General features: G+C 69.3%; 53 protein-coding genes and 1 riboswitch (2 of these 54 only partly in view). Of the genes, 23 read left to right on the top strand and 30 right to left on the bottom strand.

Translation table 11 applies throughout. The annotated features are described in order from the left end of the window. Both G6O69_RS20060 and G6O69_RS20055 read right to left on the bottom strand, forming a co-directional pair. Positions 1–881, bottom strand: the 5' portion of a protein-coding gene (locus tag G6O69_RS20060) for a hypothetical protein (protein WP_176396973.1). It extends 616 nt beyond the left edge of the window; only the first 881 of its 1,497 coding nucleotides appear in the window; its start codon is at positions 879–881; its stop codon lies beyond the left edge, outside the window. Between the two features lie 228 nt (positions 882–1,109). Further along, on the bottom strand, positions 1,110–2,258 hold the full coding sequence (locus G6O69_RS20055; protein WP_172305132.1) for a hypothetical protein: 1,149 nt from the start codon (positions 2,256–2,258) through the stop codon (positions 1,110–1,112). Between the two features lie 207 nt (positions 2,259–2,465). Here G6O69_RS20055 and G6O69_RS20050 point away from each other — a divergent pair, with 207 nt between their 5' ends. Beyond that, positions 2,466–4,100 (top strand): hypothetical protein, encoded by a 1,635-nt coding sequence (locus G6O69_RS20050; protein WP_172305131.1) that lies wholly within the window; start codon positions 2,466–2,468, stop codon positions 4,098–4,100. 66 nt (positions 4,101–4,166) lie between these two features. Here G6O69_RS20050 and G6O69_RS20045 read toward each other — a convergent pair whose 3' ends face one another. Further along, positions 4,167–5,138 carry a LysR substrate-binding domain-containing protein gene (locus G6O69_RS20045; RefSeq protein WP_172305130.1) on the bottom strand — a complete coding sequence of 324 codons (972 nt, stop codon included), beginning with the start codon at positions 5,136–5,138 and terminating at the stop codon, positions 4,167–4,169. 170 nt (positions 5,139–5,308) lie between these two features. Here G6O69_RS20045 and G6O69_RS20040 point away from each other — a divergent pair, with 170 nt between their 5' ends. After that, positions 5,309–5,836 carry a hypothetical protein gene (locus G6O69_RS20040; RefSeq protein ID WP_172305129.1) on the top strand — a complete coding sequence of 176 codons (528 nt, stop codon included), beginning with the start codon at positions 5,309–5,311 and terminating at the stop codon, positions 5,834–5,836. Between the two features lie 10 nt (positions 5,837–5,846). Here the strand turns inward: G6O69_RS20040 and G6O69_RS20035 are convergent, their stop codons facing one another. The 9 genes from G6O69_RS20035 to thiC all read right to left on the bottom strand — a co-directional run bounded on the left by G6O69_RS20035 (position 5,847) and on the right by thiC (position 17,007). Further along, a complete protein-coding gene (locus tag G6O69_RS20035; RefSeq protein ID WP_172305128.1) occupies positions 5,847–6,242 on the bottom strand; it encodes a DUF4150 domain-containing protein in 396 nt (131 codons plus the stop codon). 13 nt (positions 6,243–6,255) lie between these two features. Next, positions 6,256–6,960, bottom strand: coding sequence for a DUF3540 domain-containing protein (locus tag G6O69_RS20030; protein WP_176396972.1), 705 nt, complete (start codon positions 6,958–6,960; stop codon positions 6,256–6,258). A gap of 22 nt (positions 6,961–6,982) precedes the next feature. Beyond that, complete coding sequence (locus G6O69_RS20025; RefSeq protein WP_172305126.1) at positions 6,983–8,035, bottom strand: pentapeptide repeat-containing protein; 1,053 nt, start codon at positions 8,033–8,035, stop codon at positions 6,983–6,985. Beyond that, positions 8,019–10,781, bottom strand: coding sequence for a DUF2169 domain-containing protein (locus G6O69_RS20020; protein WP_172305125.1), 2,763 nt, complete (start codon positions 10,779–10,781; stop codon positions 8,019–8,021). The genes G6O69_RS20025 and G6O69_RS20020 overlap by 17 nt, the downstream gene beginning before the upstream one ends. After that, positions 10,778–11,446 carry a hypothetical protein gene (locus G6O69_RS20015; RefSeq protein ID WP_172305124.1) on the bottom strand — a complete coding sequence of 223 codons (669 nt, stop codon included), beginning with the start codon at positions 11,444–11,446 and terminating at the stop codon, positions 10,778–10,780. Before G6O69_RS20015 ends, G6O69_RS20020 begins: the two co-directional genes overlap by 4 nt. A gap of 1 nt (position 11,447) precedes the next feature. Then, the gene (tssI, locus tag G6O69_RS20010; protein WP_172305123.1) at positions 11,448–13,808 is read right to left on the bottom strand and encodes a type VI secretion system tip protein TssI/VgrG; all 2,361 of its coding nucleotides are present in this window, start codon (positions 13,806–13,808) and stop codon (positions 11,448–11,450) included. A gap of 170 nt (positions 13,809–13,978) precedes the next feature. Next, positions 13,979–14,401, bottom strand: coding sequence for a hypothetical protein (locus G6O69_RS20005; protein ID WP_217909873.1), 423 nt, complete (start codon positions 14,399–14,401; stop codon positions 13,979–13,981). A 157-nt stretch (positions 14,402–14,558) separates the two neighbouring features. Then, positions 14,559–15,290 carry a CoA transferase subunit A gene (locus tag G6O69_RS20000; protein WP_172305122.1) on the bottom strand — a complete coding sequence of 244 codons (732 nt, stop codon included), beginning with the start codon at positions 15,288–15,290 and terminating at the stop codon, positions 14,559–14,561. A 7-nt stretch (positions 15,291–15,297) separates the two neighbouring features. Continuing rightward, a complete protein-coding gene (gene thiC / locus G6O69_RS19995; RefSeq protein WP_172305121.1) occupies positions 15,298–17,007 on the bottom strand; it encodes a phosphomethylpyrimidine synthase ThiC in 1,710 nt (569 codons plus the stop codon). Beyond that, positions 16,996–17,090, bottom strand: a riboswitch (TPP riboswitch). (Overlaps the previous gene by 12 nt.) A 228-nt stretch (positions 17,091–17,318) precedes the next feature. On the opposite strand from thiC, the gene G6O69_RS19990 reads away from it, so the two are divergent. The 4 genes from G6O69_RS19990 to G6O69_RS19975 all read left to right on the top strand — a co-directional run bounded on the left by G6O69_RS19990 (position 17,319) and on the right by G6O69_RS19975 (position 23,505). Then, a complete protein-coding gene (locus G6O69_RS19990) occupies positions 17,319–18,068 on the top strand; it encodes a hypothetical protein (RefSeq protein WP_172305120.1) in 750 nt (249 codons plus the stop codon). A 136-nt stretch (positions 18,069–18,204) separates the two neighbouring features. Beyond that, entirely contained in the window at positions 18,205–20,541 is a 2,337-nt protein-coding gene (locus G6O69_RS19985; protein WP_172305119.1) for a hypothetical protein, read from the top strand. 349 nt (positions 20,542–20,890) lie between these two features. Next, complete coding sequence (locus G6O69_RS19980; RefSeq protein ID WP_176396971.1) at positions 20,891–21,880, top strand: hypothetical protein; 990 nt, start codon at positions 20,891–20,893, stop codon at positions 21,878–21,880. A 23-nt stretch (positions 21,881–21,903) separates the two neighbouring features. Then, the gene (locus G6O69_RS19975) at positions 21,904–23,505 is read left to right on the top strand and encodes an LDL receptor domain-containing protein (protein ID WP_172305117.1); all 1,602 of its coding nucleotides are present in this window, start codon (positions 21,904–21,906) and stop codon (positions 23,503–23,505) included. Between the two features lie 28 nt (positions 23,506–23,533). Here G6O69_RS19975 and G6O69_RS19970 read toward each other — a convergent pair whose 3' ends face one another. Further along, positions 23,534–24,010, bottom strand: a complete 477-nt coding sequence (locus G6O69_RS19970; RefSeq protein ID WP_172305116.1) for a dCMP deaminase family protein — start codon at positions 24,008–24,010, stop codon at positions 23,534–23,536. An 88-nt stretch (positions 24,011–24,098) separates the two neighbouring features. Here G6O69_RS19970 and G6O69_RS19965 point away from each other — a divergent pair, with 88 nt between their 5' ends. Both G6O69_RS19965 and G6O69_RS19960 read left to right on the top strand, forming a co-directional pair. Beyond that, positions 24,099–24,656 carry a MarR family transcriptional regulator gene (locus tag G6O69_RS19965; RefSeq protein WP_176396970.1) on the top strand — a complete coding sequence of 186 codons (558 nt, stop codon included), beginning with the start codon at positions 24,099–24,101 and terminating at the stop codon, positions 24,654–24,656. A 2-nt stretch (positions 24,657–24,658) separates the two neighbouring features. After that, complete coding sequence (locus G6O69_RS19960; RefSeq protein WP_172305114.1) at positions 24,659–25,159, top strand: hypothetical protein; 501 nt, start codon at positions 24,659–24,661, stop codon at positions 25,157–25,159. Here G6O69_RS19960 and G6O69_RS19955 read toward each other — a convergent pair. From G6O69_RS19955 to G6O69_RS19940, 4 genes are all read right to left on the bottom strand, one after another. Further along, entirely contained in the window at positions 25,141–25,476 is a 336-nt protein-coding gene (locus G6O69_RS19955; protein ID WP_172305113.1) for a hypothetical protein, read from the bottom strand. The genes G6O69_RS19960 and G6O69_RS19955 overlap by 19 nt on opposite strands. After that, on the bottom strand, positions 25,473–25,928 hold the full coding sequence (locus tag G6O69_RS19950; protein ID WP_172305112.1) for a hypothetical protein: 456 nt from the start codon (positions 25,926–25,928) through the stop codon (positions 25,473–25,475). The genes G6O69_RS19955 and G6O69_RS19950 overlap by 4 nt, the downstream gene beginning before the upstream one ends. Before the next feature lie 67 nt (positions 25,929–25,995). Next, the gene (locus G6O69_RS19945) at positions 25,996–26,508 is read right to left on the bottom strand and encodes an Ig-like domain-containing protein (protein WP_172305111.1); all 513 of its coding nucleotides are present in this window, start codon (positions 26,506–26,508) and stop codon (positions 25,996–25,998) included. Positions 26,509–26,526: 18 nt separating this feature from the next. After that, entirely contained in the window at positions 26,527–27,591 is a 1,065-nt protein-coding gene (locus tag G6O69_RS19940; protein ID WP_172305110.1) for a hypothetical protein, read from the bottom strand. Positions 27,592–27,700: 109 nt separating this feature from the next. On the opposite strand from G6O69_RS19940, the gene G6O69_RS19935 reads away from it, so the two are divergent. Next, positions 27,701–28,078: a hypothetical protein gene (locus tag G6O69_RS19935; protein ID WP_172305109.1), complete on the top strand. Its 378-nt coding sequence runs from the start codon at positions 27,701–27,703 to the stop codon at positions 28,076–28,078. 149 nt (positions 28,079–28,227) lie between these two features. Continuing rightward, positions 28,228–29,469, top strand: coding sequence for a sigma-70 family RNA polymerase sigma factor (locus tag G6O69_RS39415; protein ID WP_217909872.1), 1,242 nt, complete (start codon positions 28,228–28,230; stop codon positions 29,467–29,469). 14 nt (positions 29,470–29,483) lie between these two features. Here G6O69_RS39415 and G6O69_RS19925 read toward each other — a convergent pair whose 3' ends face one another. Continuing rightward, complete coding sequence (locus tag G6O69_RS19925) at positions 29,484–29,936, bottom strand: hypothetical protein (protein ID WP_172305108.1); 453 nt, start codon at positions 29,934–29,936, stop codon at positions 29,484–29,486. A gap of 298 nt (positions 29,937–30,234) precedes the next feature. Between G6O69_RS19925 and hprK the strand changes: the two genes are divergently transcribed. The 11 genes from hprK (at position 30,235) to G6O69_RS19870 (ending at position 42,339) form a co-directional block, all read left to right on the top strand. Then, entirely contained in the window at positions 30,235–31,272 is a 1,038-nt protein-coding gene (gene hprK / locus G6O69_RS19920) for an HPr(Ser) kinase/phosphatase (RefSeq protein WP_172305107.1), read from the top strand. Between the two features lie 24 nt (positions 31,273–31,296). Further along, positions 31,297–32,196: an RNase adapter RapZ gene (rapZ, locus tag G6O69_RS19915; protein ID WP_172305106.1), complete on the top strand. Its 900-nt coding sequence runs from the start codon at positions 31,297–31,299 to the stop codon at positions 32,194–32,196. A gap of 200 nt (positions 32,197–32,396) precedes the next feature. Next, positions 32,397–32,885: a hypothetical protein gene (locus tag G6O69_RS19910; protein ID WP_172305105.1), complete on the top strand. Its 489-nt coding sequence runs from the start codon at positions 32,397–32,399 to the stop codon at positions 32,883–32,885. A gap of 26 nt (positions 32,886–32,911) precedes the next feature. Then, positions 32,912–33,187 carry an HPr family phosphocarrier protein gene (locus G6O69_RS19905; RefSeq protein ID WP_172305104.1) on the top strand — a complete coding sequence of 92 codons (276 nt, stop codon included), beginning with the start codon at positions 32,912–32,914 and terminating at the stop codon, positions 33,185–33,187. A 179-nt stretch (positions 33,188–33,366) separates the two neighbouring features. Then, positions 33,367–33,750, top strand: coding sequence for a hypothetical protein (locus tag G6O69_RS19900; RefSeq protein ID WP_172305103.1), 384 nt, complete (start codon positions 33,367–33,369; stop codon positions 33,748–33,750). 123 nt (positions 33,751–33,873) lie between these two features. Continuing rightward, entirely contained in the window at positions 33,874–35,721 is a 1,848-nt protein-coding gene (ptsP, locus tag G6O69_RS19895) for a phosphoenolpyruvate--protein phosphotransferase (protein ID WP_172305102.1), read from the top strand. Further along, positions 35,718–36,662 carry an alpha/beta hydrolase gene (locus G6O69_RS19890; RefSeq protein WP_172305101.1) on the top strand — a complete coding sequence of 315 codons (945 nt, stop codon included), beginning with the start codon at positions 35,718–35,720 and terminating at the stop codon, positions 36,660–36,662. The genes ptsP and G6O69_RS19890 overlap by 4 nt, the downstream gene beginning before the upstream one ends. A 344-nt stretch (positions 36,663–37,006) precedes the next feature. Further along, complete coding sequence (locus tag G6O69_RS19885; protein WP_172305100.1) at positions 37,007–38,287, top strand: DUF3500 domain-containing protein; 1,281 nt, start codon at positions 37,007–37,009, stop codon at positions 38,285–38,287. Continuing rightward, positions 38,274–39,635, top strand: coding sequence for a HupE/UreJ family protein (locus G6O69_RS42265; RefSeq protein WP_172305099.1), 1,362 nt, complete (start codon positions 38,274–38,276; stop codon positions 39,633–39,635). The genes G6O69_RS19885 and G6O69_RS42265 overlap by 14 nt, the downstream gene beginning before the upstream one ends. A 161-nt stretch (positions 39,636–39,796) precedes the next feature. After that, the gene (gene yghU, locus G6O69_RS19875) at positions 39,797–40,675 is read left to right on the top strand and encodes a glutathione-dependent disulfide-bond oxidoreductase (protein ID WP_172305098.1); all 879 of its coding nucleotides are present in this window, start codon (positions 39,797–39,799) and stop codon (positions 40,673–40,675) included. Then, positions 40,672–42,339, top strand: coding sequence for a dihydroxyacetone kinase subunit DhaK (locus G6O69_RS19870; RefSeq protein WP_172305097.1), 1,668 nt, complete (start codon positions 40,672–40,674; stop codon positions 42,337–42,339). Before yghU ends, G6O69_RS19870 begins: the two co-directional genes overlap by 4 nt. A gap of 30 nt (positions 42,340–42,369) precedes the next feature. Here the strand turns inward: G6O69_RS19870 and G6O69_RS19865 are convergent, their stop codons facing one another. The 3 genes from G6O69_RS19865 to G6O69_RS19855 form a co-directional block, all read right to left on the bottom strand. Further along, the gene (locus G6O69_RS19865; protein WP_172305096.1) at positions 42,370–43,059 is read right to left on the bottom strand and encodes a GNAT family N-acetyltransferase; all 690 of its coding nucleotides are present in this window, start codon (positions 43,057–43,059) and stop codon (positions 42,370–42,372) included. Between the two features lie 2 nt (positions 43,060–43,061). Continuing rightward, positions 43,062–43,784: a hypothetical protein gene (locus G6O69_RS19860; protein ID WP_172305095.1), complete on the bottom strand. Its 723-nt coding sequence runs from the start codon at positions 43,782–43,784 to the stop codon at positions 43,062–43,064. Positions 43,785–43,903: 119 nt separating this feature from the next. Beyond that, positions 43,904–44,893, bottom strand: a complete 990-nt coding sequence (locus tag G6O69_RS19855; protein ID WP_172305094.1) for a matrixin family metalloprotease — start codon at positions 44,891–44,893, stop codon at positions 43,904–43,906. A 265-nt stretch (positions 44,894–45,158) separates the two neighbouring features. Here G6O69_RS19855 and G6O69_RS19850 point away from each other — a divergent pair, with 265 nt between their 5' ends. Both G6O69_RS19850 and G6O69_RS19845 read left to right on the top strand, forming a co-directional pair. Beyond that, entirely contained in the window at positions 45,159–45,950 is a 792-nt protein-coding gene (locus G6O69_RS19850; RefSeq protein ID WP_172305093.1) for an alpha/beta hydrolase, read from the top strand. 55 nt (positions 45,951–46,005) lie between these two features. After that, the gene (locus G6O69_RS19845) at positions 46,006–47,550 is read left to right on the top strand and encodes a benzoate-CoA ligase family protein (protein ID WP_172305092.1); all 1,545 of its coding nucleotides are present in this window, start codon (positions 46,006–46,008) and stop codon (positions 47,548–47,550) included. A gap of 40 nt (positions 47,551–47,590) precedes the next feature. Here G6O69_RS19845 and G6O69_RS19840 read toward each other — a convergent pair whose 3' ends face one another. From G6O69_RS19840 to G6O69_RS19800, 9 genes are all read right to left on the bottom strand, one after another. Continuing rightward, positions 47,591–48,946, bottom strand: a complete 1,356-nt coding sequence (locus G6O69_RS19840; RefSeq protein ID WP_172305091.1) for a M20/M25/M40 family metallo-hydrolase — start codon at positions 48,944–48,946, stop codon at positions 47,591–47,593. A gap of 189 nt (positions 48,947–49,135) precedes the next feature. Further along, complete coding sequence (locus tag G6O69_RS19835; protein WP_172305090.1) at positions 49,136–49,597, bottom strand: F0F1 ATP synthase subunit epsilon; 462 nt, start codon at positions 49,595–49,597, stop codon at positions 49,136–49,138. A gap of 21 nt (positions 49,598–49,618) precedes the next feature. Next, positions 49,619–51,211 (bottom strand): F0F1 ATP synthase subunit beta, encoded by a 1,593-nt coding sequence (gene atpD, locus G6O69_RS19830; protein ID WP_172305089.1) that lies wholly within the window; start codon positions 51,209–51,211, stop codon positions 49,619–49,621. Positions 51,212–51,248: 37 nt separating this feature from the next. Beyond that, complete coding sequence (gene atpG, locus G6O69_RS19825; protein ID WP_172305088.1) at positions 51,249–52,214, bottom strand: ATP synthase F1 subunit gamma; 966 nt, start codon at positions 52,212–52,214, stop codon at positions 51,249–51,251. 32 nt (positions 52,215–52,246) lie between these two features. Beyond that, complete coding sequence (gene atpA / locus G6O69_RS19820; protein WP_172305087.1) at positions 52,247–53,782, bottom strand: F0F1 ATP synthase subunit alpha; 1,536 nt, start codon at positions 53,780–53,782, stop codon at positions 52,247–52,249. 49 nt (positions 53,783–53,831) lie between these two features. After that, positions 53,832–54,395 carry an ATP synthase F1 subunit delta gene (atpH, locus tag G6O69_RS19815; RefSeq protein WP_172305086.1) on the bottom strand — a complete coding sequence of 188 codons (564 nt, stop codon included), beginning with the start codon at positions 54,393–54,395 and terminating at the stop codon, positions 53,832–53,834. Position 54,396: 1 nt separating this feature from the next. Beyond that, a complete protein-coding gene (locus tag G6O69_RS19810) occupies positions 54,397–55,098 on the bottom strand; it encodes an ATP synthase F0 subunit B (protein ID WP_172305085.1) in 702 nt (233 codons plus the stop codon). Next, a complete protein-coding gene (locus tag G6O69_RS19805) occupies positions 55,095–55,559 on the bottom strand; it encodes a hypothetical protein (RefSeq protein ID WP_172305084.1) in 465 nt (154 codons plus the stop codon). The genes G6O69_RS19810 and G6O69_RS19805 overlap by 4 nt, the downstream gene beginning before the upstream one ends. A 269-nt stretch (positions 55,560–55,828) precedes the next feature. Next, on the bottom strand, positions 55,829–56,201 hold the 3' portion of the coding sequence (locus G6O69_RS19800; protein WP_172305083.1) for a polymer-forming cytoskeletal protein. It continues 8 nt past the right edge of the window; 373 of the gene's 381 nt are visible here — the last part of the coding sequence; the start codon falls outside the window, past its right edge — the gene reads right to left on this strand; its stop codon occupies positions 55,829–55,831.

The following is a 56,201-nucleotide window of genomic DNA, read 5'->3' as shown; positions in this document are numbered from 1 at the left end:
CACAGGTTGTCGCGGGTGTAGTAGATGGTCCCGTTGACGATCGCGCTGATCGAGGGGCTGGGCTTGTCGATGCCGTTGTCCACCGGATCCCCGTTGGCGTCGGCGCACAGCACCCGGTAGCCAGCGATGTCGGCCACCGCCGAGAGCGTCCACGAGATCTTCACCGCGGAGTCGCCGGCCTCGGCCGTGAAGCTCGTCGGCGGGCTGACCGGGGGCACGAAGTCGACGCTGATCCCCTGGGGGCTGTCGCTGTCCTCGGTGTTGACGTTGACGTCGCCCGAGATCAGGAAGTCGCCGTTGGTGCACGAGGTCGTCCCGGAGCAGACCCAGACCCCGCCTTGGGACTCGACGCCGCTGCACTCTCCCGATGGCACCGCCGTCGCAATCGCCTGATCACCGGTCGAGCCGTAGGCCAGCCAGATCGGCTCGAAGGCGTACTCGGGGCCCTGCTGAAACACCGCGGGCGCGGCCGCGACGAGCTGGGCGCAGGGGTAGTAGTTGCTCAGCCCCGGCGAAGCCTGAGCCGTATCGCACTCCTGCCCGACCATGGCGCGCAGCTGCTCGCTGCCGGTGCTGTTCCCGTCCAGCTGGATCTTGGCGATGATCGAGTGGCCACACTCGCAGCGCGCCGTGTTGACGAACTGCTGCATGTCCAGCTCGTCCATCTGGCGGACGCGCTCACCGTACTCGTCGGTGGTGTAGTAAGTGATCTGGAAGTCTTCGCTGGTCGGCGTCTCGGCCTGGGCCGCGGGCGTCAGCCCCAGCCCGACCAGCGCCAGCGCACCGGCGCGGACCAGCCTCCCGGAGCCCAGTGAAGCGGGCGCTCGCTGCGGCAAGGGCCGCACCCGGCCGCCGCGCTCTTTCTCCGTAGCCCTCGGCATCTTCGGGCCATTATGCAACGCAGGTGCCATCACGCCCAGGCCTGGGGCCGAGCCCAGCTGGCGTTCACCGCCCGGGCGCGGGCGCAGCGTTGACAAACTGGCAAGCGTGCGCCCCCACGATGACAACGGGGCCCCGCCGCCGCGCTCCCGCGCCAAAGACGCCCTGGCAAGCCTCACCTGCTCCACGCGCATCACCGCTCGACGACTGCTCGATCACTGCTCGATGCGCTAGTAGATGAAGGGGATCATCCGGAACTTGGCGATCTTCGTGTACTCGACCCACAGATCGCCATACTTGTCCGCGCAGCGCTGCTCGTCGCGCCAGGCCCGGTGCGGGAGCAGCATGCACAGCCACAGCGGCAGCAGGTAGGGGATCAGCGAGTGAAAGCCCGTGCACAGCGCGAAGGCGCTGTAGACCATGATCTCGCCAGTGTAGTTGATCTTGCGGCCGATCCCCCACCAGCCCGAGATCAGCAGGCGCCCGCCCAGGACCTCGGGGGTCTTCCCCCAGATCTTGGCCTCGGGGTCCTTTTTGAACCGGTTCTTCTGGGCGTTCGACTCGCGGAAGATCCACAGCCCCAGGCCATAGAGCGCGCAGATCCCCAGCACCTGCCACAGCGCCATGGGCTCGGGGTTGGCGAGCAGCCACCAGCCGCCGATGCAGTAGAAGAAGGGCACCAGCACCAGGTCGCCCCACAGCAACATGAAGCCGAACTTCTCGGCGATCACGTCCCACATCGACAGGACGTTGTCCTCGATCCAGTAGTGGGTGAACAGGTAGAGCCACCAAAACGCCTGGTAGGCCAGCATCTGCGGCGTCAGGGTGCCCAGCGCCTCGTACTGCGCCCAGCCAAAGGCGAAGTTGAGCACACCCAGGCCGATCAGCGAGGGCTGGTAGGCGAAGACCTTGAGGTCGACGCCCCAAAACTGCGGGTTGAGCTCGATGCCGTACCACAGCCGAGCCAGGAGCCCGCGCTCGGCGTTCTCGCGATCCTCTTCCCCGCGCTCGGCGGCCGCGGCCAGGCGGCCCTGCCCGGCCCGGATCATCAGCACCAACCACGCCATCGTCAGCAAGTTGGCGGCGACCAGCAGCGACCAAAAGTGCTCGAGCAGGGGCGTCAGCGACATGTCGAAGATGTAGAGGCCGACGAAGAGCAGCATGTGCGTGGCCACGAAGAGCGCCATGCCGTTCATCTCGTAGGTCAAGCGCTTGCCGCCGCTGCCGGGGAGCGGCTGGCCCTGCACTCGCTTGCCCGGCAAGAACTTGGCGAGCAAGAAGAGCACCACCATGAAGGCGCCGTAGGCCGCGAGGCCAAAGAGCACGCCCTCGACGGTCACGCCCTGGCGCAGGCTTTCTCCGAGACTGGTCGTGTGCACGGCGCGATGGTGCCCAAGGCTGGGCCCCAGCCCAAGCGCCGCCGCCTCCTGGAGTGACCCCACGTGATCCACGTCAGCCCCTCCGGGCCAGGCCGACCCCCGATCAGAGACTGTGCTCACGCGGGCTCAGAAGGCCGCGCGACGGCCAAGTCCGCAGACTTCGCCGAGTTGGTGCGTCTTCACCGCCTCGCGCGCTAAAATCGGGGGATGCGTACGCGCAGCTTTGCTTTTTTAGCCACCTGCTTCGGAGCCGCCGCCTGCGGACCGGGGCTCCCCGGCAACTTCGAGGGCTTCGGTGACATCGGCGAGGACACCGACGAGGACACCGACGAGGACACCGACGACGACGTCGGGACCCTCGATGACACGGGGCCCGAGCCCGATCCAAGCTGCGTCGACGTCCAGCTCCCCAGCCAGGAGACCGTGGTCTGGACCGACTTCTTCGACGGCAGCCATGGCGACGACGTGGTCGCGGTCTGCGGCGACGAGGGACCCGACTATGTGATGACCTGGCGCGCGCCCAGCCAGCGCACCTACAACCTGGTGTTCTTCCCCGAATTCGGCGCGCAGCTGCAGGTCCACGCCGGCGCAGGCTGTGGCGGCAGCTTCCTCGGCTGCGGGAGCTCGCAGTTCCCCAGCACCTTCCAGCTCGACGCCGAGGCTGGCGAGGAATTCACATTCATCGTCAACGCCTCGACCAGCGACGACTTCTTCGAGCTCGACATCGCCCCCGCCCCCGACCCTGGGCTGTGCCCCTTCGGCGAGATCGACACCCTGCCCTTCTCGACCGCGGGCAACACCAGCGGCGAGGGCTTCAGCTTCGCCTCGAGCTGCGGCGGGCTCGCGGCCCCCGATCACGCCTACCTCTTCGAGGCGCCTTTCTCCGGGACGTACCGATTCGACACCCAGGGCTCGTCCTACGACACGATGCTCCACGTCTTCGAAGGCAGCTGTGAGCAGGCGACGCTGCTCGCCTGCAACGACGACGAGCTCGACTCGCTGGACTCCATCATCGAGCTCGAGCTCGCGGCAGGTCAGGAGGTCACCGTGGTCGTCGACGGCTACGGCGCGAGCTCGGGCACCTACCAGCTCCACGCCCAATTCCTCGATTCAGTCCCCGAGCCCCCCGCCTGCGACGCCACCGCCCTCGCGTCTCAAGAGACCATCGGCGTGACCTGGTCGTCGATCGAGTCCGTCGACGACAGCTTCGCCGGCTGTTCCAACTTCACCGGCGAGCGGCGCTTCACCTGGGTCGCGCCGACCGCCGGCTTCTACGACGTGAGCCTCGACGCCGGCACCAACCCCGCCGCCCTCGCGCTCTTCCCCGAGGGCTGCGAGGGCAGCTTCACCTGCGAGGTCTCGACCGGCGAGGCCGAACAGGTCGTGTCCATGGCCGCGGGCCAGGCGCTCTTCGTGGTCGCCGAGTGGCAGCCCGAGGTGGTCGAGGCCGTCAACTTGACCATCGCCCCCGCCGAGTCGGGCCTTGGCTGCGGCGAGGCCCTGCCCTCGATGGTCCCGATCGCCATCGAAGGCACCACTGGCAGCGCGGGCAACGACTTCGAGGGCAGCTGCTCCGAAAACCCCGCCCCCGAGCGCGAATTTTGGTGGGTCGCGCCCGCCACGGGCAGCTACCGCATCTCCACCAATGGCTCCGCCTACGACACGCTGCTCTACGTCCGCGACGGCGGCTGCGAGGGCTCCGAGCTCGCCTGTAACGACGACTCCGGGGGCGACCTGAGCTCACAGGTCAACCTCGCCCTCCAGGCTGGGCAGGTGATCTCGATCTTCGTCGACGGCTTCCAAGGCTCGGGCACCTTCGAGCTGCACATCGACGCGCTATGAACGATGCGCAGCAGGCCGGCCTCCGCGAGGAGCCGGCCTGCCGTGCAACGCTCATGGCGCGCGCGCTCAGTTGGTGCTCAGCGAGGGGCTGTCCGCGACGATCGTCCCGCTCGGCGCCCCGAAGGTGCGCAGCTCCTCGGGCTCGAGGCGCTCGACCAAAAAGTCGAGGAAGCTGCGCAGCTTGGTCGAGAGGTGGCGAGAGGTCGGGTAGCGGGCGAAGAGCGTGGCCCCAGCCGGCTCCCACTGCTTGAGGAAGTGGACGAGGCGACCCGAGCCGATGTCCGCGGCGCACCACGAGGCCGGGAGCACCCCCACCCCGACGCCGGCGCGCACGGCCTCGTGGAGCAGGTAGACGCCGTTGACGACCATGCGCGGACGCGAGTCGATCATCACCCGGTCGCCGTCGACGCCGACCAGCTCGAGCCGCGCCCGTCGCCGGGGGTTTGTCGAGATCACCAGATCGTGGCGCTCGAGCTCCTCGGGGTGCTGCGGCACGCCGCGCGCGTCGAGGTAGGCCGGGCTGGCCACCAGGAAGCGGCGGACCACCCCGAGGCTCGTCGAGATCACCCCCGGCTCGCTCGCCGAGCTCGCCGAGCAGATGCACAGATCCACGCCCTCCTCGAGCAGATCCACCGGCCGCTCGGTGAGCTCGAGGTCGAGGTCGACCTCGGGGTAGGTCAGCAGATACTCGGCCACCGCGTCGGCGAGGAAGGCCGCCGCCAGGCCGCGGGGCGCCGTGACCCGCAGCAGGCCGCGCGGGACCCGACGCTCCTCGGCGACCGCCCGCTCGGCCTCGTCGATCTCCGCGGAGATCCGGGCGCAGCGCTCGTAGAAGGCCGCGCCGACCTCCGTCAGCGAGAGCCTGCGAGTCGTTCGCTCGAGCAAGCGCTCTCCGAGGCGCTCCTCGAGCTGCGCGACCTTGCGGCTGACCGTGGACTTGGGCAGACCCATCGAGCGACCCGCGGCGGTGAAGCTGCGCGCCTCGACGACCTTGGCAAAGATGACCAGCTGATTGAGATCTGACTTGGAATCGACCATTGGGCTTTCCTGACTGTTATCAGCGTCCCCGAGCCATGGGCCGCGACCACTCGGAGCGGGGAATTAACTCAAATACAGAGTTTTCAGGCCGGGTTTCAGTTCGCACCAGCATCCCACCACGCGCGCAGACTGGTGCGGAGCCGCGCATCAGCGACCGCTACAATGACCTCATGACTCGATTACAGCGACTCTTCTGCGTTGTCTCGATCTCCTTGGCCTGCACCGATGATGGCGGCGAGACCGACGCCGACACCTCGACCACCGACACGGCGACGTCGACCGAGGAGAGCGGCGAGACCAACGCCGACACCTCGACCGCCGACGACACATCCAGCACGGACACCGAGTCCGGCGAATCCGACGCTTCGGAGAACGAGTCCAGCGAGTCCGACACCAGCGACGCCACGGCGACCGACACGGGCGCGCTCGAATGCGAGGACATCCTAGCCGAGTACGACGCGCTCATCGGCATGCGCACCTGCTCGGTCGACGAGGACTGCAAGATCGTCGAAGGCCACTGTTACGCCGGCATCGGCGGCTGCTATCACGCCGTCAGCATCGACATCGACGAAGCGCAGCTCGGCGCGCTCGCGGACGACTACGAGGCCGCTGGTTGCACCTCGGGCGTATGCGACTGCCCGCCTCCGCCAACGGAGGTGAGCTGCGACGCCGGCCTGTGCGAGGCCATCTACGAGTGAACGACAAGCCTCAGGGCGCGAGGATCATGACCTTGACCTGACTCGGGGAGGTCCTCGCCCCCGGGCAATTCGTGGAGTTTTGCAGCGATACGCTGGTCACCCGCGTCGCAGGCATCCCCCCCACCAAGGTCGTGGTCGAGCCCGTCAGGTGGCGAGAAGGCCCCATGACCGACCCCGAGGCCACGCCCAGCGCGACGCCGGCGTTATCGCCATTGGTCATCGGCACCACCGTCGACATATTGTGGGCCGGCGTCGCCATGAACAGCACATTGTAGGCGGCGGGCACTCCCATCGAGCCGACCGCGACGTTTGGATAGGGCACCGGGACCGGGCCCGCGGGCGTCGGCGTCAGGCATACGTCGGGGAAGCCCGTGTCCGTGCCCATCATCTGCGAGTTTGCAAACATCTGTCCGTCCTCCTCAGCCCAAGTGGATCTGGCCGCCGTCGACCTTGACCAGCTCTTTGCCGTTGACGATCGCGTGCTCGGCCTTGATGTGCGCCCCACCCCGGGCGCGGTAGTCGATGGTCTCGGCCTGGGTGTGGTCCAGCTCCGAGATCGCGCGATAGCTCGACTTGCTGCGCTGCGCCACGACGTCGACGAGCAGCTCGAGGCGCTGGCCGATCCGCGTGCTGCGGGTGAAGTTGCCCACCGCCTCGCGGGCGAGGGCGCGCAGCTCGACGAAGCGCAGCTGGGCGTCGCGGGCCTGGACCTCGAGCGCGTCGGCGAGCAAGCGCGCGCGACCAGAGGTCTCGAGCTCGACGCCCGCATCACCGCGCAGACGCAGCCGACCTTCGGCGCGCAGCTCGAGGTCTCCGGGCACACGCAGCTGCGCCGGCGCCTCGCCTTCGCGGGCCAGCACGGCCAACACGAAGTGCTCGCCGCCCGCCTCGCCCACCGCCCAGACCCGATCTCCCACGGCCGGCGCGAGCAGGCAGCTGAGCGCGCGCTGGGCCAGGACCTCGCGCTCTCCCATGCGCAGCCACCAGCCCGCGGGCGCCTCGCCCACGACTCGGGCCACGCCCTGGCTCGATGAAGAAGCTGGAGGCGCTGCCTGCTGGCGAGCCTGGCTGGGGGACGCAGCGCTTCGCTGCAAGGGTTGAAGATCGTGCGCTCGTGCGTTCATGGCTGTCCTCGGTCGGTGACACTCAATACTTGGGGGTCCAGGCCTCGGCGGCCGCGAGCTCCGGGTCGCTCGCCAGCGCCGCGGCGCGATTGGGGATCTTCGCGTCGACGTCGAGGATCCCGTGCAGGTTCGTGCGGAACATCGTCGCGCCGCTGAGATCGGCGCGCGAGAGGTCCGCGTGGGAGAAGTCGGCGTCGCGCAGCTTCGTGGCCACGAAGCGCGCCCCGGCGCAGCGTGCCCGGTGCAAGATGCACTGCTGCATGTCGGCCCCCGAGCAGTCCGCTCGCTCGAGCACCGCGTCGATGAAGATCGACTGCGTCAGCTGAGCCTGGACCAGCGCGGCGTCGCGCAGATCCGCGGCGACGAAGAGCGCGTTGGGGGCGTGGGCCTGGACCAGCGAGCAGCCCACGAGCGAGGCGTCCTTGAAGTTGCAGTTGGCGACGGACGCCCCGCCGAGATCGCAGCCCTCGAGCTTGGCCGCCATGAATTGGGTATGGACGAAGCGCAGCCCGGCGAGCGAACGCCCCGAGAGATCCGCCGAGATCAACACCACGCGCTCGAAGCTCGCGCCCTCGAGCTTGGCCGCGCGCAGGTCCGCGCCCATCACGGTCACCGCGACCAACGCGGTCTCGCGAAGGTCGATGCCCGCCGTGTCGCACTCGACAAAGGCGCTGCGCTCGAGCTGGGCCCCCGACAGACACGCGGCGCTCAGCTTGGTCGCGTTGACCGCCGCGATCCGCAGGTCCGCCCCGCGAAAGCTGACCTCGCTGGCGTCGCTCTCGATCAGCTTGAAGCCCGTCAGCGTCGCGCCCTCGAGGCTGGCCCCGACGAGGCTGCCCCTGTAGACCACGCTCTGATGCAGGCTGGCTCCGCGCATGTCCGCGCCGTCGAAGCGGCAGTCCTCGAAGATCGACTCGCGCATGCTCGCGCCGGCCAGCGAGGCCCCGCGAAAGTCGAGCTCGCGGAACACCCCACCACCGAGCTCGGCGCCAGACAGGTCTGCGCCCGCCAGGTCGAGCTTGGTAGCTTGCTCGCCCTGGGCGATCATCTCGATCAAATCAGCTGGGCTGGTCACGTCGCTGCTCCTCTCCCACCTGCTCGCTGCGCGGGTCGTAGCTCGGGTTGACGCGGACCTTGGTCAGCAGCGCGTCTTGCAGCTGGACCCGCTCATCCGTGCGCACCCGGGCCATGTCTGCGCCGTAGAGGTTCGCGCCGCGCAGGTCCACGCCACAGATCCCCGCCCCGATGAACGAGGCGCCCATCAAGTTCGCGCTCATCATCACCGCCTCGCCGAGCTCCGCCTTGTCGAAGCGCGCGCCCCGGGCCACGGCTCGATAAAAGCGCGCCCCCTCGAGCCGGGCCGCGCTGAGATCCGCCCCGTCGAGCTGGGCCTTGCTGAGCTCGGCCCCCTTCATCGAGGACCCGCGCAAGTTGCAGCTCGCCAGCTTCGCCTCGACGAAGCGGGCAGCGTCGAGCTCGCAAGCCCCGACGAAGCTCGCGTGTTGCAGGTTCGCCCCCGAGAACTCGGCCTTCACCGCGCTGCACTCCAAGAAGCTGCAGCGCTCGAGCTGCGCGCCGCTGAAGTCCGTCGCGGCGAGATCGAGCTTGATGAACACCGCGCGAAGCAGGCGCGCGCCCCGAGCTCGCAGCCCGCTGACCTCGAGCTCGATCAACTTCAGCTCGTGAGCCTCGGCCTCGCTGAGATCGACGTCCTTCAGCACGACCTCGATCAGCAGCACGCCCTCGAGCCTGGCCCCCGCCAAGCTCGCGCCGGTCAAGTCCGCACCGTGAAGGATCGTCTCGACGAGCTGGGCCCCGCGCAGCGACGCGCCCTCGAGCCTGGCCTTGCCGAGGTTCGTCCCATCGAGGCGCGCCCCGTCGAGCTTGGTCCCGACCAACGACCCGTGGGCGAGCACCGCCTTGGACAGGTCCGCCCCCGAGAGGTCCGCGCCATCGAAATTGGCGCTCTCGAACAGCGCTCCGCGCAGCTGAGCCCCGCGCAGGTCCATGCCCGAGAGGTCCGCCCCGCTCAGGTTCAGCGTCGAGAAGTCCTCGCCGACGAGCAAGGCCTCGCGCACCGCCGCCCGGGCAGCGTCCCGACGCTCGGGCTCGAGTCGAGGCGCCGGCGACTGAGAATGCGCCGACATCCGATAACCCTCGCGCATGTCGAGCTCGGCCTGATCCCAGCTGGCCTGGAGCTCCGGGTCCGCGAGCATCTGCTCGAAGACCTCGGCCGACGCCCCAGCGAGCTGACAGTCCGCGATCGCCCCCCGCAGCATCTCGCGCTGGGCCTCGGCCGTGTAGGTCGGCGGCCCCACCTGCCCGCGCTCGTTGCCCTCGCGCAGCGCCTCGACATCGACCCCCTCGGCCTCGGCGTTGGCGTACATCCGCTCCTTGTCCTGCTCGATCCGCGCCTCCTCGCGCGCCCGAGTCTCCTCCGCCTCGGCCATGACCTTCTCGATCAACGCGGGGATCTCATCGAGCTCCGGCGTGGGCTCGGGTGGCGCGGGAGGATCGGGAAAGAGCGAAGGATCGATCCCCTGCGCGCGCAGCTCGGCGATCTTCGCCGCGTGCTCGCGGACGGCTCTGCGGTGGAGGTTCTTGCCCAGCAGGTCCTGGCTCTCGTGGAGCGCCCGCTCTTCGTCGAAGATCGGGTCATCGAGGAGCTTGCCCGCCCCCGCAGGCAGCAGCTCGTGATCACGCATACCCGCGAGCGCGCCGTGCTCGAGGTCAAGGCGATCCGCGAGTACGCGCGCATAGTGAGCCTGCGGCCGCTGGTGCGCGTCCCCCTTGCGCTCGGCCGCGATCACCAGGTGGCGGACATCCGTGCCGTCGTCCGTGGCGATCGGCAGCGAGCCCTGAAAGATCATCACCGCCCGCTCGGCGTCGGGGAAGAACCACAGCGTCTGCAGACGCAGCGCGATCTCCTCGAGCTTGGCCGCGAGCGCCTCCACCTTCTCGGCCCGCGCCTCCCCCTTGGGCAGCGGCGTCCGCGGTGGGACGCGCGTGACGAAGGCCCGCGCGACATAGTCGGGCAGCCGACCCTCGAGCCGCGCCCGGCTGGGATGGAGGTTGTCGAAGGCGTAGGCCTCGCCCCCCTCCCAAAAACCCTCGCGCTGCTGGTCTCTGGGCGCGATGTTGAAAAAGCCCCAATCGACGTCGCGCGCCAGCCCTGGAAAGTCCCGATCCAGCCAGGCCTGATCGTAGGTCCCGACCAGCGCCTGGCGCTGCGGCCAGGACAGATCGATGGCGCCAAAGCCCGCGGGCTCCGCCTGCTCGTCCGCCGAGCCCAGCCCCGCGCCCGGGCGCTCGACGTTTGGCAGCAAGCGCAGGCGCTCGCCGTGGAGCAGCGTCTCGCCGTGCCCGCGCCCGAGCGGGTTCTTGGCGTACTTCGGGCCGCCATAGGCCCGGCTCCAGTCCAGCATCATCGACGTGAAGGGTCGCGGATCGCTGGCCGAGAAGTCCGACTCCCAGTAGCGATCCCCCGACACCGCCAGCGACTTCTCGAGCCCACCGACCCGCGCGCGAACCGGCACCATCGGCGCCGCCACGCCCCCAGGCGCGAAGGCCTGGCCGTGGACCAGATACTCGCCTCTACACTTGGGCACCCCCGCGTCGAGTGCCACCTGCGCGCCCATCCGCTCGGTGACGAACTTCCACAGCGAGATCTCGGGTAGCAAGGACACGCCCGCGTCGCTCGCCTCTACCTCGGCCGAGCGCAGCGGGACGAAGGCGAGGATCGAGACGCCGAAGTGGAAGCGGCGCCTGTGCTCGAAGCAGCGGGTGAGGATGCCTAACTTGGTGGGCTTGATGACCTTCATGGGGCTTTCACGTCCAGACCCTGGGGAGAGGCTCCCTCGAGCGGGCCGACCAGGACGACGGTCTTGGGGTTGCTTGGGTCGCAGCGAACGCGGACCCTGGCACCCGGCCGGTAGTAGAGAACGAGGTCTACGATATCCACGGCGATGTCCCTTTTCACCTCATAGGGCTCGAGGCCGGCTTGCTCGACCCGGAAGCAGAACCGAACATCGGTCTTGCCGCCAGCCGAACTCGATCCAGTGGCCTTGCGCATCGACACGATCATGGCCTCGGCCTCGACACCACCTACCACATCCATCTCTGCCCTTTTTTTCGGCCCCACCAGGTAGACAGAGTGGGGATCCTCAGTAGAAACCCGCACCTCAATCACTGAACCAACAGTATAGAAACTCATCAAGTCCAAGTTCTCGAGACTCACATCGGCGATGTGGGCTCTGTATGGGGGAGCACCTTCGGGCTCGACCTCAACAAGAAAGTCCACCGATCTAGATGTATCGGTGAAACCTCTCCCTGTAACCGACAGAATTGTCGCATTCATACGAATGCTGACGACAGCAACCGGAGGTTCCTCGGGTTTCTTGACAATTCCAGAAACGAATCCATAACCGAACAAAACAACAGGGACAGCAAAGACGCAGATTAAAAAAATAATATCTTCCATGATCAACTCACTGAATTATCGTCCAAAGAAAGGTTCCCACGCTCATCTTGCCAGAACTAAGTTCAGCTTCGATAGATTTAAACTCGAGCGCAGTCCTGAGCTTATACGACACATTGCAGTTATCAACTTTTAAGCCCACCCTATCATACTTGACCAAGGTACGCCCAGCAGAAAACCCATAACTAGCAAACTGCACCCCTGAAATCACCGATTTCACCCCGATGACACTTGTCGAAGTCAAGGAACACAGGCTCGAGGACTGATTAACAACCGTTGTCGAAGTAGGATCCACAACATTAATCCCTCCTGGCGAGACCACGCGCACTCCGCCCGGAGATTTCAGGCTCATGCCATCCTTCGCAAAAATACTGTAGTACCCCCCAGTATGATCACTGACATTCCCCTTGTGCGTGTACACGGTATCACCCTCAACCCTCTCGTTGAGGTAGCCACCAACCACCCGCGACTCGCCCTCATCAATTTCCTCGTTTACGTGCCCCATGATCTTCACCATGACGTTCCCATTGACCTGCTCCTTGTTCCCGCCATGGACCTCGAATTCCCTGTCACCGTACACGGTTTCAGAGGCCCCTCCCGAGATGGTCACTTTCTCGCCATTGTTGACGACGTGTTCGTAGCCCTGGTCCACGATCATCTTGCGATGACCTCCCACAGCGAGAGACTGAGACTTGGTGACGATTTCATCCTGGTTGCCATGGACCTTTAGAGCCTGATCCCCGACGACCTCACCATGGTGGTTGTTTCCCACCTTTACCCGGAGATCATTGAGCACTTCCTCGCGCATGTCCTTTTGCGCATGCACATAGATCTCCTCCAGCCCCACCGCGTCATCGAAGCGCAGCTCGTTGAACCCCCCGCCCCCGGGAGAGCTGTTCGACTTGATCGTGCTCTTGGTCTTGTCCGCCTCCGCGTAGGGCGGAGAGTTCGCCCCGTTGTAGAGCGCCCCCGTGATGATCGGCCGGTCGGGGTCGCCGTCGACGAAGGTCACGGCGACCTCCATCCCCACCCGCGGCAGGAACATGAACCCCCAGCCGTCCCCGGCCCAGGGCTGGACCACCCGCACGTAGCAAGACGAGCGCTCGTCGTACTGCTTGCGCCGGTCCCAGTGAAACTGGACCATGACGCGGCCAGCGTCGTCCGTGTGGATCTCCTCGCCACCGGGGCCGACCACCGTCGCCGTCTGAACGCCGAAGATCCGCGGCCGGAGGGTCATGCGCTCGGGGACCCAGCGGACACCAGCGGGCACGCACTCGAGCAGGTTGCAGTAGGCCAGCTCGCCGCCCTTGCCGAGCACGAGGTCGCCCGCGCCGTGCTCGACGCGGACGACGACGTACTCGCCGTTGAGGTCGCCCTGCGAGTGGTCCACGAGCTCGAAGCGCGCGCCTGGGCGCATGTTGATCGCCGTGCTCTCCCCCGCGAACAGCACCGCGTCGCGCAGGTGGAGGCTGCGCTGCAACATCGCCTGTTTTTGGACCGCGGCGGGGTCCAGGCCGGCGCTGCGAAAGCCCAGCTTGGCCGCGAGCTCGTGGTCGTAGTCTTCGCGCTCGGGGCCAGTCGCGGCGCCGCTGGGCAGCTCGCCCGCCGGCGCCTCGTCATTTTCGAAGTCCTCGGTGACCGCGGGCGCGCCCCAGTCGAACACCGTGGTCCGGGCGACCGTCGAGCGCAGCTGAGACACGCGCGTGAATCTACGCATGTCCTCGGTCTCGTCCGAGCCGCCGTCTTGCTGAACCATCGCCAGCATGCCCTCTTGGGAGTCCAGCGAGACCAGCTTGGTGTGGGCGCTCTCCTCGTCGAAGAGCACCACGGTCTCGACGCCCTCGCCCTGCTCGAAGCGGTAGCTCACCCCGTGCTCTTCCATCAGGCGGTGGACGAAGTCGAGGTCGGTCTCCCGATACTGCACCGTGTACTCCTGCGCGGGGTAGTCCCCCCGCAGATGCCCGACATCGACCCCGCGGCCGTAGCCGCCCAGCGCCTCCTCGAGCACCGCGACCAGCACGTCCTTGATCGAGATGTCCGAGAAGATCCGCGTGTTCCGACGGTAGCGCAGCGCCTGCAGGGCCGGGACCACGAAGAGCGTGGTCAGCAGGTGCTGCTCGCCGTCGCGCCCGCCATCTTCGACTCGCTCGACGATCCCGCTGATCTCCCGGGTCTGAGCGCCCCGCTCGAGGCTCACGCTCACGCTGGAGCCCACCAGACGCGCCGGCTCGGCCGCCAGGTCACTCGTGCGCATCTCCACCCGCAAGCTATAGGGCTGGTTGAAGCGCTCCGTCAGCTGTAGGCCCGTCACGACCCACTCGACCTCGGCGTCGACCTCGGACAGGACTCTAATTTGGACCTGGTTCGCCATTTACCCAGCAGGCTGACACACCAGGGCCTACCGGGCGAGCGAGAATCTCAACTCGGCCACACTTTTATACATGCGCCTACTTTGACGCCGAGGAGGGAGGAGCGCCGCAGGCCGAGCGGCGCCCTCGCAGGCAACGCGCCCCGAGAACCGAGCACCCCATGACTCCTGACTCAGGGGATGCCCGGGAAGCTGTCCACCCAGGCGACCTCGACGTCGGGGAAGCTGTCCACGTACTGGATCTTGAAGTCGGGGAAGCTGTCCACGAACTGCCACTCGCCGCAGTCGTCGGCGAAGGCGTCGACCCGCTTGACCTTGAGATCCGGGAAGCTCGGCACGGCCTTGACCCGGATGTCGGGGAAGCTGTCCACGACCTTGACCTTGCCCGCGAGGCGGATGCCCCGAAACGAGCACGAGCGCTCGTCGACGTTGCCGGTGCCTGCGGGGGCCATGGTCGCCATGGTCGCAGCGGCGGCGGCCTGGCTGGCCTGATCGACCTGGGTGGACAGGTCGTCGGCCTGCGCGGGCGCGGCCGTGCTCAACCACAGCCCGAGACCCAACAAACCCACTCCAGCCGTGACGCGCGAATCCCACATGACTTGCCCAGCATATTCCTCTCCGCCCCATTTCCTCAAATTCATGCTCGTGAGCGTCCTCGGTGCGCCAACATGAATGTCGCCCGTGACGCGAGGGCGGCACGGGCGACGGCGTTGGAACGATGTCAGGCCCGGTGGCGGGCCCGAGCAAAGCAGCTCACTCGGCGGGCGAGGTCGTTCGATATTCGATGAAGTTCAGGTGCTCTGGCACATGAACAATACGCTGGACGAAGATCCCCGGCAGGTGAATCTCGTCGGGGTCGAGGGCGCCGGTCTCGACGAGCTCGTCGACCTCGGCCACGGTCACCCGCCCGGCCATGGCGGCCAGGGGGTTGAAGTTCTGCGAGGTCCTGTAGAAGCACAGGTTGCCAAAGCGGTCGGCCCGGGCCGCCCGGACCACGGCGAAGTCGGGCTCGAGGGCCGTCTCGAGCACGTGCGGGCGGCCCTTGAACTCGCGGACCTCCTTGCCCTCGGCGACCACCGTGCCCGCGCCCGTGGGCGTGAAGAAGGCGGCGATGCCCGAGCCCCCGGCGCGCAGGCGCTCGGCCAGGGTGCCCTGGGGGTTGAGCTCGACCTCGACCTCGCCAGCGAGCATCTGCGCCTCGAGGTCGGGGTTGCCTCCGACGAAGCTACAGACCACCCGGGCGACCTGCCGCTGCTGCAGCAAGACCGCCAGACCGCGGCCCTGGTTGCCGCAGTTGTTCGACATGATCGTCAGGTCCTTGCAGCCCTTGGCGGCGATCGCCTGGATCAGCGCCTCGGGGTTGCCGACCAGACCAAAGCCGCCGACCGCGATCTTCGCTCCGTCTCGCAGGTCGAAGAGCGCGGCCTCGGCCGACTCGAACACCTTGCCCTGGGGATGGGACGCCTGCGCTTGGGTCACGCTCATGGCCGCCTCACTCGCTGGCCTCGGCTTCGGCCTCGCCCTCGTCCAGGTAGAGCTCGCTGCCGCGCTCGCGGAACTCCTCGGCCTTTTGCTGCATGCCCGCGGTGATCTCGTCGAGCTCGCCGCTGGCCGACATGTCGCGCACGTCCTGGGTGAGCTTCATCGAGCAAAAGTGCGGGCCGCACATCGAGCAAAAGTGCGCCGTCTTGGCGGGCTCGGCCGGCAGGGTCTCGTCGTGGAATTCCCGGGCGGTCTCCGGGTCGAGCGAGAGGTTGAACTGGTCGTGCCAGCGGAACTCGAAGCGCGCCTTGCTCAGGGCGTCGTCGCGGGCCTGGGCGCCGGGGTGGCCCTTGGCCAGGTCGGCCGCGTGGGCGGCGATCTTGTAGGTGATCACCCCGGTCTTGACGTCCTCGCGGTTGGGCAGGCCGAGGTGCTCCTTGGGGGTGACGTAGCAGAGCATCGCGCAGCCGAAGCTGCCGATCATCGCCGCGCCGATGCCCGAGGTGATGTGGTCGTAGCCAGGGGCGATGTCCGTGGTCAGCGGCCCGAGGGTGTAAAAGGGCGCCTCGTGGCAGTGCTCGAGCTGCTCGGTCATGTTCTCCTGGATCTTGTGCATCGGCACGTGACCCGGGCCCTCGATCATCACCTGCACGTCGTGCTCCCAGGCCAGCTTGGTCAGCTCACCGAGGGTGCGCAGCTCGCCGAACTGGGCCTCGTCGTTGGCGTCGGCGATGCACCCGGGGCGCAGGCCGTCGCCGAGCGAGAAGCTGACGTCGTACTTCTTCATCAGCTCGCAGATGCGCTCGAAGTTGGTGTAGAGGAAGTTCTCCTCGTGGTGGGCCAGGCACCACTTGGCGAGGATCGAGCCGCCGCGCGAGACGATGCCGGTGACCCGCTTGGCCGTGAGCGGGATGTAGCGCAGCAGCACCCCGGCGTGGATCGTGAAGTAGTCCACGCCCTGCTCGGCCTGCTCCTCGAGGGTCTCGAGGAACACGTCGATGTTCAGGTCCTCGGCCTTGCCCTTGACCTTCTCGAGCGCCTGGTAGATCGGCACGGTCCCGATCGGCACCGGGGCGTTGCGCATGATCCACTCGCGGGTCTCGTGGATCTGCTTGCCGGTCGACAGGTCCATGACCGTGTCCGCGCCCCAGCGCGTCGACCACTGCAGCTTCTCGACCTCCTCCTCGATCGACGAGGACACGGCCGAGTTGCCGATGTTGGCGTTGATCTTGACCAGGAAATTCCGGCCGATGATCATCGGCTCGAGCTCGGGGTGGTTGATGTTCGCGGGGATGATCGCCCGACCGCGGGCGATCTCGCTGCGCACGAACTCGGCCTCGACGTTCTCCCGGATCGCGCAAAAGCGCATCTCTTCGGTGATGATCCCAGCCCGCGCGAAGTGCATCTGGGTCCAGTTGCCGTCGGCCTCGGCCCGGGCCCGGCGAGCCTCGATCCACGGCCTCCGCCGCTTGGGCAGGCCCTGGCGCGGGTCGATGCCCTGGGGGCCGGTGGTGTCGTAGACGACGATCGAGGGGTTGTCGCCCTCGAGGTCGATGCGCCGCGCGGGGACCTCGAGCTCGCCCACGCTGATCTTCTCCGAGCTGGGGAAGCTGTGCTCCAGCGGGGGAATGGTGCGCAGTGGTGTGACCTCATCACCAGCGAGCTTCAGGCCTGCGGGACGGTTGGGTTGCTTGTCGGATGTGTTCGGGGTGTCGGGCATACGCTTTCCTCCGCCGGTACGAGCCGGATCAGGTTCGAGGGGACTCTCTCAGGTGCCTCCAGGCACCACCCCCAGCGTGAAGCGGTCAGCGTACACGAGGTGGCAGCGCCAGACATCGGGGCCCCGCGTTCGGACGCCCGACAACCAAAAGCTTGCAAAACAAACCCCCTGCGTTAGTTTTATTATCCATTATGTGGCGACCACTCTGTACAGCACTCTTTCTCGACCTTTGTGCCTGCGGGTCCAGCTCGTCCGCGAGCGACGACGAGACGAGCGACTCGGGCGACGAGGCGCAGAGTACGACGACCGGCATGGACGGGGGCTCGAGCGCTGGTAACTTGAGCACTGGCGGCTCGGGTGAGGAAGACGCCGACGACCCGATCTCGAGCGGCGTCACCTTCGTCAGCCCCGACTCGGGCCACGCCGAGGACGGCTGGTGCAGCGCCTGGGTCGAGTGTAACGACTCGAAGTGCGTCCCCTCCTCCTTCGTCGACGGCGTATGGCAGAGCACCGTCTGTGTGCCCGTCCTCGGCCAACAATCAGTGGGCGAAGCTTGCGACCCCGGGCAGCTGTCCACGGACAACTGCGACATGGACAGCTGGTGCCTCCCCACCGACGCGGGCGGCGACGAGGTGTGCGTGGCGTTTTGCTGGGAAGGCCCCTCCTGCCCCTCCGACAAGTCGTGCATCCAGATCGATGAATTGGGCCTCGGGTTGTGCCTTTCGAGCTGCGATCCGCTGCAGCAAGACTGCGCCGACCAAGACTACGCCTGCGCTTGGTCGGGCTCCGCCTTCGAGTGCACCGCCACCTTCGGCGAGGTCGATCCGCTGCAGCCCTGCGCCGACAGCCAGGACTGCGACCCGAGCGCGCTGTGTCTCGAGGCCAGCGCGCTGTCGAGCTGCGCCGGCGAGTCCTGCTGCGCCTCCCTCTGCTCGTTGTCGGCGGGGGACGCCCCCTGCCAGGTCATCGACCCGGCGTACGAATGTGTCGCCTTCTACGAAGAGGGCTCCGAGACCCCGCCCGAGTACGCAGATATTGGCGTGTGCATGCTCCCGGCTTGAACGACTGCGTCCCCCCTCCTCGGCGATGAGCCGCCGATCCCATTTGCCCTGCGTGGACGATTTTCTGCCCGAGTATGCGGACATCGGGGTGTGCAGGCTCCCGCCTCGAGGCTGGCGGATGCGCTACCCTCCCCCGGTGCGCACACGCCCCTCCACGCCCCCTCGGCGCCTCGCCCTCTGCCTGTCCACGGGCCTCGCCCTGCTCGCGCCGGGCTGCAAGCGAGACGAGCCCGCCGAGGCGCGCCGCGCCGAGCCGACGACCTACGAGCAGGTCGAGGCCGGCGGCGAGCAGGACGTGCGCGAGGTCGAGGCCGCGGCCTACTCGCGCAGCCTCGCCGAGCAGCTCGATCTGATCCCCGCCGGCGTCGACGACTACCTGGTGGTCCGAGACCTCCGCCCGCTGATCGCCCAGGCGCGGCGCGTCGAGCAGGTCATGGCCGGGCCGCTCGAGCGCGCGATCCCTGCCCTGGCCAAGCTCGGCGGCGGCGAGGCCCTCGGCGACGCGCGCCTGGCCCAGCTCCGGCGCGGGCGCCAGACCCTGGCGCTGCTGCTCGCGGCCCTCGAGGGCGCGGGCCTGAAGCTCGGTCAGGGCCTGGTCATCGCCGACCCCGAGGGCGCGCCCTTGCTGATCTTCGCGGCCGAGGACCTCGAGCGCCTCGGCGCCCTCGCGTCCTTGGTCGGCGAAGAGGCCGCCGAGCTCGCGGCGGGCTGCGGGCCGATCCCCGAGCAGCCGGGGTGGTTCGCCTGCCGCATGGGCCCCGCCCGCGAAGACGCGGACCCGCCCAGCTATCACCCGGGGCGAGGGGGCGCGGCCCTGGTCGAGCGCCTCGCCGCCAGCCAGCGCGGCGTCGACCTCGAGCGCGTCAACCTTGCCCTCTCCCTCGGCGGCGGCCAGGCGGACCAGGACGGCCGCGCGACCATCGACGCGACCTTGCGCACCGATCCGCAGCTGTGGGAGCTGACCGTGCCCATGCCCCTGCCCGAGGGCGCACAGGTCCTGCGCCCGGGTCGACCCCAGGCCCTGCGCGCGCTCGTCCCCGGCAGCCCCTTCGCCTGGCTTCAGCTCGATCCCGCCGGCTTCGAAGCCGGCGCGCCGGGGCTGGGCGCGCAGGCCGAGCGGCTCGTCACCGGCGAGCTCTTCTTGGGCCCGATCGACGCGCCCGCGGGCATCGTCCTCCAAGCGGGGATCCGCGACGCCAGCGAGGCCGCGCAGGCGATCCAGGGCGTGAGCGCGAGCCAGGCGATCCCCAGCGCGCCCGTCGAGCCCGAGCAATTTCCGGGCGTGCGCGTCGAGTTTTCTCGCGACCCCATCCGCCTCGACGGCAAGCTCGTGCCCACCATCGGTCTGCGCGCCAGCGGCGAGGGAGCGCAGCCCTGGGCCGAGGCCCTGGGCATCACGCCGCAGGCCTGGCTGTGGGCCTACGGCGACTACCTGAGCCTCGCGGCCGGCGACGCGGCGATCCCCGAGGCCCTCGTCCGCCTGCGCGGCGAGGGACCCTCGCCCGCGGCCGTCGCCGCCCTGCCGCCGACCCTGGCCCGCTCGCTGCTCGCTGGCGAGGTCGGCCTGGTCGCCTACCTGGTCCTCGATCACTGGCAGGCCCCGCCCGCCGAGGCCGAGCTCGCGGCCCTCTTCGCCGGCGTGCCAGAGGACCAGCGCCCCGCGGCGGCCGAGCTCGCGGCCCTCTTCGAGACCCTCGCGCCGTGGTCGAGCCTCGCGCTGTGGCTGCGCCAGGTCGATCAGCGCTGGCTCGCCCAGGTCAGCTTGGTCCCCTTTGGAGCCCCAGGCGCCGGGGTCGATCAGGCCGAGGCCGCCGCGGCCACGGCCGCCCTCGACGCGGTGCTCGCGGGCGCGAGCGAGCGCGCGACGGCCAGCTATCGCGAGCTGCTCGAGAGCTACCCCGCGTCCCCGCGAGCGCCCAGCTACCGCGCGCGCCTCGGCCAGGCCCCCACGCACCACGCGGCCGTGGACATGCTCGAGCTGGGTATCTTCAGCGCGCTGATCGTCCCCGCCTTGGACCAATACTTCCAGCGCGCGCAGGAGGCCGAGGCCACCGCCGAGACCGAGGCCATGCTCGCCGCCGCTCTCGCCGTGCGCGAGAAGACCGGCAGCTGCGCCGCGCTGATCGGCGCCGCCGGGCCGACCCCTGCCCTCGACGTCCCCTGCCACGCCGGCGACGGCGGGCGCTGCCGACCCCAGCGAGCAGCCCAAGGCGACGCGCCGGGGCGCTACCCTGCGAGCGTGTGGACCGAAGATCCCCTGTGGTCGACCCTCGCGTGGCAGCCCGAGGGCGGGCATCGCTTCCACTACAGCTTCACGGCCGAGGCCGTGGGCGAGGGCTGCCGGCTGATCGCCCGGGCCCAGGGCGACCTCGACGGGGATGGAGAATTCTCCAGCTACACCCGCGAGGTCGTGGTCGCCGAGGACGGCTCGCGGACCTCGCCGCCGCTCGCCATCGAGCATGGCGACGAGTGAGACACCCGACCGGCCGAGGGTCCGGTGCTCGCTCCCCCGCCATGAGGACGAGGCTCCACCTCGATCCGGGGGCCAGCGGCCACAATCAGATCAGACAAACTCGCTTTCCTCGCCCCCGCTCACGCTTCGCCTACGCTCGATTTTCCCCGCCTCACTGCCTGCGAATTCGGCAGGCGAAATGCGGGACCTGCACCATTCGACGTCGAGCGTCGAGGGCGCGAAGCCAAAACGCCGCTGTACCGGGCGGACTGCGAGTTTTGGCGACAGCGCCATCGGTGGAAGGACCGAGCGAGGTGTCGCGCTGGGTTTCACCACGCCCTGCTGGGTGAGCTGATAAACTGGCCCGGTCGTGTCCGAGGATGTGCCTGTGCTCCTCTCGTCTCGCGCTAGCCGCCTCGACGGGTCGCCGTGCTCGAGCAACCCTTTCAGCCTCGGGCTCGGGCTCTGCCTTGGCCTCGGCTTCGGCCTCGGCCCAAGCCAGATCGCCCTCGCGGCCCCAGAGACCCAGGTCGAGGCTCAGGTCGACGCGCAGCCAGAGCCTCCCCCGGTCCAAGACCCCACGAAAGAGGCGAAGGCCTTGTTTCGCCGCGGCCAGGCCAAGTACGAGACCGCCGACTACAAAGGCGCCATCGAGCTGTGGACCGACGCCTACACCCTCGTCGATCCGACCCCCGAGAACGCGTCGATCAAGGCGCTGCTGATCTACAACCTCGCCCAGGCCCACGTGAAGGCCTTCGAACTCGACGAGGACGTCATCCACCTCAAGCAGGCCCAGCAGCTGCTCGAGACCTTCAAGTCCGGCGTCGTGCTGCTCTACGAGGACGAGGCCGACCAGGCCGAGGAGGCCCGCAAGATCGACGCCCGCATCGCCGAGATCGACGCCCGCCTCGCCGAGGCCGAGGCCCAACCGGAGCCGGAGCCAGAACCCGAGCCGCCCCCTCCGGCCCTCGCCGTCGAGCCGGAGCCGCGCACGCCCGGGCCTGCGCCGCGGCCCGGCGCCCCGCTGATCGGCGCCGGCGCCACCTTGGCCGCGGTCGGCCTGGCTTTTGGCGGCATCGCCATCGCCGGGGCCGTGATCGGCTCCCAGGCCAACGACCTGTCCGAGATCGACTACCTCGACTTCGAAGATCGCCAGGAGGCCTTCCGCTCCGGCTCGATCGGCAACGGCATGGCGGTGTCCGGCCTGGTGATCGGCGGGCTCATGTTGCCCACGGGCATCGCGTTGATCGCCGTCGGCGTCAAACGAAACAAGCGCGCCGCGAACCTCGGCTCGCGCGCGCTCGTGCTGCCCAGCTTGGGCCCCCGCGGCGCCGGCTTGTCGATCCAGGGCCGCTTTTGATCCTTACTTTTTCCAACTCGACCATGCCCCCCCAGACCACGCACCGCCGCGCCCGCCTCCTCCTGACCTTGGGCCTGACGACCCTCGCCGGTGTCGGCCTCGGCGCCTGCTTCAACGGCCTCGAGGCCGAGGGCCTGCCCTGCACCAGCAACTTTCAGTGCGGGACCAAGCTCGACTGCATCGACGGCCTGTGCGGGGGCAGCTTCGCCTGCGCCGAGGGTGGGTTCATCGAGCCCGAGCTGGTCTGCGACGGGACCCTCGACTGCGCCGACGGACGCGACGAGGACTTCACGCTCTGCTACGGCGAGGGCGAGAGCTTCACCTGCGCCAGCGGCCTGGAGCTGCCCACGGCGCTGACCTGCGACGGCGAGGCCCACTGCCCCGACGGCGACGATGAGGACGCCAGCACCTGCGGCGCGCTCGAGCTCAACTTCTGCGAGGACGCCGAGGGCTCGGCCTTCGACTATGGCCAGGGGCCGCTCAGCGAGAACAACGCCGGGCAGATGCCCCTGGCCGCTCACTTCGTGCAGCTGGCCGGCGACGCCTCGCCAGACGTGGTCTTCGCCGCCCGCGACGGCGCCTACGTCCGCGTCATCGAGTACGGCCAGGGCATGGGCCAGGAGTTCGACCTCCCGGGCAGCAGCGAGTCCCTGCCCTACTACGGCAACAAGGGCGTGGTCGACCTCGAGGTCGTCGATCTCGACATCGACGGCAGCCTGGACATCGTCGCGGCCGCCTGGGCCTCCGGCGAGGCGATCGAGCTCTACACCTACAAGAGCAGCGAAGGCGAGACGCCGGCGATGTGGGGCGAGCACAGCGTCGACATCCCCGGCACCCCCGAATTCGTCGGCCTCGAGCTCGGGGATCTCGACGGCGACATCTTCCCCGACGCGGCGCTGGTCGTCGACCACGTCAGCGGCTTCGCGGTCTACGTCGGCTCCGGCGACAACGGCCTCCACGACGAGCTCGGCACCTACTTCGACTTCAGCAGCGAGGCCCTCACCTTGCTGACCGGGCTCAACGAGATCCACGACCTCGCCCTCGCCGACGTCGACGGCCCCGAGGACGGCGGCTACGACGATCTGCTGATCAGCGGGCGCTCCTTGGACGACATCCCCCGCGTGTTGCTGCTGCGCCGCGACCTCGGCCCGCTCAGTCTCGGCTGGGAGACGCCGGTGACCATCGATCTCCCGGCCATCGAGGGCCACGAGATCATCGCCGGCAACATCGGCGGCGATCCCAACACCGACTTCGCGCTCCTCGACGTCGCCGGCAGCCTGCGCGTGTTCATCAACGACTCTGGCGCCTTCAGCCCCGGCGAGCTGCTCGAGACCGGCGGCGAGCTGCTCAGCGGCCTGACCCTGGCCGATCTCAACTGCGACAGCGCGACAGACCTCGTGTTCAACATCGGGACCACCGCCCAGATCCGGGCGCTGCTCGGAGACGGCGAGGGCGGCGGCCAGTTCGTGTCCTTCGACAGCTTTGGCATCCCGGGGGGCGGGCTCGACGTCGACGAGTTCAACCCCGACGACGACACCCCCGACATCGTCCACCTCGTGGCCAGCGAGCAAGACGAGGTGTTCAGCGTCGAGGTGCTCGTGTCCTCCGACGCGAGCATGCCCTGAGCCCGCGCCCTCGCGCCCCGGCCGGCGCTCAGTCGCCTGCTTCGGGCTCGCCTGTCTCGGGCACGAGGTCGACCTCGCGCACGAACACCCCGGCCTCTTGCAGCATCCGCGTGCTGATCTCGAAGTCCTCGACCCAGCGCTCGGGGATCACGATCGGCCCGGGGAAGATCACCTCGCGGACACCCGCCTGGATCAGCGAGCGCGCGCAGCGGGTGCAGGGCGGCCAGGTCACGTAGGCGCTGCAGTCCTTGAGCGCCACGCCGATGCGCGCCGCGTGCATGATCGCGTTCTCCTCGGCGTGGCAGATCAGCGGGTACTTGAGCTCTCGCTTGCTGAGGCGCTCGAAGGTGTCCTCGATGCCGCGCGGCAGGCCGTTGAAGCCCGTGCTACGGATCTCCCGATCCGGGCCCACGACCACGCAGCCCACCTGGGTCGAGGGGTCCTTGCTCCACCGGGAGATGTGCTGGGCGAGCTCGAGGAAGCGGCGGTCCCACTTGTGACTCATCGCCGCGATGATAGCGGCCCGGCGGAAAAAAATTCTCCTCCCTGGCCTTGCTCGTTCCTATCGTTCGGTCCATACCGAACGATAGGAAATGAGCGGAGAACACAGGCAGAAGCTCGAGGAAGGGGTGATCGCGTCGATTGCGCGAGTTTGCCACATCTACGGGATCCCCTCCAACCTGGGCCGCCTCTACGCCCAGCTCTACCTCAGCACCGTGCCCATGAGCCTCGCCGAGCTGGCCGAGGCGAGCGGCGCGGCCAAGAGCACCACCAGCGTCGCGCTGCGCCGCCTCGAGCGCTACCGCTTCGTCCGCCGCCTGCCCCGCGGCAGCGATCGCCGGGACTACTACGAGGCGCTCACGGACCCGGCCGAGATCCTGCGCGAGTGGGCCCGGCACTTTCTCCAGCCCGAGATGAGCGTCGGCGCCGACATGGTCGCCGACTTCGAGCGCGACCTCGAGCGCGCCGTCGCGGCCGGCGAGTACGCCGACGACGAGGCCGCCACGCTGCGCGAGCGCCTCGAGGAGATGCGCGGCTCCATGCACTTCGGCCAGATGTTGATCGAGACCCTGTCCAAGGGCGGACCCCTCCCCTTCGAGGGCGCCGCGCCTGACTTGCGACCGGAACTGCAACGAGAAGAGGAGCAATGACCATGCACGCCTACCAGCACCAAGACGCGACCATCAGCTTGCGCGACGGCCTGCGCGAGTACTTCCGCTCGGACCCCAAGCTCATCGATCCCGACGCCCTCGAGCAGCAAGGCTCGAAGGCCGCGGATCTGTTCCGCAACCACGACGTGGTCCACGTCGTGTTCGGCACCGACACCAGCGTGCGCCAGGAGGCCATGACCGACACCTGGTCCATGACCGGCACCGACGTCGGCGTGGGCGCCTACCTGAGCTACCTCAACGAGCCCCTGGCCATCGACATCGTCCGCGAGGTCGGCTGGATCAAGGTCCTGGGCGAGTCCCTGCGCGCGCTGCCCGACATGCTCGAGATCTGGCTGCGCAGCCGGAGGATGACCAAGAAGTGGCCGTGGAAGGACCACGACGCCTGGCTCGACGTGCCCCTGGCCGAGATCCGCCAGGAGTTCGGCATCGAGGTGTTCCAGCCGCGCCCGGTCGCCGCGCCCAGTCAGCCCGCGAAGGTCTGAAGCACCCGAAACGCGCTCGCCACCGCCACGCTCGAGGCGTTGGCGACCAGCGACCACAGCAGCGCGTCGCGGACCCCGAAGCGGCGCAGCCACCAGGCCTCGACGAGCACGGCGAAGGCCTCGGCGACGAGCAGATAGACGAGACCGCTGCCGAGCAGGCGCGGGAACACGAGATAGACGAATGGATGGGTCAGGGCGCTGGCGGCGAAGGCCACGGCCACACGCCTGGCCCGACCGTCGAGGGCGGCGAGCGCCCGCGCGTGGATCGGCACCTCGATCACCGAGGTCGCCGTGAAGGCCAGGATCCAGGCGCTCACGCGGCGCCTCGCCGACGCAAGCCCGCGGCGCCGCCAACGGCGACCACGAAGGCCACGGCGGTGACCAGCGCGTTGCGCCCCCGCGGGCCGAGGTGGCGCTCGGGCTCGCGGAACACGGCGATCTTGACCGCCTCCGAGCGCAGCGGCGCGCCGCTGCGGGCGTCGACGCCGACCACGGCCACGCGGCGCAGGCCGGGCTCGAGCTCCAGCGTGCTGCGTCGCGGCCAGGGCAGCAGCGGGCGGCCGAGCTCGCCGTCGACCTCGACGCGCACGGCCATCGCCCAGGGTTGCGCTCGCCCGACGACCAGCGGGACCACGGCCGGCTCGCCCTGGGCCCGCGACCCCGACCTGGGCGACTCGATCACGATCGCCTCCCCCGTGTCCGCGCGCGCGGGCACAGCCGTCAGCGACAGCGCCGCGGCCACGAGCGCGCCCCTGAGGCGGGGTCGCATCAGGAGTCGCACGTCCGACCCCAGCCCGCGCTGCGATCCCACGCACCGCGCCAGCGCAGGGCAGCGCTCACTCGCGCCGCCCCCGACGCCGGGCCAGGCCGATGGTGAACAGGCCAAACAAGATCAGCCCGCCGGCGCCCCCGAGCCGCGCCCCCGAGGTCACCGAGCAGCCGCGCGATTCCTCCTCGCTGGACCCGCCCTCCATGAGCGCGATCTCGACGGTCTCGGACGTCCTCTCGGTCCCGTCGGTGCTCACGGCCACGGCCACCAGGGTGTGCATGCCCTCGCCGGTGACGAGCACGTTTTCGAAGCCCCAGGGCGCGGCCGAGTCGACCGCGACCTCCTCGTCGTCGACGAGCAGGCGCACGCTGCCGAGGCCGTCGCCCTCGTAGACATCGAGGCTCACGTCGAAGGTCGCCGTCGTCCCGTCGAAGACCTGGCCGTTGGTCGGGCTGGTGATCTCCGCCGTGGCTGGCTCGTTGGCGACGTCCGCGTGGGCCGGCGTGGAGATCAGCCACGGCGTCGCGAGGCCGGCGGTCAGCAAGGAGGCGGTGAGTAATTTCGTTGCGATGTGCTTCATGGTCGGGTCTCTAGTTTTCTAGGAGCCCGTGCTGGGTTTCACCACGGGCTCCTCGATGCGAGCGAGTTGGTCTCGGCAGTGCGGTAAGACGCGAGCGCGGCCGCGGGTCCACAGCGAGGCCAGCAGCGCGAGCTCCAAGAACAGATGAAAGCGGGCCAGGCGGAGGTAGCCCGCGCGGGCCTGGGCGAGGTCGACGAGGGCCCAGGCGGCCAGGCCCATGGCGGCCGCGAGCGCGACCCAGGCCAGCGGCCCGAGTTCGGCGACGAGGGCCCGCCAGCTCGCCCGAAAGCTGCGCGGGGTCGCGCGCTCGCGGTCGTCCTCGGGGACCAGGCGCAGCCAGATCGCGTAGTGGACCGACTGGGCGAAGGCGAAGAGCAGCACCAGGCGCAGGGCCGCCGCGCCCGAGAAGCCCGGCGCGAGAGCCTGGAGGTGGTGGGCGAGGTCGAGGCGCGCGGGGGCGTGCTCGACGAAGGCGGCGTCGAGGCCACCGGCGAGGATCAGCGCGCAGCCGCCGAGCACGGCCAGCGCCGGCCAGCGCCGCAGGCCGCCCTCGTGCTCTCGCCAGCGCCACCACAGCGCCAGGGCGACGGCGTTGTGCAGGTGGAGCAGGACCAGGGTCGAGCGCGGGCCCGCGACCATGCAGACGCCAGCGGCGATCGCTGCCGCCAGCACCCCGACGAGCCGCCGCCAACGCGGGCCGTCGAGGCCGACGCACGCGCCCGCGACCGCGGCGAAGCCCACGGCCATGTCGGCGCCCACGGCCACGGCGACCAGCGGCAGGCCGACGCCCAGCCACAGCGCGGGGCGGCGGTGCCAGCCGGGTCTGACCACGCAGTAGCGAAGGTCCGCGAGCAGGTGCGGGACGCCGAGGACGATCGGGCCGAGGGCGAGCATCCACAGCGGAAAGCTGGCCACGCCGATCAACGCCGCGAGCACCGAGAGCGCGCCGATCAGCGCGACGCGAGGCTCACGGCGGGCCGCGAAGTGGCTCGACACCGGCATCGTCGCCCGCAAGGTCCGGGCGCGGAGGCGATCCAGCGGCGCCAGGGCGTGCTCGATCCAGGTGGTGCTCGCGGTCGACAAGGGTCCTTCGGTCCTTGCCAGCAAAGCGCGCACAAATCACATTTTTGGAGATTTCACGTAGGGTCCTCGCGCCCGCCGACACCGTGGAGATGAAGGGAGCAAGGAATCGATGGACTTCATCCAGTTCTACATCAATGGCGGCGTGTTCAATCACGCGATCACGATCACCGCGGCGATCGGCGTGCTCGCCCTGGCGCTGCACGCCCGCGCGCTCAAGCTCGGTCAGACGAGCGACGACGGCCTGCGCGTCGTCGATCGTCTCGTGGTCCTGTGCGTCGGCTTTGGCCTGCTCGGCACGCTCTTCGGCAGCATCGACCTCGCGGCCGCGCTGCAGACGATCCCTGCGGCGGACTACGACCTCGGCCGCGCGAGGGGCATGACGCTGGTGGTCATCCCCCTCGCGTGGAGCTTGATGTGCGCGATCCCGCTGTGGATTGCGAGCACGGTGCAGAGCCGTCGGCCGGCGCGCCAGCCCGCCCGAACCTGAGCGGGCCGCGGGAGCGAGCTCCGCACAGCGCGCAGACACGGGGCGAGGCCACGGCCGCTTCGCCCCGTGTCTGCGCGTATCGCCGTTCTCGGGCCGGCAGCGATTTTTCGATGTAGGGTTTTGACTGGCCGCGACACTGGCACCTCGTCATGGTCGAAGCGCTCTTCGTACCCATCTCCTACCTGGGCTCGACGATCTACTGGGTCCTCGGCAGCATGGTGCTGCTCTCCCTGGTCGCGCTGCCGACCATCCGCGCCCTGGCCATGCTGGTCTCGACCACCGGCTGGCTGACGCGGCTGCTCGCCCGCTGGCTGCGCCCGGTCAAGCCCGTTGTCGACCCCACCCGGCCGCTGACCCTCGACGGCCTGACCCCGGCGCTCGGCAAGCTCGCCCGCGACACCCGGACCTTGGCCCTGGAGCTGCGCCGACGCAGCGAGCTCGCCCGCCATTGGCCGGACGACGCCGCGGACGTCGAGCAGGCCAGCGCGGGCCTCGGCGGCCTGCGCTCCTTCATCTTCTCGGACCTCGGCGACTTCACCCCGCTGATGGACACCCGCCGCGAGGTCTACGACTGGCTGGGCAGCGTCGAGCGCCTCGCTGAGCGCGACCGCGCCCAGCTCCAGGGTCTGGGCGTCGACCCCGAGCAGGTCCGCCGCGCGCTGATCGAGTCGATGCGCGGGGGTCGGCAGGCCGCCGACGGCATCCGCGAGCTCGCGGGGCTGCTGTGGTCCATCGACGAGCGCCTGGCCGCCGGGAGCACCGCGGGCTACCGCACCAACGGGAGCTACGGCGCGTCTCAGCTCCAGGGCCGCGGACTGCCTGCCCCGGGGCTGGCCAAGGAGCCCGTGGTGGAACCCAGCGCGGCTCCTGGCGCCGCGATTTTCGTCGAGGACGACGAGCTCGACGAAGACCGCGAGCGCCAGCTCGCCGCCGTCTTGCGCGAGCACGGCTCCAGCATCTCGCGCATGGCCGCCAGCTACGGCCGCCACAGCGCCGAGCGCGAGGACCTCGAGCAAGACATCGCCCTCGCCCTGTGGCGCGCCCTGCCCAGCTTCCGCGGCGAGTCCTCGCTCAAGACCTTCGTCCACCGCGTGGCCCGCTACGCCTGCTTCCGCCACCTCCGCCGTCGTCGCCCGGGGGCCGAGAGTGTCGACGACACCCCGCTGAGCGATCCCGACACCTGCCCCGAGGCCGCCCTGCTCCACGAGGACGACCGCGCGCGCATGGAGCAGGCCCTCGCCGACCTCCCCCGAACCCTCGAGTCGACCCTGAGCCTCCACCTGCGCGGCTTCTCCTACGCCGAGATCGCCGAGGCTCTGGGTATCACCGAGCGCAACGTCTCGGTCCGCCTGACCCGGGCCCGCAAGCAGCTGCGCCGCCAGCTGGCCTGACAGTGGGCCGCGACTCAAGCGGCCGGGAGCTTGGCCGGGACGTCCACCCCCGCCTCGCGGAAGGCGTCCGCGACCGCCACGTGGTCGCTCGGTAGTCGGTCCAGCACCTCGTCGAGGGCCGCGTCCAGGCTGCTGACGACCTTGAGCGTGTTCGCACGCCGGGCGACCAGGATCAGGGCCGTCGTCATGCTCCGCATCACGGCCCCGCGAAAGCCCGTCGCCTGGATCACGATGACCATGCGGTCCAGCAGGGGCATCAGGCCCTCCGAGAGCCGCTCGAAGCGCGCCCGCTGGTCCTCGTCGAAGTTGTTCAGATCCTCTGGGATCACCGCGATGTAGACCACCTCTCGCCCCGAGGTCTCGCGCAGGCGCTTGACCTTCTCGTCGATGATCGCGCAGTCGCGGATCTCCGGCAGACCCCAGCGGACGACGAGAAGGTGCTCGAAAGATGCGAGTTGGCAGCCCACGCTCTCGGGTATGGCGAGGTCTTTTGCGCTTTCCAGTGACGAATTTCGAGACACACCTTCGAGTGATGACAAAAAATGTCACTAGCGTTTTTAGCGCAGATCACCGAGCCAAAATTTAGATAGCCAGCACACCTTCTGTGAGAAGTCTGCTCCCGCGTGTGATGAATGGCCGGATCCCCTTCCAGGTGGGAGTGCGCCCAAAAAAAGCGCGCGTTTTCGACATTCACTGTTCCAAAGCCCAGGTCCCAAGGGTATGCGCCCTACGCGGCGGTCCCTGAACCATGCCACCCTCTCCCACATGCGTCGTGACGTCGCCGTCGAAGTCAGCCGGCTCCTGGACGAAGACTCGGCCGCTCTCCAGCTCGAGGTGCTCTCGACCTGGGGCGGCCTCGACCGCCTGCTGACCCGACCACGCATCCAAAAACCGGGCCTGGCCCTGTCTGGCTTCGTCAAGCACGTCTATGGGGATCGCCTCCAGGTCCTGGGGCTGACGGAGATCGACTATCTGCTCAGCGTCGGCGAGGAGGCCGCCCGCGTCGGCGTCGAGAAGTACTGCAAGCGCAAGCTCGCGGCGATCACCTTGACCCGCGGCCTCGAGCCGCCGCCCCCGCTGATGGAGCTCGCGGAGCAGCACGGGATCCCGGTGCTGCGCACGCCGCTGATGACCTCGAGCTTCATCACCCGGGTGACCCGGCGCCTCGAGGAGCTGCTCTCGCCCCGGGCCAACATCCACGGGGTGCTCGTCGACGTGCTCGGCGTGGGCCTGCTGCTGATCGGGCGCAGCGGCGTGGGCAAGAGCGAGGCCGCCTTGGACCTGGTGCTCCGCGGCCACCGCCTCGTCGCCGACGACGTCGTCGAGGTCACCATCCGCCCGCCGGACACGATCTGGGGCTCGGCCACGCAGCTGCACCAGCACCACATGGAGATCCGCGGCATGGGCATCCTCAACATCACGCACCTCTTTGGCGTGGCCGCGGTCCGCGACAACAAGAAGATCGAGGTCGTCGTCGAGCTCTCGGACCTCCACGAGGACGACTACGATCGCCTGGGCACCGAGAACAACGCCTGGCCGGTCCTCGGCGTCGACATCCCCCTGGTCCGCATCCCGCTGCGAGCCGGCCGCAACATCTCCTCGCTGATCGAGGTCGTCGCCCGCAACCAGATCCTCAAGTACCGGGGCATCGACTCGGCGCGGGAGTTTCAAGAGAAGATCGCCACGCACATCGCGATGACCACCGGCGTCCCCCTACCCTCGACCAGCCCCGAGGACGGCGCGCCCGCCACCCCCCTGCCGCCCCAGGGCTCCGGGCGGGTGCAGCTGGGTGACGTCGAGTAGGTCTGGCCTGCCAGATCGGCGAAGATGCCCGCCATGGAGATCCTGATCGTCAGCGGACTCTCGGGCGCGGGCAAGTCGACCTGCCTGCGCGCCCTCGAGGATCTTGGCTACTACTGCGTCGACAACCTCCCGGTCCCCCTGCTCCCCGCGCTCGTCGCCAGCAAGCTCGAGCTCGAGCGCAGCCAGGCCCGGCCGCGGCCGCTGGCCGTCGGCGTCGACGCCCGCGCCAACGATCACCTGCACGCCTTCGCCGAGGTCCGCGAGCGCCTGCTCGGCGAGGGCCACAGCCTCGAGCTGCTCTTCCTCGAGGCCCCCGACTCCACCTTGGTGCGGCGCTTCTCCGAGACCCGGCGGCGCCACCCCCTGGGCGAGCTGCCCGGGGCGATCGGCCGCGAGCGCGAGCGCCTCGCCGAGCTGCGCGCCCTGGCCGACTCGGTGATCGACAGCGAGAACCTGCGCTCGCGCCAGCTCAGGCAGCTGATCCGCGATCGCTACGCCACCCGCGGGGGCGTGCTCCACCTGGTCTTGATGTCCTTCGGGTTCAAGAACGGCCTGCCCAGCGAGGCCGACCTGGTGTTCGACGCCCGCTTCTTGCAAAACCCCTTCGACGTGCCCGAGCTGCGGGCCAAGGGCGGCTTCGACGGCTCGGTCCGCGACTTCGTGCTCGCGCAGGACGACGCCCGCGAGCTGCTCGAGCGCATCGAGGGCTGGCTGCGCTTCCAGGCCCCGCGGACGATCAGCGAGGGCCGCTCCTACCTCACCGTCGCCCTCGGCTGCACCGGCGGCCAGCACCGCTCCGTGGCGCTGGTCGAGGCCTTGCACCAGCGCTGCCTGGCCGAGCCCCTCGCCCAGCCCGCGCCCGTGCTCTCGATCCGCCACCGCGACCTGGAGCAGGCCCTCGCCGACACGGCGCACCTGGGCTGATCGGAGCGCGCCGCGTGCGTGCCTTTGTGTCCAGCACGAAGTTCCCCGCCAGCGCGCTCACCTTTCCCTTCCTCGCGTCGAAAAGCTCGGTAATTCCAAGGAGATCGATGTTCGGCCGGGTGGGGGTCGAAGCACCCACGGGCGACGAGGCGCCCCCGGTTGCGCGCGCGGCCTGCTGGAGGCAGCATGCAAGCGAGGCGATGCCAGCCGACGGAATCACCCTTGGTTCTCCCGAACAGGGCACGAGCGAGCGCTCGGAAGCCAAGTGTGGGGTGATCTTGATCGGCCACGGCTCCACGGCCACCGCCCTGCTCGAGGCCGCCAAGATGATCGTCCCCGGCGAGGGCCTGGCGGAGGTCGTCGCGCTCGACGCGGGCGCAGGACGCACACCTGCCCTCCAGGCCCAGATCCGCGCCACCATCGACGAACTCGACCAGGGCCGCGGCATCTTGCTGATCTCCGACCTGCTCGGCTCGAGCCCCTGCACCTGCGGCCTCGAGGGCAGCAGCGGCCGCCGGGTCGCCCTGGTCACGGGCCTCAACCTCGCCATGCTCATCAAGCTCGGGACCGCCGATCGCGAGGTCAGCCCCGCCGAGCTCGCCCAGGCCTGCGCCGACACCGGCACCCGCTCGGTCTGCGTCAAGGTCTGGGACCTCAAGGCTCGCCAGTCGAGCGACTGTCCGAGCTGACCGCTCCCAAGAAAGCCGCCCAAACAATGGCCCGCAGCAAGTCCAGCGAGCTCGAGATCGTCAACCCCCTCGGCCTCCACGCCCGCGCCGCGGCCAAGCTCGTCGGCCTCGCCAACAAGTACGAGTCCGAGGTCTGGATCGGCAAGGACGGCCAGGAGGTCAACGGCAAGAGCATCCTCGGCGTGTTGATGCTCGCCTGCGGCCAGGGCTCGAAGATCAGCTTGCGGGTCGAAGGCCGCGACGCCGAGAAGGCCTACGACGCCCTCGCGGAGCTCGTCGGCCAGGGCTTCGGCGAGATCTGAGCCTCGCCAAGGCTGCACACCGCGGCTCGTTCTGACACACCACGGGTCGGGTCCGCGCCCGACCCCGCGCAGCTCGAGGGCAGCGACTCGAGCCCCGCCAAACCCTCGTTTGCGGCGCCCGAGCGCCCCGCAGCCGCTTTTTCGCGTGTCTGGCATGGCGCTTGCGGTTGTCCGTGGCCATGAACATCTCCCGCAACCTGCTCATCAGCTGCCTGCTCGCCTTCAGCCCCAGCCTCCTCATCGGCTGCGACAAGGACAAGGAGCCCGCCGTCGAAGAGCCCGCGGACAAGGGCGCGAACGAGGATAAGAAGGTCGAGGTCGAGGTCGAGGTCGAGGAAGACAAGACCCCCGAGCCCGAGCCCGCCGGCGACGAGGGCGACGGCCCCGACAACCTGTGTAAGAAGTACGCCAGCTGCAACGCCTGCATCGCCGGTGAGCAAGACGACGGCAAGACCGAGGGCGAAGCCGAGACGGTCTGCGCCCTGGCGGTGACCGGGTGCTGGACGACCTGGGACAAGCCCGTGGTCTGTGGCGAGAAGCAGTACGACGAGAAGCCCGAGTGATGCCCTCGCTCGTGATCACGCGGACGCGCGGCAGGGGGCGCTCGTGCCCCCTGCCGCGCGTCGCCTCGACCCGCCCAACATGCCTAACATGGGCCGTCGAGGCGCCGTACACTGGCCGCGACCATGATCGACGAGCGAGACAAGCCCGAACCCCGCGAGCCGCGCGAGCCCCTCGAACGTCGCGGCCGTGGCGTGAGCCCGGGCCTCGGCATCGGCCCCGCCTACGTCGTCGATCGCCGCGAGGTCAACATCCCGCACACGCTGATCGAGCGCGACGACGTCGAGGAGGAGCTCAAGCGCTTCCGGGCCGCGCTGCGCGGGGCTCAAGATCAGCTCGAGGCGGTCAAGGGCCGCCTGCCCCAGGGCGAGCACCGCCAGATCCTCAAGGCCCAGCAGATGATGCTCCGCGACCCGGGGCTGATCCAGCGCACCGAGACGTGGATCCGCGAGGAGCTGATCGGCGCCGAGTGGGCGGTCAGCAAGACCGTCGACGAGATCCGGGCCAAGCTCGCCGAGGTCGGTGACGAGTACTTCCAGGCCCGCCAGTACGACGTCGCCTTCCTGGGCGAGCGGCTGATCACCACCTTGGGCGGCGAGGAGAAGGACGCGATCAACCCGCCCGCCGGCGCGGTGATCGTCGCCCACGACCTCAGCCCCGCCGACACCTCGCAGCTGTCCCAGGCCCAGGTCGCCGGGATCATCACCGAGGAGGGCGGGACCACCTCGCACACGGCGATCATCGCCCGCGCCCTGCGGATCCCCGCGGTCGTCGGCGTCGCGGATCTGCTCAGCGCCGTGGACACCGGCGACCTCGTGATCGTCGACGGCGTCCACGGCCTCGCCCACGTCCGCCCGACCCCCGAGCAGATCGCCGCGCTCGAGGTCGAGGTCGAGCGCTACGAGGCCTTCGAGCTCGAGATCGCCAAGGAGCACGCGCTCCCGGCCCAGACCGACGACGGCGAGAACATCCGCCTGCGCGCGAACCTGGCCCTCGACGACGAGAACGAGGTCGCGCGCGGCTTCGGGGCCGAGGGCGTGGGCCTGTATCGGACCGAGTTCATGTTCATGAACCGCGACGAGGCGCCCAGCGATGAGGAGCACTACCGCATGGCCAAGGCCCTGCTCCAGCGCTGGGCCCCGCACCCGGTCCGCGTGCGCACCTTCGACCTCGGCTCGGACAAGCAGTGCCGCTCCCTCGACATGGGCGAGGCCGAGCACAACCCCGCCATGGGCCTGCGGTCGATGCGCCTGGCCCTGCGCCGGCCCGAGCAATTTCTGGCTCAGCTGCGCGGGCTGCTGCGCGCGGGTCTGCACGGGCCGCTGCAGATCATGCTCCCCCTGGTCTCGGGCCTCGAGGAGCTCGCGGCCGGGCGCGCGGCGATCGACGAGGCCCGCGCCCAGCTGCGCGAGCTCGGCCTGCCCCACGCCGACGAGGTCAGCGTGGGCGTGATGATCGAGGTCCCCTCCGCGGCGATCACCGCCGACCTCATGGCCCGCCACGTCGACTTCATGAGCATCGGGACCAACGACCTGATCCAGTACACGCTGGCCATCGACCGCGACAACGACGAGGTCAACTACCTCTACGAGCCGCTCCACCCGGCGATCCTCCGGCTGATCAAGACGGTCTGTGACGCCGGCGACCGCCACCGCGTCCCCGTCTCGCTGTGCGGGGAGATGGCCGCGGACCCGCGCTACACCTGGGTGCTCGTCGGCCTCGGCCTGCGCGAGCTGTCGATGCAGGCCTCGGCGATCCCCGTGGTCAAGAACATCATCCGCGCCTCGACCCTCGACGAGATGGAGGCCCTGGCCGCGGCCGTGCTCGCCTGTGACACCGCCGCCGACGCCCGCCGCCTGGTCATTCAGGAGATGGGCGAGCGCTTCCCAGAGCACCTCCAGCACGCCGCCGGCGTCGACATCGACATCGAAGACGAGCCGATCTCCAGCGTCGGCCGGGTGGTGCGCGAATGAGCGACGACCGCTCGCAGCTGTGGCCCATGGCCCCGGGGCGGCTGTGGCTCGACGATCGCGGCCCGCAGCGCGGGGCCGGCGAGGTCCCGATCGTGCTCCTGCACTCGCTGCTGGTCACGGGCTGGGACTTTCGCCAGCTGGTCGCCCCCTGGCACGAGTCCGGCGCGCGCCGGGTGCTGATCCCCGACCTCTTCGGCTGCGGCAACTCCGACCGCCCGCCGCCCGCCGACACAGCCGGCTACGGCTTCGCGTGGCACGCCGAGCTCCTCGCCCGGCTGCTCGATCGCGTCGACATCGAAAGTGGCGAGTTCGACCTCGTCGGCCACGGCTATGGCGGGACGATTGCGATCGCCCTCGCCCATCGCCTGGCCCGCGCCGAGGCCGGCCACCGCGTCCGCCTGCGCCGGCTGATCCTCGTCGCCCCCCACGTGCTCCCCGTCGAGGCCCCGATCGCGCTGCCAGGTCCGCTCCCGACCCTGCGCCGGAGCTGGCGGTGGCTGGGCTTCTCGCCCCTGGTCCTGCGCACGGTGTTCCGCCGCGCCGACCTGCGCCGCTTCTTGCGGCGCTGCCTCGCCGACCCCGCGCTGCTCGAGCGCGAGCCCCTCGACCACGACGTCGACGTCTACTGGGATCGGCTGTGCCGCGACGGCGGGCTCGAGGCCGTGGAGGCCATGCTTCGGCAGATCGACGCGCTCCACGACGGCGCCCCGGCAGGCTCGCGGGCGCGCCTCTACGACATGATCCGCTCGCGCAACGAGCCGACCATGCTGGTGTGGGGAGACCGCGACGAGATTGTGCCTCCTGCGCAGGGGGATCGTGTCGCAACTTTGCTCCCTGACGCGCAGCTGCGAGTCCTCGAAGCTTGCGGGCACGCGCCCCAGCGAGAGCACCCAAAGTCACTTTTTCGCGCGATCGAAAGCTTCGATCGTCGCATGCGCTGACATACGAAAACGACAAAGAGGGGGGACGCTCCCGCTGACCGGTCCGGGCCTTCACGCTCCGACGCGCGACAGCGAGAGCCGCCCCCGCTTCGCTACAAAACGCGCGTGGAGGCCCGTTCACCGCGAGCACGAGCTTCTGCGCGTGGTCCATGCGTGTCGCCTCCGCTCAATCTCCCGAAAGACCTTTGCAAGATATTGGTCAGAGTAGCCGCAAGGTCTACGCAAGGCTTTCGCAAGAACTCCCATCAGCGCTCGAAAGTGCACTGAAAGATATTTGAAAGATACGCCCGCAATACTCGAACCCAGCTTCTCCCCCTGAAGCTGTGGCGAAAGCGTTCATCCCCATGTTCATCAAAACCAAAATAGTCACCCGAGCATCCTCCCTTGGGCTCCTCGCCCTGACCACCCTCGCCGGGTGTAGCGACGACGCCGGCAGCGACACGGACTCCGAGACCAGCGACACGGACTCCGACTCCGACACGACCGACGACGAGGTCGGGACCACTGACGGCGACACCGACTCCGACACCGAGGGCAGCGACACCGACACCGACACCGACACCGACACCGACGGCACCGACACCACGGACACCACGGACACCACGGACACCGGCACCGGGGCCTGCGAGGACGTCAGCGACTACCGCGAGGCGGTCGTCTGCGCGGCGCAGGCCTTCTACGACACCCTCGAGGCCGACCAGCAGGCGACCGTGCTGCTCGACTGGGACGACGCCGAGGCCAAGACCACCTGGTCGAACCTGCCCGGGGTCACCCGCAACGGCATCACCCTCGGCGATCTCAGCGACGAGAGCCGGGCCGCGGCGCTCTACATCGGTGAGGTCGCCCTGAGCGCTCAGGGCTACGAGGACTACGTCGGCACCCTCGCCGCCGACGACTACCTCGGCGAGCAGAGCGGCGGCGGCATGGGCGGCCTGACCTACTCCTCGGATACGTCGATCGTCGCGTTCATCGGTGAGCCCTCGACGACCGACGACTGGATGCTCCAGCTCGGCCAGCACCACATGGCCTACAACATCACCTTCACCAGCGCGGACACCACGGTCACGCCCAACCACGTGGCCTGCGAGCCCAAGAGCGAGTTCGAGGTCGGCGGCGAGTCCTACAGCCCGCTGCTCGACGAGGGTGAGACCATGTTCGCGCTCTTCGACGCCCTCGACGGCACCCAGCTCGAGGCGGCCTACCTCGACGGCCAGTCCTTCGGCGACGTGCTGCTCGGGCCGGTCGAGTACCAAAGCGGCAGCTACGACGCGGTCGCGTTCCCGACCGGCACCGAGCGCGAGGGTGTGCTCGTCTCGGCCCTCGACGCGGACCAGCAGGCCCTCGTCCAGGCGGCCATGGAGGCCTGGGTGCTCGACTACCCCGCCGAGATCTCCGACGCGCTGATGGCCGAGTACACCTCCGCGGACGCCTACGCCGACACCTACGTGGCCTGGGCCGGCGACGCCGAGGCCCCCGACCCCGACGTCAACGGCTGCTACGTGCGCATCGACGGCCCCGCGGTCTGGATCGAGCTCGCCGTCCAAAACGGCGTCGTGATCCAAGACGAGACCCACTACCACACCATGTTCCGAGACAAGACGCGGGACTACGGTGGGAGCCTGTAATCGCGGTCGGACACGCCGCGGCCCGCGGCTCGGGCCTGCCTTCGGGCGGGTCCGCGCCGCGGGGCTGTGGCTCTTTGCCTTCCTGCTACTCGTTGGCCTGGCCACGCCGGCGCAGGCCCACCCGGCCGCGACCAGCCTGATCCTCGTCGAGCGCGGGGCCAGCGAGACCCGCGTCGAGCTGCGCCTGCCGGTCGATCAGCTGCTCATGGCATTGCAGCACGGCGAGGTCGACGACCCGGCCGTGTGGTTCGCCGACAACGAGGCGCAGCTCCAGACCTACGTCGCCGAGCACGTCGCCTTGGCCAGCGAAGACGGGACGCAGTGGATCCTCGGCGCCCCAGCGCTGCGCCTCGAGTTCATCGACGAGCTCCCCCACATCGTGGCGAGGATGCGCGCGACGCCGCCCACCGGCGAGGTCGACGGCCCGATCCACCTGCGCAGCGACGCGATCGTCCACCGCGTGGTCAGCCACCGGCTGCTGGTCGTCCGCGGCCGCAACTTCGAGCAGGCCCGCTTCGCCGAGGAGTCCTTGCCGATCGGCATGCTGCACTACAAGAAGGACACCGTCGTCATCGAGGACGAGGGCGGCTCGTGGTGGCGCGGCTTCGTCGGCATGGTCGGCCTCGGCGCCGACCACATCGCCCACGGCAGCGATCACCTGCTGTTCATCCTCGCGCTGCTGCTCGCCGCCGTCGTCCGCCCCGTCGCGGGTCGCTGGGCTGGCGGGCGCCCGACCGGCGAGGGCCTGCGCGCCATCGCCTGGGTGGTCTCGGCCTTCACCATCGGCCACACGCTGACGCTGATCCTCGGCGTGACCGGGGTGGTCCGGCTGCCCTCGCAGCCCGTCGAGATCGCCATCGCCCTGACCTTGGTGGTCTCGGCGGCCCACGCCCTGCGCCCGATCTTTCCGCGCCACGAGGCGTGGATCGCCGCGGGCTTCGGGCTGATCCACGGCCTGGCCTTCGCGTCCGAGCTCGCCGACTTCGCCCCCGACAAGCTGTCCTTGGGCCTCGGCCTGGCTGGCTTCAACATCGGCATCGAGCTGGTTCAGCTGCTGATCGTGGTCGCGATCACCCCCTCGCTGCTGGTCTTGGCGAGGACCCCGGCGTATCGCTACCTCCGCATCGGCGGAGCCTCGATCGTCATCGTCGCGGCCACGGGCTGGCTGCTCGAGCGCGTCGGCCTCGACCTCGGCCTCGAGGCGGAGTTCAACACCCTCGACCAGGTCGCCCCCTGGGTCGTCCTCGGCCTGGCGATCGGCCTGGCCGTGCTCGCGGGGGTGCTCGGCAAGAAGCGGCGCCAGCTGCCCGCGACCGGCGTCGTCGCGACCTCGAGCGGCTCCGCCTGACGACACCCAGCCGCCCACGCAGGCGCACGAGGGGGCGGGCTTCATTCCGAGGCCCGCCCCCGGCTAATTTGCGAACGATCGAGCGCGGGTAAAACTCCCGAGCCTCGGCGAGTGCGCCCCCGTGCTCACGCGGCGCCGCGCTCCCGTGCTACACGTTCGCCATGGCTGAAGGCGACTACACCCCTCCGAAGGTCTGGACCTGGGACAAGAACAGCGGCGGACGCTTCGCCAACATCAACCGGCCGATCGCCGGCCCGACCCACGACAAAGACCTGCCCGTGGGCGAGCACCCGCTGCAGCTCTACTCGCTGGCCACGCCCAACGGCGTCAAGGTCACCTTGATGCTCGAGGAGCTGGTCGAGGCTGGCCACGCCGGGGCCGAGTACGACGCCTGGCCGATCCGCATCACCGAGGGCGACCAGTTCGGCTCCGGCTTCGTCGCCATCAACCCCAACTCCAAGATCCCCGCGCTCGTCGACCGCAGCGTCGACCCGCCCCAGCGCGTGTTCGAGTCCGGGTCGATCCTGCTCTACCTCGCCGAGAAGTTCTCGGCCTTCCTGCCCAGTGAGCCCGCGCAGCGGACCGAGGCGCTGAGCTGGCTGTTTTGGCAGATGGGCGCCGGGCCCTACCTGGGCGGCGGCTTCGGCCACTTCTACGCCTACGCCCCGGTCAAGCTCGAGTACGCCATCGACCGCTTCGCGATGGAGACCAAGCGCCAGCTCGACCTCCTCGATCGCCACCTCGCCGACAACCAGTTCATGGTCGGCGACAGCTACAGCATCGCCGACATGGCGATCTGGCCGTGGTACGGCGCCCTCGCCAAGGGCCTGCTCTACGAGGCCGGCGAGTTCCTGGCGACCCACGAGTACACCCACGTCAACCGCTGGGCCGCCGAGATCGCCAAGCGCCCGGCGGCCAAGCGCGGCGCCATGGTCAACCGGACCTGGGGCGACCCCAGCGGCCAGGTGCCCGAGCGCCACGGCCGCGAGGACTTCGCCGGCAAGGCCGTCGACCTCCCGCCCGAAAAAATCCGGCCATGACCCAAAAGCGCTTCATCAACGACGCCGACACGATCGTCGTCGAGGCCCTCGACGCCGTCGCCAGCCTGGCCGCCGACGAGCTCCTCCGCCTCGACGGCTACCCGCACATCAAGGTCGTGCTCCGCGAGCACCTCGACCCTGCCAAGGTCGCGGTGATCTCCGGGGGCGGTGCCGGCCACGAGCCGGCCCACGCCGGCTTCGTGGGCCGGGGCATGCTCAGCGCGGCGGTCAGCGGCGAGATCTTCGCCTCGCCCAGTGTCGAGGCCGTCTACGCCGGGATCATGGCCGCCACCGGCGACGCCGGCTGCCTGCTGGTGGTCAAGAACTACACCGGCGACCGGCTCAACTTCGGCCTCGCGGCCGAGCGGGCCCGGGCCGCGGGCAAGCGCGTCGAGACGGTGATCGTCGCCGACGACGTGGCGATCCCCGATGCCAGCCAGCCCCGCGGCGTGGCCGGGACGCTCTTCGTGCACAAGATCGCCGGCCACCTCGCCGAGCAGGGCGCGAGCCTCGAAGCCGTGGCCGCGGCCGCCCGCCGGGTGGCCGCCGAGGTGCGCTCTTTGGGCGTCAGCCTCGAGGGCTGCACGATCCCCGGGCGCCCCAGCGCCGCCCGCCTGGCCGACGACGAGGGCGAGCTCGGCCTGGGCATCCACGGCGAACCCGGCGTCGAGACCTTCACCTTGGCCTCCGTGCGCGAGCTCGTCGCGCTGATGGTCGAGCGCCTGCTGCCCACGCTCCCCGACCCCGCCAGCGACGCGCGCCCGCTCGTCGCCCTGCTCAACAACCTCGGCGCCGTACCGAGCATCGAGATGGCCGTGGTCGCCAGCGAGGTCCTGCGCTCGGCCCTCGGCCCGCGCCTGGCGCTGGTCATCGGCCCCGCCGCGCTGATGACCAGCCTCGACATGAACGGCTTCTCGCTCTCGCTGCTGCCCCTCGACGACGAGCGCCGCGCCGCGCTGACCGGGGCCTGCGAGGTCGTCGCCTGGCCCGAGGCCGTGCGCCCGCGCGCCGCCCCCAAGCTGCGAGCCCTGCCCGCCCTATCCGCGAGGGCAGCCCGAGTCAGCGCCTCTCCCTCGGCCGACCCGGGCCTGCGCGCCGCCCTGGTGACGATGCTCGACGCGCTGATCGCCGCCAAGGACGAGCTCGACGCCCTCGACGCCAAGATCGGTGACGGCGACACCGGCTCGACCATGGCCGGGGCCGCGCGGGCGATCCTCGCCGAGCTCGACGCCCTCCCCTTTGCCCAGCCCTCGGCGCTGCTCGCCAGCTTGGCCGAGCTGCTCGCCGAGGTCATGGGCGGGAGCTCCGGCGTGCTGCTCTCGATCTTCTGCACCGCCGCGGCCGAGGCCCTCGCCCGCGGCGAGGGCTGGATCCCCGCCCTGACCGCCGGCCTCGCCCGCGTGCGCGAGTACGGCGGGGCCAGCTTGGGCGACCGCACGATGATCGACGCCCTCGAGCCCGCCTTCGCGGCGCTCCGGGGATCGGGAGTCCTCGGCGAAGCTGCCTCGGCCGCCCGCGCCGGGGCCGAGCGGACGGCGAGCATGATGCGAGCGGGGGCCGGTCGCGCGGCCTACCTGACCGGCGAGCGCCTCGCGGGCGTCCCCGATCCAGGCGCCGTCGCCGTGGCCATCGCCTTCGAGGCGCTGGCACGCGAGCACAGCTGATGCGCTCGCAACCCGCGGGCTCGACCCTGCTCAAGCCCTGCGGACGACCTTGGCCATGGGCAGGGTCGCCCGCAGGCCGCCGCCAAGCTCCCCGAGCGCGCGCTCGGTGAAGCGCGCGACCGCGTCGTTACCCCGCACGCAGTGCGCGAACACGCCTCGACCTCGGGCCCAGATCGACGCGACCAGCTGGTGAAAGAGGCGAAATGCGATCCCCGAGCGCGCGTGCTCGGGCTTGATGCACAGCGTGCTGACCTCCTGAAACCCCGTCAGCCGCATGCGCTCACCGCCCATCGCGACCAGCTCATCGGCGCAGCGATAGCCGAGGTAGCGGCCCAGGTCGGCCGTGTGCGCGCGAAAGAAGAAGGGGTAGACCGCCTCCGCGAGCCCGAGCATGTCTGCGCGATCGGCCGCGCCGAGCTCGACCATCTGCGCGTCCGCTGACACCGCGGCGCTGCGGCCTTCACCCGTGAACTGCATGACCTCGAAGTCCCCGACCCGCTGCCAGTGGCTGGGGTCGAGACGCGGGATCTCACCCAGGAAGAACACAGTCTCCCCGACGGCCACCAGCTCCCTCGCCCCGCTCGCGTCCGCGTCCGCGTCCGCGACCGCGATGAAGGGCGCGTAGCTCGAAGGGTAGCGCGCGACCTCCCCCGCTCGTTCGGCCACCGAAGCGTGCGCCCCCTCCAAGCTCCACCATACGGGGTTGTCGAGCGCTTCCATGCTCAGGCCTCCACCACGCGCAGCGAGAGCTTGGCGGTGGGTTGGCGCTGGAGCGAACCGCCGACATCGAGGGTCCCCAAGCGCGGCTGAACCAGCAGGCGGTGGTCGGTGACCTTCTCTTGAAAGACGACCTTGTCATCGTCCACCCACGCGCAAGCCTGACGCGAGATCGAGAATTTCTCGAGCGTGGGCTCGGTGATCGCAATGATCCAATCCACGCCATGAGCACCGAGCGTCTCGCAGACCGCCTCGAGCTGCTCGCGGCGAAGCGCGTGCATGCGGTCGAAGGAGATCTTGACGATGGACCCGGTGTCACGCAGAACCGCCAGCCAGCGCCGCCCGAGCGCATCGGGCTCGAGCAGCCAGCGCGCGTGGGTCTCCACCCAGACCCGCGCGCTGAACCGCCGACTGGCCACGATCAACGACTCGAGCGCCGGATGGCGGGACGGCTCCCCTCCCCGCAGCGCGATGCCCCCGGGCATCTCTGGCAGCTGCGCGAGCGCTGCGCTCAGCGTCCGGGCGTCCAAGAAGAGCTCTGGCCGGGCCCGAAAGGTCTCCTCGAGGTCGTCCGTGGTCCGCAGCGTGGGCGAGTAACAGCCCGGACACTTGCGGTCACAGACGGAGGTGACCTCGACGATGAGGTCGGGAGAGAAGCGCTCGGCGAGAGGGCTAAAGCCCTCCCACCGACGAGACGGAGGACGAATCAGCGGGTCGCCATCGAACACGCGAGACAATATGAAGTATCAATCACCGCGCGCAATTAATACATACAGTGCCGTAGGACACATCATGTATCGCTGAATATCCCCTTCTCGTTCACGTCGCCCACTGGCGACACCGGGGCTCAGTAGATCGCACGCAGCCCGAGCACGTCCCCGCGACCGAACTTGCGGTTCGCCGACGTACACGGAGCCACCGAGGGCGCCATGGTCTGATAGCAGCCCGTGTGACCGAGCCCAAAGGTGTGACCCGCCTCGTGGGTGGCGACGGCTCGCAGCGAGAAGGCGCTCGAGCAGCCGCTGGGCACGGCGTTGGCCGCGTACCACGACATGCTGTTGCTGTAGCGCTGATCCGACTCCACGGCCTGGCCGCCCGAATACCAGGTGCAGGTCAGCCCGAGCACCCCCGAAGACAGCGACCCCCAGCCGACCACGTTGTTGCCGTCGTTGCTGGTGCAACCCGTCGAGCTCACGCCAGGCGCCTTGCTGGTCGTGCCCTGGTAGGCGTGCGTGGCCGAGACGGAGTCGCTCAGGCTGCAGGCGTTGCGCGAGCTCTGGATCCCCCCAAAGCCGTGCTTGAAGGCCGCGATCGCGTCGGCCTTGGTCACGCTCGACGGCCGGTTGGCGTCGCGGTAGCTCCACTTGAACTGGCTGCTCCAGCTGTAGCCCAGCAGGTTGTAGGCGCCGTCCGAGCACTTCGCCGAGCAGGCTGCCTCGCCCGCGGAGGCCTCGATACCGAAGTCGTTGTGATGCTCGAAGCGCAGCTCGCCGCCCTCGTTGTGCACGCTGACCAGCTCGGAGTTGCCGTCCTCGTAGAGGATCTCCATGGTCACCGACATCCCCTCCTCGGGGACCTGGACGTCGAAGCCGTCGAGCACCTCGATCACCCGCGGCGGCGCGTCTTCCAGGTCTTCGTCGAATTCCTGTTCGGCGAGCTCGAGGGCGAGATCGTCGGAAAATTCGCCCTGTTCGTCCTCTGCGAGACAACCGATGGTGAGGGAGAGGGGGAATGCGACTACAACGAGATTGCGATGAATCTTCATACCTGCCATGGCCTCGATGTTCAAACCATCATTCAAGTCTCCAGAAATGTCCATGTCAAACATGAAGAACATCGTCATTGATATAGTTTCGTATCGCCAAACGCGAAAGGTTCACAGCAAATCGCAAATATTGTCATATTCACCATCACCGCGACTGTGCAGCAAAACGACCCTCGCGGCCCTCGGTTTTGGACTGGACCTAGACCTGGCCTTTTGCCGCGCAAGGCCTCGCACACCCGATGATTCTGGCTGATCTGCGGACCAGTCGCTCGGACGCCACCCCCGCGTGGCAAAGCCCTCGACGCCCCCGCCGCCCGATGTGCTAGAAATGTAATTCGTGCCCACCCCCGAATTCATCGATGTCGACGGCGTGGACATCGAATACATGTTCCAGCCCGGGGCTGCCGGGCGGCCGGCGCTGATCTTCTTGCACGAGGGGCTTGGCAGCGCACGCCAATGGAAGGACTTCCCCTGGCGCGTGGCGCGATGTCTCGACGCCCCGGCCTTGGTCTACAGCCGCCGCGGCCACGGGGGCTCCTCCCCCATCTCCGCGCCGCGCAGCCCCGCGTTCATGCATGAGGAGGCCCACACGGCCCTCCCGCGCATGCTCGCGCGCCTCGGCGAGCGCCACCCCGCCCTCGCCGGCCCCCGCGTGCTCGTCGGGCACAGCGACGGAGCGAGCATCGCCCTGCTCTACGCGGCCTCCGAGCTCGACGCGGCGCTCACCTGCGTCGTGGCGATCGCACCACACGTATTCGTGGAGCCAGAGTCGATCACCGGCGTGCAGGAAGCGGTCCGCGCCTTCGCCGAGACCGACCTGCGCGACAAGCTCGGCAAGTATCACCGAGACCCCGCGCACACCTTCCGCGCGTGGTCCGACATCTGGCTCCACGAGGACTTCCGCGCCTGGAACATCGAGGCCGCCCTGGCGAAGATCTCCATGCCGATGCTGCTCATCCAGGGCAGCGCCGACGAGTACGGGACCATGGCACAGTGCAAAGCGATCGCCGCGGCCGTCGACGCCGAGGTCGACGTGCTCGAGCTCGGTGGCTGCGGCCACAACCCGCCCCGCGGCCGCCCCCAATCCACCCTCGACGCGATCGTCTCTTTCGTCGCGCGCCACCACTGACTTTGCCAACCTGCTCAATCAGCCAATCCACTCAGCCGGATCACCATCGACCAACATGATCGCACCGCCTCGTCCCTATCGCGCCGTCGACCACTTCATCGAACGTCACCTCCGCGAGGGCCGGGGGGATAAGATCGCCTATATCGACGAACGCGGGCAGACGAGCTACCGGGCCCTGGCCGAGAACGTGCGCCGGGCCGCGGGCGCCTTCGAGGCCGCGGGGGTCATGGCCGAGCAGCGGGTCGTGCTGTGCATGCGCGATACCGCCGACTTCGTGGCCTGCTTCTTTGGCGCCATGGCGATCGGCGCGGTCCCGGTCCCGGTCAACACCCTGCTGACCGCCGCCGAGATCCGCTTCATGCTCGCCGACAGCCGCGCCCGCGCCGTGGTCGTGTCCGCGGCGCTGTGGGAGCGCGTCGGCCCGGCGACGCGCGACCAGGCCCTGCTCCACCAGGTCTTCGTCAACGACACCGACGAGCCCCCCGCCGGCACGGCCAGCCTGCGCGCAGCCATGGCCGCGGCCTCGCCGGAGCCCAGGACGCTCTATCCGAGCGCCTCCGACGAGCCGGGCTTTTGGCTGTACTCCTCGGGCTCGACCGGCCAGCCCAAGGGCGTCGTGCACACGGCCAGCGATCTCGAGACCACGGCCCGGCTCTTTGGTGAGGGCATCTTGGGGATCTGTGAGGACGACCTGGTGCTCTCGGCGGCCAAGCTCTTCTTTGCCTACGGCCTGGGCAACGCCATGAGCTTCCCGCTCCACGTCGGCGCGACCACGGTGCTCCACGCCGGCCACCCCACGCCCCAGGGCATGGCCGAGCGCTTCGCCGAGCACGAGATCACCTTGTTCTTCGGCGTGCCCACGCTCTACGCCACGATGCTCGCCTCTCCGCCGCTCCAGGCCGACTCCCTGCGCCTGTGCGTGAGCGCCGGCGAGGCCCTGGTCGGCGACCTGCTCGAGCGCTGGCGGGCGCGCCACGGCGTCGACATCATCGACGGCCTGGGGTCCACGGAGATGCTGCACATCTTCTTGTCCAACCGCCCCGGCGACGTCACCCCAGGCGCCACCGGCCTGCCGGTGCCCGGCTACGAGGTCAAGCTCGTCGACGAGCACGGCCAGACGATCACGGCGGCCGACGAGGTCGGCGAGCTGTGGGTCGAGGGCCCGACGATCCCCACCTGCTACTGGAACCAGCGCGCCAAGAGCCTGGCGACCTTCGTGGGCACGTGGGCGCGGACCGGCGACAAGTACGTCCGCGACGCGAACGGGCGCTACCGCTACGCCGGCCGCGCCGACGACATGCTCAAGGTCGGCGGCATCTGGGTCTCGCCCTTCGAGATCGAGGCCGCGCTCGCCTCCCACCCCGAGGTCCTCGAGGCCGCGGTCATCGGCCAGCAAAACGAGGCCGGGCTGATCAAGCCCAAGGCCTTCGTGGTCCTCGCCGCGGGCAAGACCGGCGACGACGCCATGCGGGCGACCCTCAAGGCCCACTGCAAGGCTCAGCTCGCGCCCTACAAGTACCCGCGGTGGTTCGACTTCGTCGACGAGCTACCCAAGACCGCGACCGGCAAGGTCCAGCGCTTCAAGCTGCGCGAGGGCTGAGCCGAGAGCGCCCAGCTCCCGCCCCAAGTCCAGCCGAAGCTCAGCCGACCAGCTTGGCGAAGGTGTGCACGAAGGCCGCGATCCCACCCTTGGCCTGCTTCCAGTCGAAGCGCTCGTTGGGCGCGTGGTAGCCGTGCTCGGGCAGGCTCAGCGGCAGGAAGTGCACGGGCACGCCGAGCAGCTGGGCCATCATCGGCACCGCGCCGATCGAGCCGCCCTCGCGGACCAGGGCCGGCTGCTTGCCAAAGCCCTCGCGCATGCCGTGGACGATGGCCGCGTGCACCGGGCCCTCGATCGCCCCGCGGTAGGGCACGAAGCTACCCAGGCGGGTGAGCTCGACGTCGGGGTTGAAGTTGTGCACGAAGGCCGAGAGCCGCTCCCACAGGCGCTCGGGGGTCTGGTCGGGGACCAGGCGGAAGCTGAACTTGAGCTCGGCCTCGGGGGGCACCGTGCTCTTGACGCCCTTGCCCTGGTAGCCGCCGGCCAGGCCGTGGACCTCGAAGGTCGGCCGCGCCCACAAGTTGAGCATCATCTCGATGGGCACGTCGGTGGCCAGCTTCTCGAGGTCGTGGGCCGCGCGGAAGTAGTCGATGTCGAAGCCCGAGCGGCCGTAGCTCTCGATCTCCTCGGCGCTGGGCTCACGCACGTCGAGGCGCCAAAAGCCCGCGCGCTCGATGGCCGCGGCCAGGGCCGCGAGCTCGCGCAGGGGGTTGCGGGCGCCTCCGCCGGTCAGCCCCGAGTGGGTCTCCTTGTTGCCGGTGCGCAGCCGGGCCGTGGCGAACATGCCCCCGCGCAGGCCCGTGGAGATCGCCGGCTGGGCGGCGCTCGGCCAGATGGTGTCGGAGACGATCACGCAGTCCCCAGACAGCAGCTCCTTGCGGGCCTCGAGCACGTCGCCGAGGTTGGGGCTGCCGATCTCCTCCTCGGTCTCCCACAGGCAGATGATCTCGATGGGCAGGTCGTGCTTGGCGACCCAGCTCGCGGCCCGCAGCCCGCACAGGGCCGGGCCCTTGTCGTCGGTCGTCCCGCGGCCGAGGTAGAGGAACTCGCGCTCGGCGTCCTCGCGGACCTCGAAGCGAAAGGGGTCGTCCTGCGCCCACTTGCTCGCGTCGGCCGGCTGGACGTCGTAGTGGTTGTAGATCACCACCCGCGCCTTGGGCTGCGGGTGCGCGAAGCGGGCGATCAACGCCGGCGTGCCCCCGCTGGGCACGACCTCGACCTCCGCGCCGCTGTCCGCGATGACCCCCCGCGCGACCTCGACACCGGCGAGGATCGCCGCGTCGTCTTCCATGCCCGGGCTGACCGTGGGCTGCTCGACCAGGGTCCGCAGGGCGCTGCGAAACCATGGCTCGGAGTCATTCAGGAAGGTGGGTAGGTCAGCGAGAACGTCACTCATGAATGCAATACCGCAATATGGATAGCAGATTCTCCCGATAGCGTCGATTTCGACATGCGAATCATGCGCATATGCATCGTCGCCATCTGCATGATCGCATAGAGGCTTGGGAACGCGCGCATCTTGCACATTGGCAATTGAAAAAGGCCGCCCCGAAAGGCGGCCTCTGCGGCGCTGGCTGAACCTCGCTCAGGCGGCCTTCGCGGCCTCGAGCTGGGCGTCGAGCCACGCGCGGCGGTCCTTGAGCTTGACCACCTCGGCGTCGTCGATCGGCGCCGAAGCCCGCTTCTCGAGTTCCTCGTCGATGGTCGCCAGCTCCTCGCGAACGGCGGCGACGTCGACCTCCCAGGAGCGCTGCACGCGGCTGGTCAGCAAAGTGACGGTGCCATCCCCCGAGATCTCGAGGAAGCCGGTGCCCACGGCGAGGCGCCGATCCTCACCCTCGAAGCGGAAGCGGACGACGCCAGGGACCACCGGGGTGAGGAAGGGGATGTGGCCCGGACGCACGCCCATCTCGCCGAGGGCGGCGGGCAGGTCCACGGCCTCGACCGGGATTGTCGAGATCGAGCGCTCGGGCGAGCCCCCCTCGACGAGGCGCAAGTCCACGCGACCGTTCGGGGTCAGGATGTCGAGGTTGAGATACTCGGCCATGATCGGGGCTCCAGTTCAGGCTCAGCTGGCCTTCTTGGCCTCTTCCTCGAGCAGGCGCTTGTGGTGGGCGACGACCTCGTCGATGCCACCCTTCATGTAGAAGCACTGCTCGGGGACGTCGTCGTGCTTGCCCTCGAGGATCTCCTCGAAGGAGGTGATCGTCTGCTCGAGGGTGAGCTGGCGGCCGTCGGCGCCGGTGAACACCTTGGCGACGTCGAAGGGCTGGCTGAGGAACTTCTGAATCTTGCGCGCGCGCGCGACCAGCAGCTTGTCCTCCTCGGACAGCTCGTCCATGCCGAGGATCTTGATGATGTCCTGGAGCTCCTTGTACTTCTGGAGGATCCGCTGGACCTCGCGGGCGACGCCGTAGTGGCGGTCGCCGACGATCTCGGGGGTCAAGATGGTGCTCGAGGAGTCGAGCGGGTCGACGGCCGGGTAGATGCCGATCTCGGTCAGCGCGCGGTTGAGCACCGTGGTCGCGTCGAGGTGGGCAAAGGTCGTCGCCGGGGCCGGGTCGGTGAGGTCGTCGGCGGGGACGTAGATGGCCTGCACCGAGGTGACCGAGCCCTTCGTGGTCGTGGTGATCCGCTCCTGGAGGGCGCCCATCTCCGTGGACAGCGTGGGCTGGTAACCGACGGCGCTGGGGATGCGGCCGAGGAGCGCCGACACCTCGGAGCCCGCCTGGGTGAAGCGGAAGATGTTGTCGACGAAGAGCATCACGTCCTGGCCCATCTCGTCGCGGAAGTACTCCGCCTGGGTCAGGGCCGAGAGCGCCACGCGAGCGCGGGCGCCGGGCGGCTCGTTCATCTGGCCGTAGACCAGGGCGACCTTGGAGTCCTCGCAGCGGATCTCCTTGACCTCGCGGGTGTCCTCGTCCCAGTCGGCGCTGATGACCCCGGACTCCATCATCTCGAAGTAGAGGTCGTTGCCCTCGCGGGTGCGCTCGCCGACGCCGGCGAACACGGAGAAACCACCGTGGGTCTTACCGACGTTGTTGATCAGCTCCTGAAGCAGCACGGTCTTGCCGACGCCGGCGCCGCCGAACAGACCGATCTTGCCACCACGGCGGTAAGGCGCGAGCAGGTCGATGACCTTGATGCCGGTCACGAAGGGCTCGACCTTGACGCTCTGCTCGACGAAGGCCGGGGCCTTGCGGTGGATCGGGCGGAACTCGGTCGACCCGATCGGACCCTGCTCGTCGACCGGCTCACCGATGACGTTCATGATCCGGCCGAGCACAGACTTGCCCACGGGCATCATGATCGGCTTGCCGGTGTCCTTGACCTTCATGCCGCGGACGAGGCCGTCGGTGGTGTCCATGGAGATCGCACGGACGGTGCGCTCACCCAGGTGCATGGCGACCTCGGCGACGAGGTTGTCGGGCTGGTCGCTGATCGAGGGGTTGGTGACGGTCAGCGCGTTGTTGACCTCGGGCAGCTCGCCCTCGAACTCGACGTCGATGACCGGGCCGATGACCTGGGTGACGACGCCGACGCGGACGGGGCCGTCCTGGGTCTTGGCGGGGGCAGCCGCCGGGCTCGCCGCGGCGCCGGCCGGGGGCTTGAGCGGGCTGGAGAGCGGCGGCGAAAACAGGGACTTCTTCTCGTCGGACATGGCGGAGTCTCGTGGAGGGAGGAAAGACGTTTTGGGCTCAGCCCTTGAGGGCCTCGGAGCCGCCAATGATCTCCATCAGCTCGGTGGTGATGGCAGCCTGGCGTTCGCGGTTGTACTGCAAGGTGAGCTCGCCGATGAGCTCGGAGGCGTTGTCGGTCGCCGAGTCCATGGCCGAGCGGCGCGCGGCGACTTCGGCGGCGACAGAGTTGTAGAGCGCCTGCTGGATCGCCGTCTCGACGGCGACCGGGAGCAGGTGATCGAGGAGCGCCGTGGTGTCGGGCTCGAAGGCCCGGATGGCGTGGCTGACGGCCGGGCGCGCGGGATCGGGGATCCCGTCGCCGTCGGCGTCGATCGGCGCGGGCACCGGCACCGGCAGCAGGATGTCGTTGAACACCTCTTGGGTGATCACGTTGCGGAAGTAGTTGAAGATGATCCGGACCTCGCCCACGTGGTGGTCCGAGGGCACGTCACCGATGCCGTCGCCGTCGACGTCGACCAGCTCCCAGTGGCCCTGGAAGAGCGCCTGGACCTCGGCTGCGACGGCCTTGGCGATGTCGACGATCTCGTCGGGCTTGCCGGGGGCCGCGTGGTGGCTGAGGCTCTTGACCTTGTAGGTCTTGAGGTAGTCGCGGCCCTTGCGGCCGACGGTGATGATCTCGACCTCGCGCTCCTGCTCGAGCAGGGCCTTGATCGTGCGCTCGGCCTCGCGGTTGACGGCGCTGTTGAAGCCACCGCACAGGCCGCGGTCGGCCGTGACGATGACCACCGCCACCGCCGAGCGCGAGCCCTTGGAGAGCAGCGGGTGCAGGTCCTCGGGCTCCTCGAACTCGTTGAGGATCTCCCCGACGATGCCCGCCATGCGGGTGCCGTACTCGCGGGCCGCCTCCATGGCGTTTTGAGCACGCCGCAGGCGCGCCGCGGCGATGCGGCTCATCGCCGAGGTGATCTTCCGGGTGTTCTTGACCGCCCCGATGCGGTTGCGGATTTCCTTGAGGTTGGCCATGGCAGGGGATCCCTGGGCTCAGCGCAGGAGGCTCAGCCCACCTTCTTGTCGGTCGGGGGCTTCCACTGACCCTTGAACTTATCGATCGCGGCGGCCAGCTCCTCGTCGGCCTTGACCATGTCGGGCTTCTTCTTGGCCTTGCGGATGTCCTCGAGCAGCGCGGAGCGCTCGGCCTTCATCCACTTGTGAAGGTCGGCCTCGAAGGCGCGGACGTGGCGAAGCTCCACGTCGTCAGTGTAGCCCTTGGTGCCGGCGAACACCGTGATCACCTGGAGGGCCACGTCGAGGGGCTGGTACTGCGACTGCTTGAGCAGCTCGACCAGACGCTGGCCACGCTCGAGGTCGGCGCGGGTGGCAGCGTCGAGGTCGGAGGCGAACTGGGCGAAGGCCTCGAGCTCGCGGAACTGGGCCAAGGTGGTCCGCAACGGACCAGCGTGGCGCTTCATCATCGGAATCTGGGCCGAGCCCCCCACGCGCGAGACCGAGAGGCCGACGTTGATCGCCGGGCGGACGCCGCGGTGGAAGAGGTCCGACTCGAGGAAGATCTGCCCGTCGGTGATCGAGATGACGTTGGTCGGGATGTAGGCCGAGACGTCGCCAGCCTGGGTCTCGATGATCGGCAGGGCCGTCAGCGAGCCGCCGCCCTCCTTGTCGGACAGCTTGCAGGCGCGCTCGAGCAGGCGGCTGTGCAGGTAGAACACGTCGCCGGGGTATGCCTCGCGACCCGGCGGGCGGCGCAGCAGCAGCGAGAGCTGACGGTAGGCGACGGCCTGCTTGGAGAGGTCGTCGTAGATCAGCAGGGCGTGGCCGCCGTTGTGCAGGAAGTGCTCGCCGATGGTGACGCCGGTGTAGGGCGCGAGGAACTGGAGCGGCGCGGACTCGGAGCTGCCAGCGGCGACGACGATGGTGTACTCCATCGCGCCCTCGCGGCGCAGACGCTCGACCACCGAGGCGACCGTCGACTGCTTTTGGCCGATCGCCACGTAGACGCAGACCATGTTCTGGCCCTTTTGGTTGATGATCGCGTCGATCGCGATGGCGGTCTTGCCGGTCTGGCGGTCGCCGATGATCAGCTCGCGCTGGCCACGGCCGATCGGGACCATCGAGTCGATGGCCTTGAGGCCGGTGAGCATGGGCTCGTGGACCGACTTGCGCGAGATGATGCCGGGGGCCTTGACCTCGACGGGGCGCCGGAGCTCGGTCTCGATCGGGCCCTGGCCGTCGACCGGCTCACCGAGGGCGTTGACCACACGGCCGAGCATCGCGTCACCAACGGGGACCGACATGATCGTCCCGCTGCGCTTGACGATGTCGCCTTCCTTGATGAGGTGGTCGTTGCCGAGCAGGGCGACGCCGACGTTGCCCTCCTCGAGGTTGAGGACCATGCCGCGAACCCCGTGGGGGAAGTCGAGCATCTCGCCGGCCATGGCCTTGGACAGACCGTAGACGCGGGCGATGCCGTCACCCACCGTCAGCACGGTGCCGGTCTCCTCGACCGAGGTCGAGGTGTCGTGGCCCTGGATCTGCTCACGGATGATGCGGCTGATTTCGTCGGCTCGGATTTCCATGTCTCGAAAACCTGTCGTTGCTTGAAGAGAAGCGGGAGGGAGAGAAGTTTCAGCTACGCAGCGAGCTGCGCAGGCGGTCGAGGGAGGTCCGCACGCTGCGGTCCAGGGTGTAGCTGCCCACGTGGGCCACGAGGCCACCGATGAGCTCGGGGTCGACCTCGGTGTCGAGCATGACCTGCTTGCCGGTGGCCTTCTCGAGCGCGCCCTTGATGCGGGCGGTCGCGGCCGGGTCGAGGGCCGAGGCGGTCTGGACCGTGGCCCGGATGCGCCCGGCGGCCTCGTCGGCGAGGTCGCGGAAGTGCAGGTAAATCTGTTCGGTGCCGCTGATGCGGCCACGCTCGAGCACGAGCTCGAAGAACTTGCCGACCGTCGGATCCGCGCCGATGCGCTGGAGCACGGCGTGAAGGATGGCGCGACGGTTGGCGAGGGTGTGGTGACCCGCGGCCAGGACCTTGATCAGGTCGTTCTCACCCGAGGGGTCGCTGGGGTCGTGGGTCTTGCAGGCCCGAGTGAAGTCCTCGAGGTTCTGCAGGAACTTGTCGCGCTGGCCGGCGCCGCTGGCGAGGCCGAGCAGGGCGCGAGCGTAGCGCTTGGCGAGGCTGCCGCTGATCATCCTAGTTCACCCCCTCGGCGCTGGCGCCAAGCTCGGTGTTGGTGACCTCGTCGACCCAGGCGTCGACGAGGCGACGCTGGTCGGCGGGGCCGAAGCTCGAGCGGATCGCGGCCTCTGCCCGGGCCACCGCCTGCTCGACGATCTCGTTCTCGAGCTCGGCGCGGCGGATGGCCGCCTCGCGCTCGCCAGCCCGGAGCGCGGCCTGGCGGATCTTCTCGGCCTGCTCCTTGGCCTCGGCCAGGATCTGCGCGCGCTCGGCCTGGGCGGAGCGCTCCGCCTCGGCCTTGATGTCGGCGATCTCGGCGTCGAGGGCGTCGAGCTTGGCCTCGTACTCCTTGACCAGGGCCTCGGCCTCGGCGCGGGCCGAGGTCGCGCGCTCGAGCTCGAGGCGGATGGCGTCGCTGGCCTCGGCGTTGCTGCGGCGCAGGTTCTTGAACAACAACTTGTTGAGCAGGAGCATCAACAAGAAGAAGTTGAAGAGCATGACCAGGTAGCCGGTCTTGCCGTCGTCGCCGGCGCCGCCCAGGAAGCCGTCGCCGATCCACTTGAAGCCGCCGCCTCCGTGGCCGCCGTCGTGACCGGCCCCGTGCTCGCCGCCGTGCCCCTCGGGGCTGGCCAGCGCCAGCGCGGGGACGATCCACGCGCCCAGGGAGACCACCAGGGCAGCGCTCAGGCGCGTGTGAAGTCGCGTCCAGATGTTCATGCGGACCTCCCGAGCACTTGCTGGGTGATGTCGGTGGCGAGGGCGTCGACCCGATCGCCGAGCTGCGCCCGCGCGGCCTCGACCTCGCTGGCGACCTTGGCCTTGGCCTCGTCGAGGGCGGTGGTCGCTTCGCGTCGCGCGACGCTGACGATCTCCGTCTCCTCGGCCTCGGCCTCGCGGCGGCTGTCCGAGCGCAGGCTCATCGCCGCGTCGCGGGCCTTGGCCAGGCGCTCGGCGTAGTCCGCGGCTCGCTCATCTGCAGCCGCCCGCAGCAGGACGGCCTCCTCGTGAGCCCCGCCGATGCGCGCCGCACGACGGTCGCGCACCTCGAGCCAAGGCTTGAAGAGCAGGTAATTGAGGACGAGCATCAGGAGCAGAAAGATCGCTGCCTGAAGAAAGACCGTGTTGTCGATGTCGACAACCGGAACCTCGAGGGCGAGGAGAGGTAGCAAGGTGGGCATGGTGTCCCTTGGCCCTGAGCCCGCCTGCGGGCGAAGGCGGCGAGCAGGTAGCATGGTGGGGTTTCCGCGTCAACGGTGCGCAAGCGCCCAAAAACGCCAAGAAATGCCGGTTTGAGCTGGTCGAGCGCTACCGCAAATTCGGCGGCCGGAGATCGCCGACCTCCAGCGCCCCCTGGGCACCCTCGACGGGGGCCCGAGGCGCCGGCTCGGCGAGGGACTCCTCACCTCGATGCGGGCCGCTCGGGGCGCAGAGATCGTCGTTTTGGGGGCTAACCGGCCTCGGCGGCGGGGGCGGCCGCGGCCACGCTGGCCGCCGATCCCTCGTCGCGCGACATCGCGCAGCTGCCCTGAAAATACGAGCCCTGCTCGATCTCGAGGCTCGGCGTCGAGAGGTTGCCCTCGACCCGCGCCGGCGCCTGGATCGCCAGCGACTCGCTCGCGCTCACGTCCCCCTGAAGGCGGCCCTGAACGACCACCACGGCCGCCTGGATGTCGGCCTTGATGTCCGCGCGCTCGCCCACGATCAGCGTCCCCTCGGTCCGGATCTCTCCGGAGAAGCGCCCGTCGATGCGGACCGTCCCCTCGAACGTGAGCTTTCCTTCAAAAGAAGAGCCCTCTCCAAGGATGGTGGTGACGTCTTCG

It is taken from the genome of Pseudenhygromyxa sp. WMMC2535 (assembly GCF_011083025.2).
The sequence above is the reverse complement of the archived record's forward strand: the minus strand, read 5'-3'. Positions and strand labels throughout refer to the sequence as shown.

Excerpts from the sequence above, each read along its gene's own strand:
- G6O69_RS20050 (WP_172305131.1), top strand. The coding sequence starts at position 2,466 with ATGCGTACGCGCAGCTTTGCTTTTTTAGCCACCTGCTTCGGAGCCGCC.
- G6O69_RS20045 (WP_172305130.1), bottom strand. The coding sequence starts at position 5,138 with ATGGTCGATTCCAAGTCAGATCTCAATCAGCTGGTCATCTTTGCCAAG.
- G6O69_RS20040 (WP_172305129.1), top strand. The coding sequence starts at position 5,309 with ATGACTCGATTACAGCGACTCTTCTGCGTTGTCTCGATCTCCTTGGCC.
- G6O69_RS20035 (WP_172305128.1), bottom strand. The coding sequence starts at position 6,242 with ATGTTTGCAAACTCGCAGATGATGGGCACGGACACGGGCTTCCCCGAC.
- G6O69_RS20030 (WP_176396972.1), bottom strand. The coding sequence starts at position 6,960 with ATGAACGCACGAGCGCACGATCTTCAACCCTTGCAGCGAAGCGCTGCG.
- G6O69_RS20020 (WP_172305125.1), bottom strand. The coding sequence starts at position 10,781 with ATGAAGGTCATCAAGCCCACCAAGTTAGGCATCCTCACCCGCTGCTTC.
- tssI (WP_172305123.1), bottom strand. The coding sequence starts at position 13,808 with ATGGCGAACCAGGTCCAAATTAGAGTCCTGTCCGAGGTCGACGCCGAG.
- G6O69_RS20005 (WP_217909873.1), bottom strand. The coding sequence starts at position 14,401 with ATGTGGGATTCGCGCGTCACGGCTGGAGTGGGTTTGTTGGGTCTCGGG.
- G6O69_RS20000 (WP_172305122.1), bottom strand. The coding sequence starts at position 15,290 with ATGAGCGTGACCCAAGCGCAGGCGTCCCATCCCCAGGGCAAGGTGTTC.
- thiC (WP_172305121.1), bottom strand. The coding sequence starts at position 17,007 with ATGCCCGACACCCCGAACACATCCGACAAGCAACCCAACCGTCCCGCA.
- G6O69_RS19990 (WP_172305120.1), top strand. The coding sequence starts at position 17,319 with ATGGACGGGGGCTCGAGCGCTGGTAACTTGAGCACTGGCGGCTCGGGT.
- G6O69_RS19975 (WP_172305117.1), top strand. The coding sequence starts at position 21,904 with ATGCCCCCCCAGACCACGCACCGCCGCGCCCGCCTCCTCCTGACCTTG.
- G6O69_RS19970 (WP_172305116.1), bottom strand. The coding sequence starts at position 24,010 with ATGAGTCACAAGTGGGACCGCCGCTTCCTCGAGCTCGCCCAGCACATC.
- G6O69_RS19965 (WP_176396970.1), top strand. The coding sequence starts at position 24,099 with ATGAGCGGAGAACACAGGCAGAAGCTCGAGGAAGGGGTGATCGCGTCG.
- G6O69_RS19960 (WP_172305114.1), top strand. The coding sequence starts at position 24,659 with ATGCACGCCTACCAGCACCAAGACGCGACCATCAGCTTGCGCGACGGC.
- G6O69_RS19950 (WP_172305112.1), bottom strand. The coding sequence starts at position 25,928 with ATGCGACCCCGCCTCAGGGGCGCGCTCGTGGCCGCGGCGCTGTCGCTG.
- G6O69_RS19945 (WP_172305111.1), bottom strand. The coding sequence starts at position 26,508 with ATGAAGCACATCGCAACGAAATTACTCACCGCCTCCTTGCTGACCGCC.
- G6O69_RS19935 (WP_172305109.1), top strand. The coding sequence starts at position 27,701 with ATGGACTTCATCCAGTTCTACATCAATGGCGGCGTGTTCAATCACGCG.
- G6O69_RS39415 (WP_217909872.1), top strand. The coding sequence starts at position 28,228 with ATGGTCGAAGCGCTCTTCGTACCCATCTCCTACCTGGGCTCGACGATC.
- hprK (WP_172305107.1), top strand. The coding sequence starts at position 30,235 with ATGCGTCGTGACGTCGCCGTCGAAGTCAGCCGGCTCCTGGACGAAGAC.
- rapZ (WP_172305106.1), top strand. The coding sequence starts at position 31,297 with ATGCCCGCCATGGAGATCCTGATCGTCAGCGGACTCTCGGGCGCGGGC.
- G6O69_RS19910 (WP_172305105.1), top strand. The coding sequence starts at position 32,397 with ATGCCAGCCGACGGAATCACCCTTGGTTCTCCCGAACAGGGCACGAGC.
- G6O69_RS19905 (WP_172305104.1), top strand. The coding sequence starts at position 32,912 with ATGGCCCGCAGCAAGTCCAGCGAGCTCGAGATCGTCAACCCCCTCGGC.
- G6O69_RS19900 (WP_172305103.1), top strand. The coding sequence starts at position 33,367 with ATGAACATCTCCCGCAACCTGCTCATCAGCTGCCTGCTCGCCTTCAGC.
- ptsP (WP_172305102.1), top strand. The coding sequence starts at position 33,874 with ATGATCGACGAGCGAGACAAGCCCGAACCCCGCGAGCCGCGCGAGCCC.
- G6O69_RS19890 (WP_172305101.1), top strand. The coding sequence starts at position 35,718 with ATGAGCGACGACCGCTCGCAGCTGTGGCCCATGGCCCCGGGGCGGCTG.
- G6O69_RS19885 (WP_172305100.1), top strand. The coding sequence starts at position 37,007 with ATGTTCATCAAAACCAAAATAGTCACCCGAGCATCCTCCCTTGGGCTC.
- yghU (WP_172305098.1), top strand. The coding sequence starts at position 39,797 with ATGGCTGAAGGCGACTACACCCCTCCGAAGGTCTGGACCTGGGACAAG.
- G6O69_RS19870 (WP_172305097.1), top strand. The coding sequence starts at position 40,672 with ATGACCCAAAAGCGCTTCATCAACGACGCCGACACGATCGTCGTCGAG.
- G6O69_RS19865 (WP_172305096.1), bottom strand. The coding sequence starts at position 43,059 with ATGGAAGCGCTCGACAACCCCGTATGGTGGAGCTTGGAGGGGGCGCAC.
- G6O69_RS19855 (WP_172305094.1), bottom strand. The coding sequence starts at position 44,893 with ATGTTCTTCATGTTTGACATGGACATTTCTGGAGACTTGAATGATGGT.
- G6O69_RS19845 (WP_172305092.1), top strand. The coding sequence starts at position 46,006 with ATGATCGCACCGCCTCGTCCCTATCGCGCCGTCGACCACTTCATCGAA.
- G6O69_RS19840 (WP_172305091.1), bottom strand. The coding sequence starts at position 48,946 with ATGAGTGACGTTCTCGCTGACCTACCCACCTTCCTGAATGACTCCGAG.
- G6O69_RS19835 (WP_172305090.1), bottom strand. The coding sequence starts at position 49,597 with ATGGCCGAGTATCTCAACCTCGACATCCTGACCCCGAACGGTCGCGTG.
- atpD (WP_172305089.1), bottom strand. The coding sequence starts at position 51,211 with ATGTCCGACGAGAAGAAGTCCCTGTTTTCGCCGCCGCTCTCCAGCCCG.
- atpG (WP_172305088.1), bottom strand. The coding sequence starts at position 52,214 with ATGGCCAACCTCAAGGAAATCCGCAACCGCATCGGGGCGGTCAAGAAC.
- atpA (WP_172305087.1), bottom strand. The coding sequence starts at position 53,782 with ATGGAAATCCGAGCCGACGAAATCAGCCGCATCATCCGTGAGCAGATC.
- atpH (WP_172305086.1), bottom strand. The coding sequence starts at position 54,395 with ATGATCAGCGGCAGCCTCGCCAAGCGCTACGCTCGCGCCCTGCTCGGC.
- G6O69_RS19810 (WP_172305085.1), bottom strand. The coding sequence starts at position 55,098 with ATGAACATCTGGACGCGACTTCACACGCGCCTGAGCGCTGCCCTGGTG.
- G6O69_RS19805 (WP_172305084.1), bottom strand. The coding sequence starts at position 55,559 with ATGCCCACCTTGCTACCTCTCCTCGCCCTCGAGGTTCCGGTTGTCGAC.